Consider the following 57,671-nt stretch of genomic DNA (forward strand, 5'->3'; position numbering starts at 1 on the left):
ACAAGGATGAGGCGGACCGCGCGGCAACTGAAGCGATGCGTGACGTATTTGACACGATTCCTATGAAGGGGACCGTTGTGATTGGTGAAGGGGAAATGGATGAAGCCCCTATGCTTTATATCGGTGAAAAGCTTGGTAACGGCTATGGATCTAGAGTAGACGTTGCAGTTGATCCGCTTGAGGGAACGAATATTGTTGCTTCAGGTCAATGGAATGCTTTAGCTGTACTCGCGATCGCTGATCATGGCAACCTTTTGCATGCTCCAGATATGTACATGGAGAAAATTGCGGTAGGACCTGAAGCTGTCGGTAAAATCGACATTAATGCCCCTGTCATTGAGAATTTAAAAGCAGTGGCTAAAGCAAAAAATAAAGATGTAGAAGACTTAGTTGTTGCGATTTTGAACCGCGAACGTCATGAAAAAATGATTAGTGAAATTCGTCAAGCGGGTGCTAGAATTAAGTTGCTATCTGATGGTGATGTTGCAGCCGCTATTAACACAGCATTTGGAGATACGGGCGTTGATATTATGCTTGGTTCAGGTGGTGCACCTGAAGGAGTTATTGCAGCTGTCGGTTTAAAATGCTTAGGCGGTGAACTTCAAGGAAAGTTGTTACCTGCCAATGAGGAAGAGCTAGAGCGATGTTTGAAAATGGGCATCACCGATGTAAATAAAGTACTATTCATGGATGATCTTGTTTCCGGAGATGATTGTATTTTCGCAGCAACAGGAGTAACAGATGGAGAATTGCTAAAAGGTGTTCGCTATCACGGAAGTGTCGCAACGACTCAATCACTCGTCATGCGAGCAAAATCAGGAACAGTTCGCTTTGTAGACGGCAAACACAGCATGAAAAAGAAACCAGACCTGGTCATTCGTTAATAAAGAAATGAAGGAAAGCTCAAAGTACAAATAAAGCTTTCCTTTTCTTTTTGTGTCTAAACTTCTTTCAATGAATGTTGTTATTGACTATTCCACAAAAGTGGAATGGAGCGGAAGGCCCTTGACTCCTGCGGGAAAAGAGGAAAGGGCAAGACTACACAGACGAATGTAGTGGGGGCTTGGCTTACTCCCCGCGGAAAGCAAGGAGGTCACTGGAAAAACCCTTGAAAGTTTACTCAAGGAAGCAGCAATGGCTCCACGCGTTGCGCGCCTGCTATGAGAAACCCACTCATAGCAGGCTTAAGAGAGCTTGCAACGGTTCCGCTCATTGCTTAGAGGCCACTGAGAAAAGGTGAAAAACGCACCTTTTTCAGTGGCCTTGAAGCAAGGGTCTGCAGCGTAATGGAACGGACCACGTAAGGAAGGTAACTAAGAAAAGGATATAAAGTCAGTCTTAAAAAAAGTCTAAACTTGAATAACCTCAGCATTTATGGTTAAAATATATGTAACTGTGTTTTACCTTAAAACAACTATCACCGTTTTCTCTCCAGAATCTCCATTCTATTTTTACAATGCAATGACTATTCCAAAAACAATCCGTAAACAAGAATGTAGAATTTTAAAATTAAAAAAAACATGATCTATATCTTTATGTAGATTGATAAATTAAGAAGCGTGGTGTAACAATGGGAGTGCATATCTCAGATTTAGAAAATATGAAGCTGAAAGAACTTTATGAACTTGCTAGGGAGTATAAAGTTTCTTACTACAGCAAATTGACGAAAAAAGAGTTAATTTTTGCCATTTTAAAAGGACAGGCTGAACAAGACGGTTTAATGTTTATGGAAGGGGTCTTGGAAATTATTCAGACTGAGGGCTTTGGTTTCTTACGACCAATTAATTACAGGTCCAGTTCTGAAGATATTTACATTTCGGCTTCTCAAATCAGACGTTTTGATTTAAGAAACGGAGATAAAGTATCAGGTAAAGTAAGACCGCCAAAAGAAAATGAACGTTATCACGGACTTTTACATGTAGAAGCTGTAAACGGTGATGCTCCTGAAACTTCAAGAGAACGTCCTCATTTCCCTGCTCTAACTCCACTTTATCCTGAAGTGAAAATTAATCTTGAAACAGCTCCAGGAAGAGTTTCTTCTCGAATTATTGATATGATTTCACCAGTTGGATTCGGACAACGTGGGTTAATTGTTGCTCCTCCAAAAGCAGGTAAAACATCATTGATGAAAGAAGTAGCCAATAGCATAGCGGAAAACCACCCGGATGTTGAGTTAATTGTGTTATTAATTGATGAGCGTCCTGAGGAAGTAACTGATATTGAACGTTCTGTTAAAGCCGAAGTAGTTAGCTCAACGTTTGATGAAGTTCCAGAAAATCATATTAAAGTAGCAGAACTCGTGTTAGAAAGAGCGATGCGTCTTGTTGAGCATAAAAAAGACGTTGTCATCTTAATGGATAGTATTACCCGCTTAGCGAGAGCTTACAATTTAGTTATTCCACCAAGTGGTCGTACATTATCAGGAGGGATTGACCCTGCGGCATTCCACCGTCCGAAACGTTTCTTTGGTGCTGCTCGTAATATTGAGGAAGGCGGAAGTTTAACGATTTTGGCTACAGCTTTAGTGGAAACAGGATCACGTATGGATGACGTTATTTACGAGGAATTTAAAGGAACAGGTAACATGGAGTTACACCTTGACCGTAAATTGGCAGAACGCCGTATCTTCCCATCAATTGATATTCGTCGTTCAGGAACACGTAAAGAAGAATTACTTATGCCTAAAAATCAGTTAGATAAATTATGGGCAATTCGTAAAACAATGAGCGATTCACCAGAATTTGTCGACCACTTTATTAAACGTGTGAGAGAAACGAAAACAAATGTTGATTTCTTTGAGGCGATGGAAGAAGAAATGAATCGCAACAAAAAACGCTAATAAAAGCAATTGGTTGAAAATGGAGTTGCTTTTTCTCTGTTAGCTTGATATAATTTCGACATGTGTGATTTAGAAATTCTGTTTCGAAAAGATTCAGGGCAAAGGAGATGACTATTATGAAACAAGATATCCACCCAAAATATCAAAAAGTGGTATTTCAGGATACAAGCACTGGTTTCAAGTTTTTAACAGGTTCTACTAAAGGATCTGCTGAAACAATTGAATGGGAAGATGGTAACACATACCCACTTCTTAAAGTAGAAGTAAGTGCAGATTCTCACCCGTTCTACACTGGTAAGCAGAAGCTTAACGATGTTGGCGGACGTGTAGACAAGTTCAAGAAGAAATACAAAATGAAGTAAAATTGGATAGGCAAACAGGCAAGCGCGCAGCTCTTGCCTGTTTTTTTTGCAAAAAGTTCGTTTTTAAGTGCTTTAGCACATACTATATAGATCTTTAAATTTGTTGGATAAATCTTTGCAGTGTGGGGGAATTAAGATGCATGTCATGAAACAAGAAGGCTGGGTTGAAATCATTTGTGGAAGTATGTTCTCAGGCAAATCAGAAGAACTAATCAGAAGAGTTCGAAGAGTTAGCTTTGGGAAACTGAACGTGCAAGTGTTTAAGCCGGAACTTGATAACCGTTATAGTGAAGAAGAGGTGGTATCACATAATGGAACGAAGGTAATGGCAACGCCAGTGAAAAAGTCTGTAGATATATTAGAGCTCATTAAGGCAGACACTCAAGTTGTGGCTATCGATGAAGTTCAATTTTTCGATGAAGACATCATTGCCGTAGTCAATGAGCTTGCGAACAGCGGAATTCGTGTGATCTGCGCAGGGCTTGATCAAGATTTTCGTGGTGAGCCGTTCGGTCCGATTCAGCCATTAATGGCATTAGCTGAGGAAGTGACGAAACTTCAAGCCGTTTGTCCTGGTTGTGGTTCGCCTGCAAGTCGTACTCAGCGTCTTATTAACGGAAAGCCAGCTGCTTACACAGATCCGATTATTCTTGTTGGTGCATCAGAATCTTATGAACCACGCTGTCGTCATTGTCATGAAGTACCGGGACGCCCGCAGTTAAAAGTAGCGATTCAGTCTGGTCAACTTTAACAGTCAAATCACCATATTCACGGGACATACTATAAAGGCAACCCCATTTTGTTTTTTTCTTGGAGGTGCTTTGGTATGAACAAAAAATGGTTAAGTTGTTTGGCTGTCGGGATGCTGCTTGCCACTGGTTGTAATGATCCAGAGCCGCCACAGGCACAAGTGCAAGCACTAGGAAATACAGGTGCGAATCAAAATCAATTAATGGACAGGCTCGGCCATGGCTTGGTTGGGCATGGACCACTAAACGATTTAAGTTACAATCGTAAGCATGTTTCCTATGTTCAAGAAAGTGAATTTAACCGTGGGACAAGCTATATCACTCCTCAAAGTGCTCGTAGAACATTAGAGAGTGATCAGCAGTTGATTCATGACATTATTGAAGGTGAACATGGCATGGATGCTGGAATGGTAATTCTTGCCGGAAGTCATGCTTTTGTAAATGTAACACCACCGAAAGACATGGATGCAGATGACAAGAAAAAAGAAATGGGAAAATTAAAACGTTCTCTTCTTTTAGAAGTTCCGCGTTATCGAGTTCATATTACTGAAAAGGACGCCTAGAGGCGTCTTTTTTATGAGAAGAGAACTATGTCGAATTATAGCCTGGGAAATAGTTGCTATTTTAAGTAATAGAGGCGGTCTTTTTTCGTGCCAGTAAAAGCTCAGGCTGGATTGACTGAAAAATTAACTATCATAAGTGAAATATTAGTTCTTACTAAAGATAAATTATATTTAATCGCGGAAGATTTTTTAAATAGCGATTCAGAAATGAGTAATTACGAATAAAAAGAAATAATAGCGGAATCAAACAAGTTAATTGCGAAAGCCTTCTCCTCGACCAAAGAAATAAGGCCAGGACACTGAATAACCTGACCTCGCCCCATTCCATCCACTCACTTCCGCCGCGCTACTTGCTGTACCGGATCCCATACTCCGTTATAAGGTGGTGCGTAAGCTAAATCTAAATCTTCAAGCTCGGAAACGCGCATTCGGTGATAGAGTGCGGTCGCTAACACATCAATTCGTTTATCGACTCCGGCTTCGCCAATAATCTGTCCGCCTAGCAGTTGCTCGGTTTCGGCGTGGTAACTTAGACGAATATCCATTCTTTTCGGCTCTGGGTAATAACCTGCAATATGAGGTATAGAAGCGGCGATCGTTCGGAAGGGGTAGCCCTCTGCCTTGATTTCAGCTTCCGATAGGCCTGTTCGTGCTAGAGTTAAGTTGAAAAACTTAATGATTGATGTGCCGACAATTCCTTGGAAGGCGCGTGGCTTTCCAATCATAGAGCGTCCGGCAAGTCGACCTTGTTTATTCGCGTGTGTCCCGAGTGGAATGTAATCATCTCGCTCTTTAATTCGGTGATACTGCGTTGCGCAGTCGCCAGCCGCCCAAATATTTTCGATATTTGTTTTCATGAATGCATTCACTTTAATCGCTCCGTTACTGAACAGATGAAGTCCAGTTCCCTTTAGGAATTTTGTGTTCGGAGTCACCCCGATAGCGATGACGACAAGATCTGTTTCGATCGACCCTTTATCTGTAATGACTTCTTGAACTCGGCCATCACCGCTGAAGGATTCAACGGATTCATTAAAACGAAGGGTAATCCCATGCTTTTCAGCTTCCTTATGAATTTTATCTGATAGCTCTTCGTCAAAAATCTTCGCTACTCGCTCGCCGCGTTCAATCATAGTCACTTCTTTTCCTAGCTTAACAAAGTTCTCAGCCATCTCTAGACCGATATACCCACCACCGACAACAACAACTCGAGAAACATCTTTTAGATCATTCATTAAAGCTTTTGTGTCTGGAATCGTCTTAACGGTGTGGATGCCATCTAAATCTAAGCCTTCCCACGGAGGCGTGATTGGACTTGCTCCGGTTGCGATCAACAGTTTGTCATATTCAAGGGTGAAACCGTCTCCTGATACGGTCTGATTAGTAGGATCAACTGAAGTGACTTCATGATGGACGCGAGCATCAATATTGTATTTGTCCCGAAAAGTTTGAACATCACGGGCAATTAACGAGTCGAATGAATCTATCACACCGCCAACAACATATGGCAACCCACATTGCGCGTAGGAATAAATGTCACCCATTTCCAAGGTGGTAATCTCTGCAGAAGAGTCTCCGCGTCTAATTTGCATCGCCGCACTCATGCCAGCTGCATCACCGCCAATAATGATATATTTCATCTCATCACTCCTTTAGTTGTTAGTTTTCCCCATTTTCTTACTAGTTAAGCAAGCAATTGGGTAGACTATATTCGACTCACATTGACCCGAACCCTGCAGTATACTATAATTATACTGTTATACACTGGAAATTTTAATGAGGTGAAAAGCCGTGTTAGACCGTTTACAATCATTAGAAGATCGTTATGATCGTCTAAACGAATTACTTAGTGACCCGGATGTAATAAATGATTCAAAAAGGTTAAGAGAATATTCAAAAGAGCAATCAGACCTTCAAGAAACCGTTGCGGCATATCGTGAATACAAAGAAGCTTCACAGCAACATAAAGATGCCAAAGCGATGCTTGAAGAAAAGCTAGATGATGAAATGTACGAAATGGTAAAAGAGGAAATTGACGAATTAACAGATCGTAAGGAAGAGCTTGAAGCTCGCCTTAGAATTCTCCTTTTACCGAAAGACCCTAATGATGACAAAAACGTTATCGTAGAAATCCGTGGAGCAGCGGGTGGAGATGAAGCTCAGCTGTTTGCGGGGGATCTTTATAAAATGTACAGCCGTTTTGCTGAAGCTCAAGGTTGGAAAGTTGATGTCATTGAATCAACAACAACTGAACTTGGTGGATTTAAGGAGATCATCTTTAGTGTGAATGGAGCTGGCGCTTATTCTAAGCTGAAGTATGAAAACGGAGCGCACCGTGTTCAACGTGTTCCAACGACAGAGTCAGGTGGACGCATTCATACATCAACTGCGACAGTAGCAGTGTTACCAGAGGCTGAAGAAGTAGAAGTTGAAATTCACGATAAAGATATTCGTGTCGACACATTTGCTTCAAGTGGACCTGGTGGACAGAGTGTAAATACGACGATGTCAGCTGTTCGTTTAACTCACGTCCCAACTAATACCGTTGTTTCTTGTCAAGATGAGAAATCTCAAATCAAGAACAAGGAAAAAGCGATGAAAGTTCTTCGTGCGCGTGTTTATGATAAAATCAACCGTGAAGTTCAAGCGGAGTATGATCAAAATCGTAAGCTAGCTGTTGGAACAGGAGATCGTTCAGAGCGTATCCGTACGTATAACTTCCCGCAAAGTCGTGTAACGGATCATCGTATTGGTCTAACGATTCAAAAGCTTGAGCAAATTTTACAAGGAAAACTTGATGAAATTATTGATGCTTTAATCGTAGAAGAGCAAGCGGAAGCGATGCAAAGGGCTGAAGATTAAGATGCAGCAGCAAATGACTATACAAGAGGCCCTTCGTTGGGCTTCTTCTTTTTTATCAGAGCGAGACCTTGAACTTCCAGTTGGCGAATGGTTGGTGCGACATTATTTACAAATCAACCGGTCAGAGCTTTTGATGAAGCTGAGGGATCCAATTGAGGATGAATTGGTATTAAGGTTGAAAGAAGATCTCTTGCGTCATGCTGAGGGAGTTCCAGTTCAGCATATCATCGGTTATGAAGAATTTTTCGGTAGAAGGTTCTTGGTTAATGAGAATGTGCTAATCCCAAGGCCGGAAACTGAGGAATTAATTGTAGCTGTGAACAAGTTGAAAAAACTACTTTTTCAAGATGAAGAAATAGAACTCGTTGATGTCGGGTCTGGAAGTGGCGCTATCTGTATAACGCTTCAACTAGAGGATCCAACTATGCGTGTGCGAGCAATTGATATTTCAGGGGAAGCGCTTGAAGTGGCTAAGGAAAATGCGAAACGATTAAAAGCGGCTGTTGGCTTTTATAATGGTGACTTGCTTTTGCCTTTAATAGAGGAACAAGTAAAAGTTGATATCGTTGTCTCGAACCCACCGTACATTCCGTTAACCGACTCTGAAAGCTTAGCGGTCCATGTTCGAGAGCATGAACCCCATCTCGCTTTATTCGGAGGAGAAGATGGACTCGATCTATATCGACGCTTCATGGAAGAACTGCCTTTAGTTATGAAGGAAAAAGGCATAGTGGCGTTTGAAGTCGGAGTGGGCCAAGCCGAAACAGTAAGAGACATGCTCGCAAAAACATTCCCCAAAGCCGAAACAGAAATAAAAATAGACATCAATGGAAAAGAAAGAATGGTATTTGCTTACGGAAAGATGAAGTAATTAATCGACGAGCTTTACGTATTTAAATCTATTTGACCGTCAAATTGAATGCAATTTGACGGTTATTTTTATTAAGTAATTGATTTTAACAGAAGTTTGTACTATAGCATAGAGTGTTACTAGTGTAATGAAGCGGAAAGCAAGTGCCTGCAGCGCAATGCAACGGCAGCCGAAGGAATAACTATTGTTTTCGAGGTACATAAAACTAGCTTCAAAAAAATTTAAAATGATAGGTTTAAAGATTGATCGTCCTGTCCACAATGATGGTGAAAGGGCGGTGCGATCAAAAATGAAACCAAATGTTATTATATATCTATTATTCTCTTTATTTGTAATTTTAATGAGCTGGGAGTCGCAAAATGCAGTGGCAGTAGCTTCCTTACATCAAGAAGTGACGCAGGAAGAAGCTATACGTTTACGGATATTAGCCAATAGTGATTCAATCAAAGACCAAGCATTAAAGCGCGACATACGCGATAGTGTTAATGAAGCAATTACGGAAATGGTTGTTGATATTCACGATTTAGATGAGGCGAAAGCAACGATTGAAGGAAACCTAGCGATGATTGAAGACATTGTTGAGCAAGAGTTAGAAAGAATGGGTTTAACGCAATCTTATGAGGTTAGTTTTTCAGAAGTTCAGTTTCCGACTAAATTATATGGCAATATTGTTTACCCTGCTGGTTTGTATGATGCAGTATTAATTACGTTAGGTGAGGGCCAAGGAGAAAACTGGTGGTGTGTTCTATTTCCGCCTTTATGTTTCTTAGATATGGCGAATGGTGAGGCAACACAATCGAATACGGTAAGTGCTGAGGAAACAGAAGAGACGGAAGTAGAAGAAGATGAAGTAGAAGTAGCATTTTTCGTAGTTGAATTATTTTCAACGATTATGGATAGAATCTTTTCATCTGAAAAGGCATAATCTGTACAAGCTCCACATACATATGAAGCAAGGCAATTGTGTGAAAGGGTGGAGTTTATGGGAATTGTCGTTCGTAAAGCAAAAGAACAGGACATGCTTCAAGTCCAAAGATTAGTAGCAAAAGCAGGATTAAGAGAAGAAGGTATTGAGCAATATATAAAAAACTTCCTTGTCGTAGAAGACGAGGATCAACAATTAATCGGTACGGTTGGGATTGAACAATATGAAACAGAAGGATTGTTACGCTCCCTTGTTTTAGATTCACCGATTTGGACGGCTAAGCTAAGCTTGGAATTTTTACAACTTACTTTAAAATACGCTGAAGAACAAGCGATGGAAACGGTGTATTTATGTGCAAAAGGAACAAATGCATTATTTCATCAACTTGGCTTTAGAGAAATGGAAAAAGAAGAAGTACCTGATTCAATTAAAGGTTCTCCCCATTTCAAACGAAATGCGGTCGGAGAAACAAAAGTATGGGCGTGTGAATTAACGGAATAAGTTGTTGATAACTGGATAAATAACCAAAGTTATCTACAGGTTGTCCACGGGTGTGGACAACTTTTTTCGTCCCTTACTGAAAACATTGTCGAACGTTGATGTGGTTTTAAATGCTATATTAGAAAAACTCCTTATTTTAATAGGGTTTCTGTCGATATCCGACTCTTTTATTGACATCTTTAGACAACACTTGCAAAATGGTAGAGATAGGAGCGATGAAACGTGAGTTATAAACAAACTTTTCTTTGGGCTGTGGATAACTTCTTGGAAAACAACAAAAAACAACAAATGATCAAGGAAGCAGCCTTGTGGATAAAAAAAGGAGAAGTAATTGCTTTTCCGACAGAGACAGTTTACGGTCTAGGTGCGAATGCCCTTGATGAACAAGCCGTGAGAAAAATATTTGAAGCAAAAGGAAGACCAAGTGATAATCCGCTGATTGTTCATATTGCTGAAGCAGAACAATTAAATGATCTTGTCTTACAAGTTCCTTCTGTTGCGAAGAAACTAATCGAGCAATTTTGGCCTGGTCCTTTAACCATTATTTTAAAAAAGAAAGAAGCTGTCGCAGAAAGTGTAACAGCAGGATTAGATACAGTCGCAGTTCGAATGCCAGATCATCCAGTAGCGCTAGAATTATTAAAAGAAGCTGGAGTTCCGGTTGCAGCTCCTAGTGCTAATTTATCTGGAAAACCAAGTCCAACCAATGGTGAGCATGTGTACCATGACTTAAAAGGGAGAATTGCTGGTATATTAGATGCTGGTGGAACAGGTGTTGGAGTGGAATCAACGGTGCTTGATTGTTCAAGTGATGTTCCGGTTTTATATCGACCGGGTGGAGTAACGGTTGAAGAAATTGAGGCAATTGTAGGTCAAGTCAAAATTGACCCATCTTTAAAATCGAAAGATGAAGCTCCTCTTTCACCTGGGATGAAGTATACGCATTACTCACCAAATGGTTCGTTAACGCTAGTTCGTAACCGGATGCAAATTCCAACTTTATTAGAAGAAGCGAAATCACAAGGAAAGAGGACTGGTGTTCTTACGACAGAAGAGAACCAGGATTTTTATGAGGCTGATGTTGTAGTCAGCTGCGGAAAAAGAAGTGATCTCGCCACAGTGGCTCATAAATTGTATCAAAGTTTACGAAAGTTTGATGAGGAAAAAGCGGAAGTCATTTTTTCTGAGATTTTTCCTTCTGAAGAAATGGGAATAGCCATTATGAACAGGCTAGAGAAAGCAGCAGGAGGAAATATTATTTAAGTTTCTCAAATTTGCTTATCAATATTTAGACAACCGATCTTTAGATAGGTTGTCTATTTTTCTTTGGACGTGCATACACATTGGAATAGCATGTTCGGGGAGTGAATAGAGATGAGCGAATTATTTACACTTTTTATTATGGCAAGTGCTTTAGGGATGGATGCTTTTTCAGTTGCTCTCGGAATGGGAATGCTTGGTTTGCGTCTGAGACAAATCTTTCATATTGGAGTAACCATTGGTGCTTTTCATATAGTAATGCCGTTACTTGGAATGCTCACTGGAAAGCTGTTGTCAAATTACTTTGGGATGATCGCAACCTATATTGGAGGAGGATTGTTGCTTATAATTGGATTACAAATGGTCATTGCATCATTTAAGTCCGATGAAGAAAGTTCGATTGAACCGATTGGGTTTGGATTAATCCTTTTTGCAGTTGGAGTTAGTCTAGATAGCTTTTCGGCAGGCTTAAGCTTTGGAATTCTCGGTGCCAAAACAGCGCTAACGGTCATCATGATTGGTGTAATGAGCATGATCTTATCATGGGTAGGATTGCTGATAGGAGCGAGATTTCAGAAGTACATAGGATCTTACGGTGAATTACTTGGAGGTTTTATCCTTATAGGTTTTGGCTTGAAATTGATTCTTTAAATTCCGACAATTATCGCCAAAGCTTTATACCGTTTTGAAAATCAATATGATAAGATAAAACTAGATTGATTACTATTAGCGAATGCTTTTAGCTTTCATTGGCTAAGATGCAAAAGTCGCAATCTTTAGATAGATGGAAAGAAAGGAAGGTCGTGTTTGTTCATATGAAAAAGATTCTTTTTGTCTGTACAGGCAATACTTGCAGAAGTCCGATGGCTGAGGTGTTATTACGTTCGCGTCTTGGTACGGATATAGAAGTGAAATCTGCTGGGGTTCAAGCGTATCCAGACAGTCCGGCATCTGAGGGGACAAAGGCTGTTTTAGCGGAGATGGGATTAGAAGAAAATCATTCTTCTAAACATGTAACGGAAGAATTGCTTGATTGGGCTGATCTCGTTTTAACGATGACTAACTCACATAAACAAATGCTTCAAACATTTTTTCCGCAAGTAAAGGGGTACCTCTATACATTGAAGGAATTTGTAAACCCAAACGGAGCGAATTTAGATATCGCTGATCCAATTGGTGGACCTATTGAAGCTTATAGACAAACGGCTGCAGAAATAGAAGAAAGCCTAGACATCTTAGTAAAAAAACTATCAGAGTAACATCGAGAGGCGGAGTAAGACGTGGGGGGACAAACGAGTTATAAGGCAAGTATCAGAAAGAAATTAGTCATTGGTATTAGTGGCTTAGCTTTCGTTACGTTTGGCTTTAGTGCTATTTTTATATTCTTTTTAGCTGATTTCTTACAAAATTTATTAGGAATAAGCAGTGATGCGTTGATTCTTTTAACACTAGTTAAAGGGATATTTTGGAGTGGGGTGCTTGGGTATGTGGCTGCTCCACTTATTACAAAGCCACTTCGTGAAGTAGAAGTGGCGGCACGTAAAGCAGCTGAAGGTGATATTGAGCATGATATTAATGTATCACAATCGGATGATGAAATCCGTGCGCTTGGACTAGCTTATAATGAAATGTTAGCAAGTTTAAGAAGTATGGTAAAAGACATTGACGAAAACTTTAACCAAACGAATCAGACTGTTAGTCAAATATCTGCTGCTTCAGAACTTGCTGCAACAAAGGCAGTGGCAATCGGTGGTACAATGGATGAAATAGCTAGAGGAGCCGAAAGTACTGCTGAAGCTATTTCGACAACAGCAGAATCAATGGAGGAAGTCACTTCAATTGCAACAAAAGTACAAGCAAGAGCAAATGAATCTAAATCCTCTTCTGATGGAATGGTAAATACATTAACAGAAAGTAGAAAAGTAGTGGATTCGCTCGTTGAAGGAATCAAACAGCTTGCGTTAGATAATCAGAAGTCACTTTCGGCGGTAGATCGCTTGGAACAGCAAGCGAAAGAAGTCGGTGAGATTATCTCCCTAGTAGGGGATATTGCTGGTCAAACGAACTTGCTAGCTTTAAATGCTTCGATCGAAGCGGCTCGAGCTGGTGAACATGGAAAAGGATTTGCGGTAGTTGCTGACGAAGTACGTAAATTAGCTGACGAAAGTGCGACGGCTGTTCAAGGTATCACAAACTTAATTCATAATATCCAGGCCGAGGTCAAAAATGTGGCTGAGCAAATTACGAATCAAGTCGAACTAGCCATGAATCAGTCCACACAAGGCGAAGCAACAAATAAAGCTATTTTTGACGTTGAAAAATCGGTTCATGAAGTAGCAGAAGTCATAACAGACATTTCTGAAATGATTAACCGCCAGATGATCTCGATCCAAAATACAACACAGCAATCACAAGAAGTAGCAGCCATTGCTGAACAAACATCAGCAGGCTCACTTCAAATTTCGGCTATGACCGAACAACAAGGCACAACCATCACAGAAATGGAAGAAATGGCACACGCCCTCTCCAACCAAGCCAAAAAACTAAAACTAACCATAGAACGGTTTAAGGTTTAATAAAAAGGGGCGATTTCCCCCTTTTTATTAAACCGAAGCATTGAGCTGAACCGCTGCAAGATCTTAAGCTTGTCTGAGCGATCTTCTCAGACAAGCGCGCAGCGAGAGAAGCCAATGCACCGGGCCAAAGAAGAGAGTCTGATATTGAAAAGAAACAATAGTGAAATGGAGCGGAAGTCACTCGACTCCTGCGGGATTTAGAGGTAAAGGCGAGACCCCGCAGGCGTATAGCGAGGAGGCTCGACACCTCCCCGCGGAAAGCGAGTGGCTGTAGCGCAATGTAACGGATTCGTTAGGAAAATTTTAATAAGGCAACCCTAAGGAGGAACAAAAGTGAAAGTAGCAATAGCATCAGATCACGGTGGACTAAACATAAGAGAAGAGTTAAAACAATTAATGGACGAAATGCAAATCAGTTACGAGGACTTTGGCTGTGAGTGCAGCACATCGGTTGACTACCCAGATTACGCACTTCCAGTTGCAGAAAAAGTAGCGAGTGGCGAGTTTGATCGTGGCATCCTCGTATGTGGTACGGGAATTGGGATGTCAATTGCAGCGAATAAAGTAAAAGGAATTCGCTGTGCGTTAGTACACGATGTTTTTAGTGCAAAGGCAACAAGAGAGCATAATGATACGAATGTGCTTTCAATGGGAGAGCGTGTTATCGGTGCAGGGTTAGCTCGTGAAATTGCTCGTGTTTGGCTCGAAACAGAATTTCAAGGTGGTCGTCACGCAACTCGTGTTGGAAAAATAACAACTTACGAAGCGTAAGAGGAGGCAACAGATGAATTTGCCAATCGAAACGATTCAAGAGCAATTGCAACAACTACTTAATGACTTACAAAAAGCATATCCATTTAGCAAAGAAACGTTACTTGTCGTTGGAACAAGCACAAGTGAGGTCGTAGGTGAACATATCGGCTCTAACGGCTCACATGAAATTGCCAAGGTGATATTCAATGTACTTGAAGAAGTGCAATTGAAAACAGGTGTTAGGCTTGCTTTTCAATGCTGTGAGCATCTAACAGAGCGTTAGTTGTAGAAAAGGAAACTGCTGTTTCGGTAGGAAATGAAGTGGTTTCAGCTGTCCCGATCCGCAAAGCCGGTGGTGCAATGGCTACATATGCTTATCGTAAAATGAAAGATCCAGTCTTAGTTGAAGCCATACAAGCTGATGTCGGAATTGATATTGGCAACACGCTTATTGGCATGCATTTAAAAAAGGTGGCAGTTCCTTTAAGAAGCACAGTGAAAACAGTTGGACAAGCTCCTGTTACGCTAGCTTATACAAGACCGAAATTAATTGGTGGGATTCGTGCTGTTTATGAAAGAACGGACGAACATGAATAAAATTTACTATTTTATTAAATTCGTACGGAAATAAAGCTTTATTTATGGTAAGATAGATTCGAATTAAGGTTGTGTTGTTTGAAAACCGAAAGATATAGTCTGGAAGGGGTATAGAGATGAATCAAGAGACGTTACAAAAACAAGATCAAAAAGTGTTTGAGGCAGTTCAATTAGAGTTAGGTCGCCAACGTGATAAGATTGAGTTAATCGCATCGGAAAACTTTGTAAGTGCAGCAGTTATGGAAGCACAAGGTTCTGTATTAACAAATAAATATGCAGAAGGTTATCCTGGTCGTCGTTATTATGGCGGGTGTGAATATGTTGATATCGTAGAAGATTTAGCGCGTGATCGTGCAAAAGAAATTTTTGGTGCTGAATATGTGAACGTTCAACCTCACTCTGGTGCGCAAGCTAATATGGCAGTTTACTTTACAATTTTAGAGCCAGGTGACACAGTACTTGGGATGAATCTTTCTCACGGTGGTCACTTAACTCATGGTAGCCCTGTTAACTTCAGTGGTGTTCTTTATAATTTTGTTGAGTATGGTGTTGATAAAGACACTCAGTACATCGACTATGATGTGGTTCGTGAACTAGCAAAGGAACATAAACCAAAACTTATCGTTGCTGGAGCAAGTGCATATCCTCGTTCTATTGATTTTGCTAAATTCCGTGAAATCGCTGATGAAGTAGGAGCTTACTTAATGGTTGATATGGCGCATATCGCAGGTCTTGTAGCAACTGGATTACATCCAAACCCAGTACCTCATGCTCATTTTGTAACGACAACTACTCATAAAACTCTTCGTGGTCCTCGTGGCGGTATGATTTTATGTAAAGAAGAATTCGGTAAGAAAATTGACAAATCAATTTTCCCTGGAATTCAAGGTGGACCTTTAATGCATGTTATCGCTGCAAAGGCGGTATCTTTCGGCGAAGCTTTAACTCCTGAGTTTAAAGCATACGGTCAAGCGATCATTGACAACGCAAAACGTTTAGGTGAAAAACTAGTAAGTGAAGGCATTAACTTAGTGTCAGGTGGAACAGATAATCACTTGCTACTACTAGACTTACGTACATTAGGTTTAACAGGTAAAGTAGCTGAAAAAGCTCTTGATGAAGTAGGAATTACAACAAATAAAAACACAATTCCATTCGATCCAGAAAGTCCGTTTGTGACAAGTGGTATCCGTATCGGAACAGCTGCTGTTACTTCACGTGGTCTTGACGGTGAAGCAATGGATGAAATCGGTGCTCTAATTGCATTAACGCTTAAAAATGTCGACAACGAAGAAAAGCTAGAAGAAGCTCGTACTCGTGTTGCTGCGTTAACAGCTAAATTCCCAATGTACACTCATCTATAATAAATGCAACAAGGAAAAGCTGAACTTTTGAGTTCAGCTTTTTTGTTGTAGTTTTATTAGCGGCAGCTTAAAGTATAATATCGATGTATGAGTACATAATGAGTAAACTCAACAACTCATAATAAAAAGTCTAAACATTACAAATTGCTGAAATAAAGAAATTCTCCATGTAAAACTTGAAGGGGATTGTCTTTTTCTGTAGAATCTTGTAGGAGTATAAAGATCGTGAAAAGGAGCTAAAAAGCTAATGAGTAAAGTTTTCGTGTTTGACCATCCTTTAATTCAACATAAACTAACGTATATCCGTGATAAAGAGACTGGTACTAAAGAGTTTCGTGAGCTTGTTGATGAGGTTGCTGGGTTGATGGCTTTTGAAATCACTCGTGATTTGCCACTACAAGATGTAACGGTTGAAACGCCAGTTGGACTTGCGAAGTCAAAAACAATTGCTGGTAAAAAGTTAGGATTAGTCCCTATTTTAAGAGCAGGATTAGGGATGGTAGATGGAATTCTTCGAATGATCCCAGCTGCTAAAGTAGGACATGTTGGTTTATACCGTGACCCAGAAACACTACAACCTGTCGAGTATTACGTGAAACTTCCTACAGATGTGGAAGAAAGAGAATTTATCGTAATTGACCCAATGTTAGCAACAGGTGGTTCGGCGAATGAAGCAATAAACAGCTTGAAAAAACGCGGAGCTAAAACAATAAAATTAATGTGTTTAGTGGCAGCCCCAGAAGGTGTAGAAGCAGTTAAAGAAGTTCACCCTGATGTGGATATTTATTTAGCAGCGATGGACGAAAAACTAAACGATCACGGTTATATCGTACCTGGATTAGGTGACGCAGGAGACCGCTTATTCGGAACAAAATAAATACAAGCAAAGAGGCTGATATGATCAGTCTCTTTTTTCTTGTGTTTTCGTGAGGATTATTGATGTACTATTTTCTCCCTCCTAGTGTAATGGAGCGGAAGTCACTCGGCACCTCCCCGCGGAAAGCGAGTGACTGAAGCGCAATGGAACGAACAATGTGAAGGACGTAAGCCGAAAAAACACCGAAAACAGCTTTAATTTTCATCTACACACACAAGCTAACCTCTCTCATACATGAATTTACTTTTTTTAGCCATACTATCAACATATGCAAATTGGTGGGGGAGCTGGTTCTAAGTGAAAAACTTAACTGCATGGTTATTAGCAATGGTTATCGTATTTCAGATGACAGCAAATGTCGGGGCTACGACTTTTCCTGAAGTTCCAACCGTTGGTAAGCTCGAGCAGTCTAATGAAAAGACAGTGGTTATGGTAACAGCCTCAGGAGATGTCGATGATGCGCTTGAAGCTGTTTTAAAAACATTACCAAAAAGTAAAGTCCGTAAAACGTTCAAAAGAGCGTTCAATGGCTTTTCCATGGAATTATTAGAAAGTGAAGTTGAATTGTTACAGTCGTTTAATGAAATTGAACGTGTTGATAAAGTGGTAGAATATAGCGCTAATCTAGATGGCAGTGTTCCTTTTATAGGTGGAGATAATATGAGGGGGATGCTTGATCCGGCAGGGGAGCGTCTTACTGGAAAAGGGATTAAAGTAGCTGTCATTGATACGGGGTTAGATTATAGCCATCCAGATCTGAAAATGAATTACAAGGGTGGTTATGATGTTGTCGATTATGACAATGACCCGATGGAGACGATTGCCTCACAAGGTCCTCCTACTTTACATGGTACCCATGTTGCTGGAATCATTGCAGCAAATGGACAAGTAAAAGGGGTGGCGCCGGAAGCTGATTTATATGCTTATCGAGCGCTTGGGCCAGGTGGACAAGGAACAACAGAACAAGTAATAGAAGCGATTGAAAAAGCGATCGAAGACGAGGTTGATGTGCTGAACTTATCGCTTGGTAATACCGTAAATGGACCGGATTGGCCAACGAGTATTGCGCTTGATAAAGCAGTTGAATCAGGAATTGTCGCTGTTACTTCAAATGGCAATAGTGGTCCTAATATGTGGACAGTTGGCTCTCCTGGTACATCAACTAAGGCAATTTCGGTAGGCGCGTCTGCACCTCCGTTACGCACACCATATGTAACGATCCCAAATCTAGATAAAGAAGTAACGTTGTACCCAATGGGCGGAACCCTTCCTTGGTCGTTAAAAAGAGATTTTGAGTTAGCGGCAGTTGGCTACGGGCTTGAAGATGAATGGGACGGAGTAGATGTAGAAAATAAAATCGTTTTAATAAAAAGAGGAATGATTCCATTTTCCGAAAAAGCTAAAGCTGCAAAGGAAGCGGGAGCAAAAGGGGTTTTGATCTACAATAATCTTCCTGGAACCTTTGTTGGAGCTGTAGAAGAAGGGATTAAAATACCTGTTGTTAGCATCTCTAAAGAAGATGGAGATTGGATTTTAGAACAAATAGAATCAAATAAAGACAGTCAATACGTCAGAACAATCTACCGTAATGAAGAAGATTTCATTGCCCCATTTAGCTCACGTGGACCGGTTACACAAACGTGGGAAGTGAAACCAGATTTAGTGGCACCCGGTGTGGCAATTGATAGTACCGTTCCTAAAGGCTATCTTGGGTTAAACGGAACGAGTATGTCTGCCCCTCATGTTGCGGGTGCGGCAGCTCTTGTTAAACAAGCTCACCCTGATTGGTCACCAGATCAAATCAAAGCTGCGTTAATGAATACAGCTAAGCAATTGGTAAAAGAAGATGGTGAACCTTATTATCCTTATGAACAGGGAGCTGGTCGACTTCAAGTTGACAAAGCGGTTCAAGCTACAACACTTGCCTATCCAGGAGCTCTTACATTTGGAAAGTACACAAAAGAAGATCCGCGTGAGAAGAGGACCGTTACTTTTACGATTGAAAATCATGATGATAAAACGAACACGTATCATGTGAAACCTCCTTTTCAAGCACCGGACGGTCTACAATGGGAAGTTCCCTTTGCAACAACTGTTAAGCCAGGTGAGAAAAAGGAAGTAGAAGTAAAACTAGATTTATTTCCAGCTGTATTGGCAGAGGGAATCCACCATGGTCAGATAGTAATTGATGGAGGGAAAGATCCGATCGTCATTCCTTATGTCTTCTTTATTGAAGAGCCTAATTATCCAAGAGCGATGGCTTTTAATTTTGGCCACGGTGACCGTGAAGGTGAATATCGTTATGAAGTATATTTGCCAGGTGGAGCGGAGGAATTAGGCATTGCTTTGTATGATCCAGATACATTCCAATTTATTAAATTCCTTGATGTAAAAAGAGATGTAGGCCGAGGGATGATTGGTCAAGAGTGGAAAGAACTTGATTTACCAGAGGGAGTTTATAAAGCTCTCGTCTACGCACGCAAAGATGGCAAAGAAGACACGATTGAGTCGATGATCATGATCGGCGCGCACCTGCCACAAGATAAACAAAAGGTAGACTAAAGTAAAAACAATTCTAAATGATCGTTGCTTTAAATTAGGCTTAGTTCCTCATAGTGAAAAGAAGCGAGTGACTGTAGCGGAAAAGAACGAACATATACTTTTCACAAATTATACAAAATTATCAGCGTGAAAACTTTCAAATGGTCAGACTACCAAAAAAGATTGGTTGGTCTGACCACCTTTTTGACATTTATGTGAACATATAAAAGGATGTTTCGAATTAATGACAAATCGCATTGACACAGGGTTTTCACTATTGTACGATTACTAAGGATGTGTTGGTAAGGGTTACATATGTAATATGAAAGGAAGCACCAAAGATTTCAAGGTGAGTAAAACTCAGGCGAAAGGGGCTCTTTCATGACAGAGAAACGCAGTCCATGGCGTGCCATTGTCCTTGTTTCTACGATTTCTTCTTATATTGTAGGAGGAACAGTCGGAGGAGTGTTTCTTGGCTTGTGGCTTGGGAACCAATTTGGAGCTAAACCCTTCTTCCTCATTACTTTTTTGTTGTTTGGACTTGCAACAGGGTTCTATGGTGTGTACAGAGCGATTGAACCTTTTATAGGAGACGAAAAAAAACGATGATGTCACTAGATGGAAGAATGAAACGCTATACAATAATCGTTACAGTTATCATCGTTGTTTTGATCATGGGTTATCTCCTTACTTCATTTAAACCTCAATTCCTCGGTCTCATTATTGGACTAGCTTTTAGCTACTTAAGTCTTTGGACAACTTTTAGAAAAGCGAAAGTCATTGGAGAAGTTGCCTCTGGATTAAATAAATTTTCAATGTTTTCTTACACAATTGCTGGTTTTGGTGTGTTAATAAGGTTTGGATTGGCAATATTGTGTGTATGGTTAGCGATTACATACCCTAATCAACTTCATTTAATTTCGGTCATTGCAGGGTTCGCCCTGATTTATGTCATTATCATGGCAGATATACTTATTGAATCTGGTAGAAAGAGGTGAAAAATAAATGGATCATATAGCACCTATGAGGGAAATTGGCGGTTTATGGTTTAATATGTCAACGGTTTTGATGACGACTGTTGCCTGTGTAATTGTATTCTTAGTTTGTTTTATCGGAACACGCCAACTAGCAATGCGACCAACTGGTCTGCAAAACTTCCTTGAATGGTTAGTGGACTTTTGCCGCGGAATCATTAAAGCGAACATGGGCTGGAAAGTCGGCGGCCAATTTATCGCTCTTGCCTTCACACTTATTTTCTATGTCTTTGTAGCAAATATGCTGGGGATTCCTTTTGAAATCTACAACAAAGACTCTCATGAAGTTTGGTGGAAATCACCGACCTCAGACCCTGCCCTTACTTTAACGATGGCAGCGCTCGTCATTATTTTGACGCATTATTATGGAATTAAGATTAGAGGATTTGGGGAATACATCAAGGATTATGTGCGACCTGTACCTTTTCTCTTACCATTCAAAATTATTGAGGAATTTGCCAATACATTAACACTCGGAATGCGTTTATTCGGTAATGTATACGCAAAGGAAATTCTAATGGTACTTCTTGTCGGCTTAGGAACATCAGGCTTGATTGGAATGTTTGGAGGTTTCCTTCCAACAATGATTTGGCAAGCATTTGGAATGTTCATTGGTACGTTGCAAGCTTATATTTTTGCAATGTTAGCAATGGTTTACATGGCACACAAAGTAGAACATCATTAAACCATGCTCTAATTTAGAGCGTTTAAAAATATTAAAATTATATTATCCTTAAGGAGGACTTATTTTTATGGAAGCATTAGCAGTAGCAATCGTAGCAGGTTTAGCAGCAATCGGTGGTTCGATCGCAGTAGCAATTATCGTAAGAGCAACACTTGAAGGTGTAACACGTCAACCAGAACTTAAAGGTACTCTTCAAACACTTATGTTCATTGGTGTACCTCTTGCGGAAGCCGTGCCGATCATCGCGATCGTTATCTCTTTCCTATTACTATTCGGTTAATAACGCCTTTCGTCAGCTTTGGCGAATCTGTACACATAAAGAATGGCGACAGTGTTCAATTGCGGACCTTCGCCATTCCTTATGTATCACAAACTGTTTTTTAATACGAACATTAATTACTTGAATTCATATATGAATCTTCACATCCAGGAAAGGAGTGAATCGAAATGGGTTTTGAAATTCCATGGGGATCAATACTTTATCAACTATTCGCTTTTCTAGTATTACTCGGCTTACTTAGTAAGTTTGCACTTAAACCGTTACTTGGTGTAATGGAAAACCGTGAAAAAATCGTAAACGACAATCTAGACTCAGCTGAGAAGAATCGTAAAGAGGCTGAGGAATTTATTGTACAACAACGTAAAGAGTTAGAAAAAGCTCGAGTTGAAGCACAAGAAATTATTCAACAAGCTAAGAAACTTAGTGAGCAACAAGGTCAAGATATTCTAGAACAAGCTAGAGTAAACGCTGAGCGCTTGAAAGATTCTGCATTAGCAGAGATTCAACGTGAAAAAGAGCAAGCAGTAGTTGCTCTTAGAGAGCAAGTGGCAAGTCTTTCGGTATTAGTTGCTTCTAAAGTGATTGAAAAAGAACTTAATGAGAAAGATCAAGAACAACTAGTTCAGGAGTATTTAAAAGAGGTAGGCGGTAAGCTATGAGCAATCAAACAATTGCGAATCGTTACGCAGTAGCTCTTTTTCAACTTGCAAAAGAAAAGCATCAACTAAAAAAGGTGAATGAAGAACTTCAAGTTGTAAAGGATGTTGTTCAAGCGAATCCTGATTTCTTGAAATTCATTAGTCACCCGAAAATCACAAAGCAACAAAAACAAGATTTCATTAAAAAGAGCTTTGCTTCTTTAAATGAAACGACATTAAATACATTTCTTTTATTAATTGAGTCAAATAGAATGGGTATCTTAGTTCCTATGATTGATCAATTCAAGAGTTTAGTTTATGACGCTGAGGATATGGCTGAAGCACTTGTTTATTCGGCTCAACCGTTGTCTGATAAAGAACAAAATGAAATTGCTAAATCATTTGCGAAACAAGTAAAGAAGTCCAAACTTGAAGTAATAAACATTGTAGATTCTAAGCTAATCGGCGGAGTGAAAATCCGCATTGGCGATCGTATTTATGACGGCACTATTAAAGCGCAACTTGATCGCTTAGAGCGTCAGCTAGTAGCCGGAACACGCTAGTAGAAGATAGGGGTGAAAGTAATGAGCATCAAAGCAGAGGAAATTAGCTCTCTTATAAAACAGCAGATTGAAAACTTTCAGTCTGACGTTCAAGTACAAGACGTGGGTACAGTTATCCGTGTTGGTGACGGTATCGCTCTTGCTCATGGCCTTGAAAATGTAATGGCTGGTGAGCTTCTTGAATTCTCAAACGGGGTAATGGGGATGGCTCAGAACCTTGAGGAGAACAACATTGGTATTATCATCTTAGGTCCTTACTCGGAAATCCGTGAAGGAGACGAAGTAAAACGTACTGGACGTATTATGGAAGTTCCTGTAGGTGAAGAATTACTTGGTCGTGTGGTAAATCCACTAGGACAACCAATTGATGGACTTGGTCCAATTAACACAGCAAAAACTCGTCCGATTGAATATAAAGCACCGGGAGTTATGGATCGTAAATCCGTTCATGAGCCATTACAAACGGGAATTAAATCAATCGACACAATGGTTCCAATCGGTCGTGGTCAACGTGAGTTAATCATCGGTGACCGTCAAACTGGTAAAACAGCTATCGCGATTGATACAATCTTGAATCAAAAAGATCAAGATATGATTTGTATCTATGTAGCGATTGGTCAAAAGAAAACGACTGTTGCTGGCTTAGTTGAAACATTACGTGCTCGTGGTGCGCTTGATTATACAATCGTCGTTTCAGCGAGTGCTTCTGATCCTGCACCTTTACAATTCTTAGCACCTTATGCTGGGGTTTCTATGGGTGAAGAGTTCATGTATAACGGCAAGCATGTTTTAATCATCTATGATGATCTTTCTAAGCAAGCTGCAGCTTACCGTGAGCTTTCATTATTACTTCGTCGTCCTCCAGGTCGTGAGGCATTCCCAGGGGATGTATTCTATTTACACTCTCGTTTACTAGAACGTGCAGCTAAGTTAAGCGATGCATTGGGTGGCGGTTCTATTACGGCTCTTCCTTTCATCGAGACACAAGCTGGGGACGTTTCTGCTTATATCCCAACAAACGTTATTTCGATCACAGACGGACAGATCTTCTTACAATCAGATCTATTCTATTCTGGTGTTCGTCCAGCAGTTAATGCAGGTCTTTCTGTATCACGTGTTGGTGGTTCAGCACAGATCAAAGCTATGAAAAAAGTTGCTGGTACGCTACGTCTAGATTTAGCAGCATACCGTGAATTAGAAGCATTTGCTCAGTTCGGATCTGACTTAGATCGTGCTACACAAGCAAAATTAAATCGTGGTCAACGCACAGTTGAGGTACTAAAACAAGATCTTCACAAGCCACAAGCTGTTGAATATCAAGTAACAATCATCTATGCACTTACAAAAGGTTTCTTAGATGATGTACCAGTTGAAGACGTTCTTCGTTTTGAGTCAGAGTTATTCACTTACTTTGACCACAACAAGAAAGATATTCTTGACCATATTCGCACAACTGGAAATCTTCCTGATGAAGATGAGTTCAAAGCTGCGATTAGTGAATATAAAAAAGGTTTTGTACCTAGCAAATAATAGAATGGGGGGCAAAGCTTAATGCTCTGCTTTCCCTAACTTGTTGCAAACTCGTTTTAGTTTTGCGAAAAGGTGGTGAACATAAATGGCTTCAATGCGAGATATAAAAGGGCGAATTACATCAACGAAGAAAACAAAACAAATCACAAAAGCGATGCAAATGGTATCTGCTGCGAAATTGAATCGTGCTCAACAAAATGCACAATCATTTCTACCTTATACGGAAAAAATTCGTGAGGTTGTGGCGAGTATTGCTTCTTCTGCGACAGAAATTTCCCACCCGATGCTTGAAGAGCGTCCGGTTAAGAAAACTGGCTATATTGTCATAACATCTGACCGTGGGTTAGCTGGAGGTTACAATGCTAGTCTTACACGTGCGCTTCTTAAAACCATATCGGAACGTCATAAGTCGCCAGATGAGTACGGAATTATTGTCATGGGTCGTATCGGACGTGATTTATTTAAGAAACGTAACCTTCCTATCTTTCAGGAAATTACGGGACTTCAAGATCAACCGGAATTTAATGAAATTAAAAATATCGCTAGATCAACGGTTGAAATGTTTGCTGATGGTGTGTTTGATGAGTTGTACGTATGGTATAACCACTTTGTAAGTCCTCTTACACAGGAGGTTACAGAATCAAAGCTTTTACCATTAACAGATATCGGTGAAGGTGCTTCTACTACGTACGAATATGAACCATCAGAGCAAGCCATTTTAGAACGTCTATTGCCACAATACGCAGAAAGCCTAATTTTCGGTGCTTTGCTTGATGCAAAAGCAAGTGAATTTGGAGCTCGTATGACGGCAATGAGCTCTGCTACAGACAATGCAACGGCTCTAATTGATGATTTAACGTTAGTTTACAACCGCGCTCGTCAAGCTGCGATCACACAGGAAATCACAGAGATCGTCGGCGGGGCAGCGGCACTCGAATAATCAAACGAAGGCTCTAGTTTTCCAGAGTCTTCTCTACTTAAATTAATGAAAAAAGAGCTCCCTTTAACGATAAAGCTAATTGGAATGCTCGCTATGATCATCGGAATAACCGATAATCGTACTTGAATAGGAGGGACTAAAAATGAATAAAGGTCGCATTACTCAGGTAATGGGTCCGGTTGTCGACGTTAAGTTCGATAACGGTAACCTACCTGACTCAACAATGCATTAGTCGTTGAGCAAGTTGGCTCAAAAGTTAATGCAGTTGATGTTAACGTAACACTTGAAGTTGCTGTGCACCTTGGCGACAATACAGTTCGTACTATTGCGATGGACTCAACAGATGGTCTTGTCCGTGGTACGGAAGCTTTAGATACTGGTGCTCCAATCTCTGTACCAGTTGGTGAAGTTACTTTAGGACGTGTATTTAATGTACTTGGAGAAGCAATTGATTTAGCTGATCCAATTCCTGCTGATGTAAAGCGTGATCCAATTCACCGCGAAGCTCCTAAATTTGAAGAGCTTTCTACGTCAACTGAAATTCTTGAAACAGGAATTAAAGTAGTAGACCTTCTTGCACCATACATTAAAGGTGGTAAGATCGGTTTATTTGGAGGAGCTGGTGTAGGTAAAACAGTTCTTATCCAAGAACTTATCAATAACATCGCTCAAGAGCACGGCGGTATCTCTGTATTCGCTGGTGTAGGTGAGCGTACTCGTGAAGGAAATGACCTTTTCCACGAGATGACTGATTCTGGCGTTATTAAGAAAACGGCAATGGTATTCGGTCAAATGAATGAGCCACCTGGTGCGCGTATGCGTGTTGCTCTTTCTGGTCTTACAATGGCTGAGCATTTCCGTGACCGTGATGGTCAAGACGTTCTTTTATTCGTTGATAACATTTTCCGTTTCACGCAAGCAGGTTCTGAGGTTTCTGCCCTTCTTGGACGTATGCCTTCTGCCGTTGGTTACCAACCAACACTTGCTACGGAAATGGGTCAATTACAAGAGCGTATCACATCAACTAAAGTTGGTTCTGTTACATCGATTCAAGCAATCTATGTACCTGCCGATGACTATACTGACCCGGCTCCAGCGACAACGTTTGCTCACTTAGATGCAACGACAAACCTTGAGCGTAAACTTTCTGAAATGGGTATTTACCCTGCCGTGGATCCACTTGCTTCTACATCACGTGCACTATCTCCTGAGATCGTTGGAGAAGAGCATTATGAAGTAGCTCGTCAAGTTCAATCTACGCTTCAAAAGTACAAAGAGCTTCAAGATATCATTGCGATCTTAGGTATGGACGAGTTATCTGAAGAAGATAAGTTAATTGTTGCACGTGCGCGTCGTATTCAATTCTTCTTATCTCAAAACTTCCACGTTGCTGAGCAGTTTACTGGTCAAGCAGGATCTTACGTACCAGTTAAAGAAACGATTAAAGGCTTCAAAGAAATCCTTTCAGGTAAGCACGATAACCTTCCTGAAGATGCTTTCCGCCTTGTTGGTCGTATTGAAGAAGTTATTGAAAAAGCAAGCCAAATGGCGTAATAGCGTTAGAATAAATCAAGGCACTACCCGTATTGCTATCTAAGGAGGGTTTTTTCATGCCGACAGTTCAAGTAAGTGTTGTAACTCCTGATGGCAAGGTGTATGACGGCGATGTGGACATGGTCAGTGTTCGTACGGTTGAAGGCGAACTTGGTATTTTACCGAAACACATCCCGTTAGTTGCTCCATTAACAGTAGGAGCAGTACGCTTAAAAAAAGGCTCCACTGTGGAAAAAGTAGCTGTTAGTGGCGGATTTGTAGAAGTCCGTCCTGATCAAGTGACGATTTTAGCAGAGGCTGCTGAATTGCCAACAGGTATTGATGTTGACCGTGCGCTACAAGCGAAAGAAAGAGCTCAGAAACGAATTGAATCAAATCGTCAAGACGAAATTGATTTCAAACGTGCTGAATTAGCTTTAAGAAGAGCTTCTAATCGCTTGGATGTTGCAGGGAAATAAATACGACAAAATAAGACATAAATCTTGTGTTTTAGTTTAACAATAAGACACAAGAGGATATGTCTTATTTTTTTTATTTTCGACAAATCGGTAAGCGCTTTCTGCGATTAAATGGGTCGGAAATCCTATAAAAACACACATTTCTTCTATAGATTTTTTATTTTTTATCAGTTATGATGGAAAATGGGCTGATTTCTGAAATCAAACAGTCTAAAATCTAAGCTGATCAGCGGTGAGGGAGTAATGACAATGTTCGACGGATTTGGACAACAGGCGATGATACATATCATAGTAAGTGTCTTTTTCTTGGCTGTTACATGGTGGGCATTACAATCTTTTCGATTTGATCTTTTTGTGAAAGAACCTAATAGCCCGAAGGCAAAGGTTTTAATGATAATCGTTACGATTGCCATTGCTCAGTTGCTTAGCTCATTTTTCCTTGACTATTTACACTCCTCTCAAATGCTCAGATATATTTGGGAATAGAGTTTTGTCGAGGAATGACTACAACTTCCATGTATGCAGATCCTTCTCCTGGTAAAAATGATAGTAATAAACGTTTTTCTGGGGAGGAGAACATAAATGGTTTCTTGGCGTATTAGTTGTTTTAGGTTTAGTTTTTTCTATTATCGGGTATGCACATGTGCAAGGTGCAAATGAAGTTCAGTCATATCAACAACCATTAAATGAGTTTTATCAACTTGTGTTAAATAACGAGGAAATGAAACTTAATGAGTGGAGAATTCGTTTAAGAGAGGAACGTTTGAATTCAACACTTACGAATGAGGATGCGTTTGTTTCATACGTATCGGAATGGAAAGAAAGTGGTTGGGAGCAAAAGGCTCTAATAACAGACGGAACGGAATGGAAAGCGCACTTTACATATGACCGACCAGATGGAATAACGGAATCAATCCAATTTTTCGCTTATCCAACACCGAATATGAAAAATGGGCTCTCTCAGTTAATTACTTACGAGGTGCTTGGAACAAATGGATCTGTAGTTGAATCTAATATAGTAGATGAACTTGTGGAAGAGCGTTCTCGTGATCTAGAGCTACATGATGCGACAACGTATGTTCAGATTCAAGTAAGCGACAGATCGAACATGAACGATATAGAGAAAAAAGCAACAAAGTGGATTCAACAATTAAGTGCTGAGCCAGTTGAAGCACTAAAAGAAGACTCTTTTGTCTCTTATTCCGCGTATAATCCTGATTGGAATTCATTTATTGAGACGAATGGACAACGAATGAATATCCAAGTAGCAATTAGAGAAAATCAACGATTGGGCGCAGGGACAACGGTGACAATAGGAACGCCTATTATTACTACTGAATATTGATGATAGAGAAGAGACTATAATTTAGACGCGGAGGGGAATACGTTGGAAAAAATTATTGTCCGGGGTGGCAATCAGCTACGCGGCACTGTTAAGGTAGAGGGCGCAAAAAACGCAGTCTTACCTGTTATTGCTGCATCAATCCTAGCAGGCCGCGGCACAAGCCACATATATGATGTGCCTAAATTGGCAGATGTATACACGATGAAGGAAGTACTAAAGAATCTAAATATTAAGGTCGAGTACACAAACGGTACCTTTCATGTAAATGCTGAGGATACACTAAAAACAGAAGCGCCTTTTGAATATGTACGTAAAATGAGAGCTTCTTTCCTTGTAATGGGACCACTTCTTGCACGTGTAGGTAAAGCAAGAATTGCTCTTCCAGGTGGTTGCGCAATTGGATCACGTCCAATTGACCAGCATCTAAAAGGCTTTGAAGCAATGGGTGCCACTGTTGAAATTGGAAATGGCTTTATTGAAGCGCGCATTGATGGAAGACTAAAGGGTGCAAAGATTTATCTGGACTTCCCAAGTGTGGGTGCAACTGAAAACATTATGATGGCTGCAGCAATGGCAGAAGGAACGACAATCATTGAAAATGCTGCTGAAGAACCTGAAATTGTTTGTGTTGCAAACTACTTGAATGCAATGGGTGCTAAAGTTCGCGGTGCTGGAACAGGTGAAATTCGCATTGAAGGTGTCGAAGAACTAGTAGGTGCTGAACATACCGTTATTCCAGATCGTATCGAAGCAGGAACGTTCATGGTAGCTGCTGCAATGACAAAGGGAGATATCGTCGTTGAAGGAGCAACACCTGAACATTTACGTCCGCTTATCGCTAAAATGGGTGAGATGGGTGTTAAAATTGAAGAAGTTGAAAATGGCTTACGTGTTATTGGACCAGAAAAGTTAAAACCTGTCGACATTAAAACAATGCCACATCCAGGTTTCCCAACTGACATGCAAGCTCAAATGATGGCTCTTCTACTTGCTGCACATGGAACTGGTGTTATTACAGAAACAGTTTTCGAAAATCGTTTTATGCATGTAGAAGAATTCCGTCGTATGAACTCTAACATTAAGATTGAAGGACGTTCAGCGATCATCACGGGACCGAATAAACTACAAGGTGCAGAAGTATCAGCAACAGATTTAAGAGCAGGAGCTGCCCTTATCTTAGCAGGACTTGTTGCAGACGGCGTCACACGTGTAATGGAATTAAAACACATTGACCGTGGTTACGTTGATTTAGCTGAAAAACTTCAAGCGCTAGGTGCAGACGTAGAACGTGTTGAAGAAGAGATCGAAGAAGAAATTGAAAACTTAGACGCACCAGCTCCATTGAAGCTAAAGTCTAACTTGGTCTAAATCATTTATAAAATAGGGGATAAACACCCTATTTCAAAGCTGCTAAGGATTTCCTTAGCAGCTTTTTGTTAGGTTTTTTTACGAGAAAGTCTTGTTCTACTTCATGCCAAGCCCTCATATACTTACCCTGAGAGTAAACATTCAACAAATGGAGGACTGACATGAAACGACTTCTAATTGCAGCAACTATCCTATGCACCGTTGTACTTATTATCCCAACAATGCTTGTCCTATTTATTTCAGAACCAGCTGACAGCACGACAACAACAACCCGAAATATCACAATAGAAGAGACGATCGAAACATGGTCGTATAACCCAGAAGAAGATGTAGCGGTGGCGGTGTTCCGTTCACAAAAAGAAGAAATTGAAGATGTACCACTAGAAAAGTATGTAATGGGTGTTGTCGCTTCAGAGATGAATCCGAACTTTGAAATGGAAGCTTTAAGAGCACAGGCTCTAACAGCCCGCACTTATATGGTTAAACACATCTTACAACCAAGAAACGTTCAACTGCCAGAAGGAGCGATGGTAACGGATACGGTGATGCATCAAGTATATAAAAATGAAGCTGAGTTAAAAGAAGAATGGGGATTGAACTACGACTTGTATATGGCAAGAATCCAAGAAGCTGTTCTGTCAACTCAGGGTCAAGTTCTCACGTATGATGGTGAACCAATAGACGCTGCTTTCTTCTCAACGAGTAATGGATACACGGAAAACTCCGAAGACTATTGGGAAAATGAAATTCCTTACTTGCGAAGTGTAGAAAGTCCGTGGGATCAAGCTTCTCCGCGTTTTACAGCAGAAAAAGTTATGACGATCGAAGAATTTCAAGAAAAGTTAGGTGTGAATCTTCCTGAGGACGGTTCAGTTGGAACGATCTCAGCACGAACAGACGGAAATCGAGTAGCCAAAGTAGTCATTAACGGCAAAGAATTAAGCGGTCGCCAAGTTCGTGATAAATTAGGACTCGATTCTTCAGATTTCCAATGGCAACGTCAAGGAAATCAAATAACGATTAACACAAGAGGCTGGGGCCATGGTGTCGGCATGAGTCAATACGGAGCCGATGGAATGGCCAAAGAAGGTAAATCCTATAAAGATATTGTTGCTCATTACTACCGTGGTGTAGAAATCGAAGGATTAGATCCATATGTTGCACAGATGACCGCAAAAGCGGAATAGAAAGAGGTCATTTTGTGAAAGGGAACTCAGATCAGGTTATTTGGTCTGGGTTTTTTGTTTTGGGGTTGGTAGTGCTAATTTAGGGAGGGGGCATGGTTTTTGCTCTCTGAGGGCGACGGTAGGTTCTAGAGAGCTACTTCGCGGCCAGGAGGTTCTCTATTCCGGAAAAAAGCAGTGGTATTGGGGGCTGAGGGGACAGAGGGTTCGCTATATGCGGTTATGAGAGCTTGATTAGCTTGAAAATGGGGCAATAAGGTCCCTTGAGTCCACCAAGCTTCTCAAACTAGCTGAATTAGAGGGAATAAGGAATCTAGAGTCCGCGCCGGTGTACGAGAGTATGCGAGAGGGCTGCGTCGCGGTCAGGAGGTCCTCTATTAAGGAAAAAAGCAGTGATATTGGAGGCTGAAGGGACAGAGGGTTCGCTATAAGCGGTTATGAGGGCTTGATTAACTTGAAAAAGGGGCAATAAGGTCCCCTGAGTCCTCCAAGGGCTCTCAAACTAGTTGAATTAGAGGAATAAGGAATCGAGAGTCCGCGCCGATGTACGAGAGTATGCGAGAGGGCTGCGTCGCGGTCAGGAGGTTCTCTATTAAGGAAAAAAGCAGTGATATTGGAGGCTGAGGGGACAGAGGGTTCGCTATAAGCGGTTATAAGAGCTAGAGTAGCGTGAAAACGGGGCAATAAGGTCCCCTGAGTCCACCAAGCCTCCCAAACTAGCTAAATTAGAGGGAATAAGGAATCGAGAGTCCGCGCCGATGTGCGAGTATGGAAGAAGGCTGCGTCGCGGTCAGGAGGTTTCCTATTTCGGAAAAAAGCAGTGATATTGGAGCTAAGGAATCGAGAGACCGCACTACGCATCACTCATCACCCACCGCCAAGCACCGCCTCACTCACAAAGTTTTTCGCCCATCCATGCATAAAAAAATCAATTTGTCGAAAACTAATTTAAAAATTTTTTTTAGACGATGTATACATTTCTAGCAATCTGATCAGAATGATTGCTGAGGTGATGGAAAATGAGAGAAGAAGAAAACAAAAGATCTTCTAAATCTGAAGAAAATTCATTGAATGTTAAAAGTCTAATGCGTAAACGTTGGTTGTTGCCTGCAGTGTATCTAGTTGCAGCGGCTGGGGTATTAAGTGCCGTATTCATTATGCAAGGGCAAGACGAATCAGCAGCTCCACCAGAAAGCGTAGAAGTAACAGATCCTAGTCAAGCTGGAAATTTATATCCACAAGGCGAAGAAGCAGTTCCTGTAACAGCATCATCAGAAGTTGTGAAAATGCCAGTTGTAAATGATGAAGAGATTACAGTTGTTGGTTATTTCTATGATGTAAATGGAACACCAGAAGAACAGCAAGAAGCTCTTGTATACTACAATAATACGTATTTCCCGAATAAAGGTATGGACTTTGCTCATGTAGATGGAGAAAGTTTTGAAGCAGCTGCTGCGTTAAGCGGAACAGTTGTGAAAGCAGAGAAAGATGCGTTACTAGGTTATGTGGTTGAAATTTCACACGAAAATGGTGTTGTGACTCACTACCATAGTTTAGAAACAGTTGAAGTAGAAGAAGGAGCGACGGTTCAACAAGGTGATATCCTTGGTCGCGCAGGACGTAATAGCTACAATACCGATGCTGGAATTCATGTTCATTTTGAAATCCGTCAAGATGGTGTAGCGGTTAATCCTAATGATGTATTTCAACAACCGATTGATTCTGTAAAAGATATCGCAAAAGAAAAAGAAGCTGAAAAAGAAGCTGAAAAGCCTGCTGACGGTGAAGATAAAGAAGATGAAGGTGCTTCTGATGAAGAAGAAGTAGCACCGGAAAATCATGAAGATCATGGTCAAGGCGAAGATGATGATCAACAAGAATCAAGTGAATTAGGTTAATAAACCGATAAACCCTACAGTGTCGAAAGCACTCGTAGGGTTTATTTTTTTGGTATACTAGAAAATGTTGACATCTATCTGAAAATTTGAAATAATACATACAGGTTACAAGTAAATGAATTCTGTTGTAATACACATAATTATGATAACGCTTACATAACTTGTACTATAGAAAGGAGGAAAACCTTTGCTGTATGTTTTCTTGCTGATTACAATTGGTTCACTTATTTTTGCTTTTAAGCTTAAGAAACCTTTACTACTTTCGCTTCCATTTGTTTCTATTTTTGCGTATATGATTGTTCAAATTGCAATGGTGCCCCTTGGATTTTTTGAAACCATTAAATTTATTTTTCAGTTGAGGTAGCCTGATGAAAAGGAAAAGTAAACAGCGAACCCTCAAACAGACCGACTATTCAGTATGCGCGCAGTGTAAACAAGGTAAAACGGAAAAAATGTCTTTATCTAGGCAAGTTTTCTTTCTCAGTATATTGCCGTGGCTTGTCGCAATCATCCTATCTTATTTTGTCCATTCTATCTTTCTTATTTTTATCCCAGCTGTTGGGATCTACAACATGAAAGCTGCAAAGCGAAATCCTCTTAGACGATGCAATTCCTGTCACCGTATCCAAAAGTTAAAAGAAAGTCCTGTTGTTACTTAAGAAAGTCTTTTGATAGGCTTTTAAAGTTTTTTTGATGTTGTGTTTTGTTAACTCTAAAAAGGAGGGATGTTCATCATCAATTCGTTTTCTGCATTAAAAAAATAAGGAGGAGTTTTTTATGAGGAAAATTGATAAGGCAGTTGCTGATGCTTATTTTCGCGCTAGAACTACACTTGTTGTCATTTGCTTAATTCTTGGTGGAATTGCTTCGTTTGGAGTAGTAGCTTTTGCTGAGGCTTTGAGTGGTTTTACAATCATGGGAATGCCAGCTCATTATTACATGGGAGCTCAAGGTGCAGTAGTAACATTTGTAGTCTTACTTTTTGCAAACGCTATCATTAGTGACAAAATTGATAAGAAGTTTGGAATTGATGAAGACCATAATACTAGAGTGAGTGCAGGCAAGGTTCTAGACCACTAAAATAAAGAGCTGATGATAGGGGGTATTTAAATGGATCAACAAACGATTGTATCGCTTTTATTAATTCTAGCAACATTCGGACTTTATATTGGGATTTCTGTCTATAACAGAGCGAAGGCCACTTCAGACTTTTATGTTGCGAGCCGTGGGGTTCCACCGTTTTGGAACGGGATGGCGATAGGTGGAGACTGGATGAGTGCCGCGTCCTTTATCGGGATGGCCGGTACGGTTATGATTCTTGGGTATGACGGTTTAGCTTATATTATGGGTTGGACTGGAGGCTATTTATTCCTTACGTTTTTACTAGCACCACAATTAAGAAAATACGGACGTTATACGGTTCCAGAGTTTATTGGAGACCGCTTTGATAGTAATGCTGCGAGATTAATTGCGGCAATTGCAACGATCATTATCAGTTTCGTTTATATTATTGGTCAGCTTTCAGGTTCTGGGGTTGTAATTGGACGTATCCTGAATATTGATGCAATGTATGGAACGATGATTGGGGTTGTCGTAATCGCGATCTATGCAACGCTTGGTGGAATGAAGGGGATTACTTGGACACAGGTAGCTCAGTATATGATCTTAATTGTTGCTTACATTATTCCAATTATCTTCATGTCCCTTCAAATCACAAGTAATCCATTACCGTGGCTTACATATGGAAAGATTGTAAGTGAGCTTGGGGAGTTAGACCGGGCACTTGGTATTTCTGAATATTTCGCGCCATTTGCGGAAAGTGATAAGTCACAATTTATCGCGTTAATGTTCACATTAATGGTTGGTACAGCGGCTCTTCCACACGTTATCGTTCGTTTCTACACGGTAACAACGATGAAAGCTGCACGCTGGAGTGGTGCTTGGGCACTTGTTTTTATTGCACTTTTATATTTATCAGCTCCTGCATACGCTGCGTTCTCTCGTTTCATCTTAATGACTCGTGTCGCAGGTCAACCACTTGATCAGCTTCCGGCTTGGACGGATACGTGGGTAAATACGGGAAGATTACAGCTTGCAGATGCGAACGGGGATGGCATTTTACAATGGAGTGAAATTGTTATTTCAAATGATATCGTCGTTATGGCGACGCCGGAAATTGCTAACTTAGGTGTTTTCGTTATCGGTTTAGTCGCAGCTGGTGCGATGGCTGCTGCCCTTTCTACGGCAGGTGGCTTGCTTATTACGATTTCGTCTTCTTTTGCTCATGACATTTATTATCGTTTAATGAAGCCTGATGCAAGTGATAAGAAGAGATTAGCGGCGGGCCGTTGGGCGATTGTACTTGCGACTGTTGTAGCTGGGGTAGTGGCACTTAACCCTCCTGGCGTTATCACGCAGATTGTCGCTTGGGCGTTTGGTATTGCTGGTGGTACGTTCTTCCCAGTTCTATTACTTGGTGTTTGGTGGAAACGTGCTAACAAACAAGGTGCGATTGCCGGGATGCTAGTTGGTCTAACGGTAACAGTCACTTATATCCTGTTTGCACGTGAAGGATTCACGATTTTTGGAATCAGAGATACAGGTGCTGGGATTATCGGGGTTCCGATTAACTTGATCGTGATGTATGTTGTTTCGAAAATGACTGCTGCACCATCGCAAAAACTTCAAGATGAAGTACTTGACCTTCGTTATCCAGAGCAAATGAGCTACCGTGATGGAGAGGTTTGGATGGATGAGTCGGCATCAGGAAAATAATTGCAATGAGATTCGTAAGCATCCCATTTTTGTCGGACTAAGTGAAACACGGTTTGATGAAGTATTGGATGCTTGCGTGCTCAAGCATTATCAAAAGAATGACAAGGTGCTTTATTCGAAGACACCGAGAGAAGGACTTCTGCTTATCCTAAAAGGGGTGGCAGAAGTTTTTGTTGCAAGTGGGGCTTCAAACGAAAGACAAAGTAACCTTGACCATCATACATCCAGGCGATACGACCAGAAGGAGGTCCTGGAAGTATTGCAAAAAGGAGATATGATTGGATTCTCGAGTTTAGCCGATTTTCTAGGTGGGAAAACCGAAGAGCCAGAGCGCTATGCGGTGGAGGTTCAAGCGGTAGAGGACGCAACATGTCTTCATATTCCTTACCCTGTGATTCAAACGCTTTGGGATGATCCTGCTGTAAGAGATTTTGTTTTGCAACAAGCAACGATTCGTTTACAAGATATCTATGCGTCTTTTGCTGAACAAGTTCAACTTGCGAATAAGTGGGGAGAAAGTGAGCCGTTTATTCGGCGCATTCAAGATGTTATGAATGAGCCTGTTATCGCCGCTGATATGGAAGATGATGTTCAAGATGTAGCCTTGATGATGGTTGAACACTCAACGAGTTCGGTTGTTGTCTTAAATGATAATGATCAATTGATTGGAATTATAACCGAGAAAGATCTAGTGCAGCGTGTTGTAGCTCGGGGGATCGGTTCAGGTTTGTTTGCTCATGAAGTAATGACGCCACACCCTTATATTATTTCCAGAGATGCTTATTACTACGAGGCAATGTCGAGTTTTCTGATGAATGGAATTAAGCACTTGCCTGTCATGGACGGGGCCAAAGTGATTGGCATGGTGACCCTTTCTGATTTGTTACGGAAAAAAAACCGGGGAACGATGGAGCTGCTGCAATCGGTTGAACAGTCCACATTTAATAACCTTCATGAGTTAGAGCCGGCGATGTATGAGGTGCTAGCTAATTTAATACAAGACGGCATTCCGACTGTTCATACGCTTGAAGTGATGACAAAGCTCTATGACCGGTTAGTGCGTCATGCTGTGCAGTTAGCGGTTGAGAAGATAGGGAAGCCACCAGTTCCTTTTGGCTTCTACCTGATGGGAAGCGGGGCACGGGCTGAGCAATTCATGCTAACAGATCAAGACCACTTCCTCGTTTATGACAATACAAAAGAAGCTGAGGTGAGTTTATATTTTGAGGAGCTAGGAAAAGAGATTGTTCAACACTTAGTCGCTGCAGGTTATAAAACATGTCCAGGGTTCATGATGGCTAGTTATGCTGATTGGAGGGGGACGCTAGAAGATTGGCAGGGAAGGTTAAGGAGTTGGGCACTTAGAGCGACAAATGAAAACTTGCTTCTTGCGCACAATTTCTTATCATATAGACATATTTATGGAGAAGAGTCTTTGCATGATCAATTTGAAGAGATGATAAGAGAACAACTAGGAAAATCTCGGATCTTTTTATACCGAATGGCTGAATTGGAAAAAGAACATCCAGTCCCGACTTTTGACCATCCGATTCGAGCTCTTTTCCGAATGAAAAAGGAATCTGTCGATCTTAAGAAACAGGCTCTTTTTCCTTTGCATCATTGTTTGCAATTACTTTGTGCGAAACATGATTTTTTAGAAGGAAGAACTCTTAAACAAATTGACTTTCTTCAGGACCGGCATGTATTTTCTGAAGAAACGGCCGATAAATTGAAGTTTGCTTATGAAGTTGTTTTGCGAATTCGAGTGGAAAGAGCTTGGAATGCATACCGAGTTGGAGAAACAAGTACAAGTGAAATTGAATTTAATCATTTAAGAACAAAGGACAAAGAAGAGCTCATGATGGCCTTGAAAACGATCCGTCAGCTTCAAGGCGAGGTTATGGCGACCTTTGGTTTATAACACCGTGAAGGGGGCATAACGCTCGCTTTACGGCTTTTTGAGTAATAAAAAGAGAGGAGGGGTACCTATGTTTTGGAGAAAGCCGCTTTTACCTGCTGTTCCACTTAATAAAGAGATTCCGCTAAACACCCATTTTTCAAATCTTACATTCACAGTGTTTGACACGGAAACAACTGGGTTTGCTGTTGGTGCAAGTGATAGAATCATTGAAATTGGAGCGGTCCAAGTGAAAGACCGAATGGTATTAGACAAAACCTTTCAATCTTATGTGAATCCTGAAAGAGAGATCCCTCCTAATATTACCGCGTTAACAGGAATTACAACGAAAACGGTTGAACAGGCACCTCCATTTATAGAAGTGATCAAAGATTTTTTTCAGTATGTAAAAGAGGGCGAAGCGAACATCTGGGTTGGGCATTATGCGAGCTTCGATCTTCTAGCACTCAAAAAGGAAATAGCTAGAAATCAATACCGTGTCGATTTTCCTATTTGTTTGGATACCCTTGATATGATCGGATATTTAAGTCCAGCGAAACATATGCTAGATTTAGAGATTTACGCTAGTCAGTTTGGGTCTAGAATCTATGAAAGACATCAGGCATTAGGTGATGCTTTGACTACTGCACATCTTTTCTGTGAGCTTTTATTCCACCTCGAAGATCGAGGCAAAAACACGCTTGGCGACTTGATTGAGATCTCCAATATCACCAAAAGGAACACATAATTCAGAAAAGTCAAGCCCGTCCATACAAGAATGTGGTATATCTGCGTGATCCCCCTAATAAACTGTACCAATCACCCAACACAGAATTAGGGAGGCGAGTCGTGTGCACGATTACATCAAAGAGCGAACTATCAAGATAGGTAGGTATGTTGTCGAGACAAAAAAGACGGTGAGGACGATTGCCAAGGAATTTGGAGTCTCGAAAAGTACCGTACACAAAGACCTCACAGAAAGACTTCCGGAAATTAATCCGGAATTAGCAAACGAAGTGAAAGAGATTCTTGAGTATCACAAATCCATTCGTCATTTACGTGGTGGAGAAGCAACAAAAGTGAAATACAGAAAGACACAAGACGATTCTGAAATACCAGTTGTCAAAACACGAACTTAATTGTCAAATCATGTAACTTTTTTCGAAAAAATACCCCTGTGAGAACATTATGTGTTAAAATTAGCAATTAGGTAAATCGTAATAATTAATACGATTATGTTCGGATAAACAGGGAGGAAAAAGAAACATGTTTGGTCGCGATATTGGAATTGATCTAGGTACAGCAAATGTTCTTATATATGTCAAAGGTAGTGGGATCGTCTTAAATGAACCGTCTGTCGTAGCTGTTGATACAAATACGAAAAGAGTACTTGCAGTAGGGGAAGAAGCGTTCCGCATGGTCGGACGTACACCAGGAAATATTGTTGCCCTACGTCCAATGAAAGACGGTGTCATTGCAAACTTTGAAATGACCGAAGCAATGCTCAAACATTTCTTAGGAAAGATTAACGTCAAAAGTCTTTTCTCAAAGCCAAGAATCTTAATTTGTTGCCCGACAAATATCACATCTGTTGAGCAAAAAGCGATTCGTGAAGCGGCTGAGAAAAGTGGCGGGAAGAATGTGTACTTGGAGGAGGAACCGAAAGTTGCTGCAATTGGAGCTGGAATGGATATTTTCCAACCGAGCGGTAACATGGTAGTAGACATAGGCGGTGGGACAACAGATGTTGCTGTTCTTTCGATGGGTGATATCGTCACCGCCTCTTCCATGAAAGTAGCGGGTGACCGCTTTGACGCAGATATCCTTTCTTACATTAAGAAAAAATACAAGCTCTTAATCGGTGAGCGCACTGCTGAAAACATCAAAGTACAAGTTGCAACAGTATTTCCAGGTGCACGACAGGAAGAGATAGACATCCGCGGACGCGACATGGTTAGTGGCCTTCCAAGAACAATTACCGTACACTCGAAGGAAATAGAGGAAGCGTTAACAGAGTCTGTTTCTTACATTGTACAAGCATCCAAACAAGTTCTTGAACAAACACCTCCAGAACTCTCTGCTGATATTATCGACCGTGGTGTCATTTTAACGGGTGGTGGCGCCTTACTACACGGAATCGACCAACTACTAGCAGAAGAATTAAAAGTACCAGTCCTAGTAGCAGAAGAACCAATGCACTGCGTAGCAAAAGGAACAGGGATTATTTTAGAGAATCTTGATAGAATGTCTAGTAAGAAAGTCCGTTTATAAAAAAGGGCAACCGCCCTTTTTTATAAACGGACGAGCAATGAGCGAAGCCGCTGCAAGTTTTTAAGCTTTCTTTGAGTGCTCTTCTCAAAGAAGGCGCGCAGCGTGCGTAGCCATTGCCACGATGTTCGCACGGAATAGGGCCGGAGAAGCTACCCAACTAAACAAGGATCGACCGCATGTTTAGAAATCAGAAGGCAAGCGAAGCCGCTGCAGGGTTTTAAGCTTTCTTTGAGTGTTCTTCTCAAAGAAAGCGCGCAGCGTGCGTAGCCATTGCCAGGATGTTCGCACGGAATAGGGCAGAAGAAGCAGCCTTTTACTGAATAAGGATCGACCGCATGTTTAGAAATCAGAAGGCAAGCGAAGCCGCTGCAAGGTTTTAAGCTTCCTTTGAGTGTTCTTCTCAAAGAAAGCGCGCAGCGTGCGTAGCCATTGCAGGATGTTCGCACGGAATAGGGCCGGAGTACGATTTTTGGAGTCGGGAAGCAGAGCGAACCTCTAACATTCGGAAAAAAGAAAGAACCCATAAACCACCAGTTTAAAACATTAGGTAAGAGCCGATATAATGGTATAGAGAAAGACTAGAGGAGGAAATGAGATGCTTCGTGGTTTTTACGGGGCTGCAGCAGGGATGATTGCCCAGCTGCAACGCCAAACAATGTTAACAAACAACTTAGCGAATGCCAATACGCCAGGATTTAAAGCGGATCAAGCATCGCTTAGATCTTTTCCTAACATGCTAATCAAAGCTATGAACACAGAAGCTGGTCCTAATGGACAAGCTCCAACAATTGGTCATTTAACTACAGGTGTATACTTACAAGAACGTATGCCAAACTTCCGTCAAGGCGATTTGATGGAAACTGGAAACAATACAGATATCTCATTACTTCAAGGAATTATGCCACCAACAGAGTCAGGTCGACCTGGTGCTCTTTTCTATACCATACAAAATGAAAACGGAGACCTTCGCTACTCAAGAAACGGAAATTTCACCATTGACGGTGAAGGCTTCTTAACTACAACAGAAGGCCACTATGTTTTAGGAACGAACAATCAACGGATCCAGGTAGGGAACGAAGAATTCCGAGTAAATGAAGCTGGTTTCATTACCAATGACCTTGGAGCGGCCGTAGCTCAGCTCAATGTGGTCTACTCAGATAATCCAATGCAATTAGTGAAAGAGGGAAATGGACTCTTACGTTTTGAAGGAGAAGGTAACCTACCGACTGCCATTGGAAACGGAGCAATTAGCTTCCAACTGCAACAAGGTTTCCTAGAACGTTCCAATGTAGATGCCTCCCAAACCATGACTGAAATGATGAGCGCTTATAGAGCATTCGAAGCTAACCAACGCATCCTCCAAGCCTACGACCAAAGCATGGACAAAGCCGTTAATGAGATTGGACGTATTGGATAGCTTTTATAAACAAGGGTGAACTGCCCTTGTTTATAAAAGCGAGCATGGAGCGAAGCCGTTGCAAGCCCTTAAGCCTTTTATAAGTGGTTTTCTTATAAAAGGCGCGCAACGAGTGAAGCCCATGCAGCATGTTCGCACGGAATATATGGACAGAGCCATTAAACCGGGCAATCGGATCATAAATTATCAAATTCGGATCATAAATATACCGATCTGGATCATAAATAACTCAAGTCGGATCATAAACCACTGATTTTGGATCATAAAGTCAAAATTTGATGACAATAAACTAAGTTTTCTCATACGCACAGTCACTTTTTCACCTAGACACGGACACACCACACACACCACTTGAGCATAAAAGAGGGATGAGAATGAATACATCAATGATAGCTGCGTCCGTGACGATGGGGCAGTTGCAACGTAAACTTGATACAATATCTCATAATATCGCTAATTCGAATACAACTGGCTTTAAAAGACGAGAAGCTACTTTCTCGGATTTGCTTTTTCAGCAAGTGAATAATATGTCAGCCACTCAATATGAGGGGGGGCGTTTAACTCCAGATGGGATTCGAGTAGGAGCAGGTGCTAAGATTGCACAAACGGCACTCCGCTTAGAACAAGGTCCTATGATTGCGACTGAGCGTGAGCTGGATTTTGCGATTACAGAGAAAAATCATTTCTTCAGAATACAAACGGTTGAAAACGGCAATCAAGTTGAACGTCTAACACGTGATGGTACTTTTTATTTAAGTGAAGATCCTAATAATCCGCAGCAGTTAACCATTGTTACGAAAAATGGTGACTTCGTTTTAAATGAAAATGGAAACCGTATTAATGTGCCATTAAACTTTAAGTCTATTAGTCTGTCAGGCGATGGACAATTGCTTGTTACTCTTAATGATGGAACGATTCAGAATGGTGGTCAATTTGCGTTAGCAAGAGTGCTAAAACCACAATTGTTGGATGCTGTTGGTGAAAACCTATATCGTTTTCCTGATTTTGCAGCTCTAGGCTTAGTTCCAGGAGATGTGTTTGAAAATGTTGGCATGGCTGGACGTGTCTCACAAGGTTTCATTGAAGGATCGAATGTAGACCTTGGGAGAGAAATGAATGAATTAATCATGACACAACGTCATTATCAATTTAATTCAAGAGCCATTTCGATGTCTGATGAGATGTCAGGGTTAATTAATGGTTTAAGAAGATAACGTAAAGTAAAACAGGCTGCACTGATTTGAGGAGAGAACGATGACTGATAAACGATCAAACCCAAATAATCAACATACTGAGTCGGAGCTAGATATTGCTTCAGAAACTAGCTCCAGACAACCTGATCAGACAGATCAAAGCATGGATTCAAAATTGCTTGAACAGTCTTCTGAGGAAGCAAGCGCAGTTAGTGAGGAGAAGGTCGATTCTTCTTCAGAAACAGAAGCTGAGGCGACACCTGCAGACATTGAAGGTGATAAACAAGCTGATGATCCATTGTCACAGGAACAGGTTTCTGCTGAATCAACTGTTGAGAGATCAGCTTCTATTTCAGAAGAAGAAGATCAAATTACGGAAGAGGACTCTCCTATCCTAGAGCAAGAAGAAGATGCTCTTATTAAAGCTTCAGCAAAAGAAGAAGCACTTGAAGAAGAAAAGCAAGACACAAGGGAAGTAAGAAGAAAAAAACGAAGAGTCAAAAAGCCACGCTTGCGCTTGATCCCCATTTGGCTACGAATTTTAATTTCAATTGTGTTAATTGGTGGTAGTTTAATTTTAGGTTTGATGTTTGGGTACGGGGTAATTGGTGGTGGCGAACCAGGTGAGGCAATAAGGCCAGATACTTGGTATCACATTATCGATATCATTCGAGGTAATTAAATTATCTCGAATTTTTTTTTGAGAAGCTCTTTTAATGTGTCAAAGTTAGGTTTATCTAAAATATGGTATAATGAAAAATATACATATATTTAAGGTACGAAAGGATGACAAACATGCTAACAATTGAGCAAATTAAAGAAATTATTCCTCACCGCTATCCATTTTTATTAATCGACCGGATTGAGGAAGTGGAAGATTTAAAGCGAGCAGTTGGAATTAAGAATGTCACAGCAAACGAAGAGTTTTTTAATGGACATTTTCCAGATTACCCGGTTATGCCAGGGGTATTAATCGTTGAAGCACTAGCTCAAGTGGGCGCTGTTGCCATCTTAAGACCAGAAGCAAACAGAGGGAAACTGGCTTTCTTTGCTGGTATTGATAACTGTCGTTTTAAAAAACAAGTTAAACCAGGAGATCAACTTCGATTAGAAGTTGAGATAACTCGTGTTAAAGGTCCAATTGGTAAAGGCCACGCTGTCGCTACCGTAAATGGAGAAATTGCATGTGAAACGGATATAACTTTTGCTATTAAATAAATAGACTGTCTTAATTTGACTAGCTGAAAGTGAGGCATGAGGATGAACGAGGCTTTTACACGGTTTGCTCAAAATAAAAAGAATGTGGAGATTCTTTTTAATCATATGAATGATGGATTAATGATTACAAATAGCAGGCGTGAAATTGTCATTGTGAATCCTGCATTTGAACGCATCACTGGTTACACAATGAAAGAAGTAGAAGGCAAGAATCCGAATTTATTGCAATCAGGTAATATGCCTCGGGATACATATGAGGAAATGTGGGATTGTATAGGGTCGGTTGGTTCTTGGACGGGTGAGCTACAGAACCTGCGTAAAGATGGTTCGCTTTTTTGGTCGTTTATTACCATTACAAAAGTGAAGCAGAATCAATCTGAAGATTGTTACTATATCGGCATATTGCGTGATATTACGGCTAGAAAAAACCAAGAAGACAAGTTAAAGTATTATGCTTATCATGATATTTTGACGAAGCTTCCAAATCGTATGTTTTTTACGGAAGCCCTTCAGTTGCGCCTTTCTACGGCTAAGTTCAATCAAGAAAAGCTAGCAATTCTTTTTCTAGATTTAGATCGCTTTAAAAAAATTAATGATTCGCTTGGACATCAATTTGGAGATGATTTATTAATTCAAATGGCTAATCGAATAAAAACTGTTATTGGAGATCATGGTATTGTAAGCCGTTTCGGAGGAGATGAGTTTACCGTCTGCCTTCCATTTGAAGAAGAGCACCAGGTCACAACGACTTTAGAAAAATTAACAGATCAATTTCGCCAACCATTTGTGATCCATGAACGAGCATTTTATATGACGATTAGTATTGGTATGAGTATTTTTCCTGAACATGGATCTGATGTTGAGACGCTTTTGAAGAATGCAGATACCGCTATGTATGTCACGAAGGAAGAAGGCCGTGACCACTTCTCTATATATGAAGCGAAAATGAACGAAAAGACGTCAGAACAATTCTCGCTTGAAGTCGATTTAGTTGAGGCGTTAGCTCAAGATCAACTAGAGGTTTACTACCAGCTTCAGGTCGATGTTGACAATGAAAAGCCTTTTGGAGTAGAAGCATTAATTAGGTGGAATCATCCGACAAAAGGAATGCTTTCACCTGCTGAGTTTTTAAATGTGGCTGAGGAAATAGGAATTCTAGCTAATATTGATGAGTGGGTTTTAAAGCAAGCAATCAACCAAGGAAAAAAATGGCACGAGCAAGGTTATCCTAATTTAGTCATCTCTGTTAATATTTCAAGAGACTTTTTTAAGAAAGCGGATTTCTTAAATAAGGTTAATGAATTATTAGATGATTCAAGATTAAATCCGGCGCGGTTATGTTTAGAGGTTACTGAAAACTTTGCGGTTCTTCATGTTGAAGAAATTAGAAATAAATTAATTTCGTTAAAAGAACGCGGTATTCGCGTATCATTAGATGATTTTGGTACGGGATATTCTTCATTGAACCAATTAAATTTATTTCCAATTGATACATTGAAAATTGATCAATCTTTTGTTAGGGGAAATGATTCTAAAGAAAATGGTGCCATTATAAAGTTAATTATTGCTCTAGCTAAAAGCTTAGGTGTCTCTGTTATTTGTGAAGGAATTGAGACCGCTGAACAACTGAGTCTTATTAAAAATGAAGGGTGCGATCATGCCCAAGGTTATCTTTTCAGTAAGCCGGTACCTTTTGACAAATGTGAGACAATGATGCATGCATTAACTCACTAAAATGAAACATAATAAAAAGAACCTATCCAGATAAAGGATAGGTTTTTTATATGTTGCGAAGCTCTATAGAATAATTGAGTTAGGATATACAAACAATAAGAACAACTTTTTGGAGGTGAAATCATGAAAAAGAAATTTATGATGACAACAGCAGCTGCGGTTTTATCGCTTGGTGTGATTACTGCATGCGGAGCACCTGCAGAAGAAGAGCCTGTTGTAGATGATCCAGCAATGGAAGAAGCTCCTGTAATGGATGAGCCTATTGACGATGAACCAGCTCTAGATGATGAGGAATTCCAACAAGAGGAGCAAATTGACATCGACCTTGAAGAGGATACAGGCGATGAATTAGCGGCTGATGAGGAAGAGGAAGAAGGAACAAATTAGTGAATTGAACCTACTGCAAAATAAACTGCGGTAGGTTTTTTTATGGTTTTATAAGCTTATAAGCATATCGAAAAGAAAAACAGATAGTAAAAAGTAAATAAATAGCCTTACAAATGGAAAAAAAAATACAGTTATATCGACGGAAACAATGCTAAAATGTAAAGAGCATTTAAATTAGGTTCATCTTGTAAAACTATTGTATAATGTTTTTATAAGAAACGAATTGGGGGAACCAGTTATGGTGTCTTGGATTGTTCAAAAACGAAAAATTACTATTCTCTTTTCAATTATGTTTATGTTGGTAGGCGTATTGAGTTTTATACAACTCCCTCAAAGGGAGATACCTGAAATCAGTCCAGCTGTTGCGCAAATCACAACGGTGTATCCTGGGGCTTCAGCTGAAGAAGTGGAACAACTGGTCACCAATGAGTTAGAGCTACAACTAGAGCAAATGACAGAGATTGCATCACTTACATCAATCTCTACTTCAGGAGTATCGCTCGTTACGGTTGAATTAGAAGAAGGGGTGGATGCGAACCAACTTTGGAATGAAGTCAGACAACGAATCACAACAGCTTCTGCTCAATTTCCAAATGACGTGCAAGCACCTCAAATGAATAATAACCTAAGTGTCCAAGGGCTAGCCACGTACCAGTTAACATTTGATGAAGACAATCAATTAAGTGAGGTTAATGAAGTCATTGATCGCTGGAACAAACGCTTAGTTCAACTTCCAGATATTACAACAATGCAGGCTCAAGGAGCTCTAGATAAGGAAATTTCAATTCAACTTGATGCAGCGGCAATGGAAGAAAATGAAGTGTCGGTTAACCAAATGATCGGAGTTTTAAACGGAGAATTAGAAACGATACCTCCGGGAGAATGGAAAACGGAAGAATATGATTACCGAGTTGAGCTTAATACGTATAACTCTGTTTCAGAGCTTGAATCATTGCCTGTCGGCTTTTCAGCAGAAAATGGCGTTATTAGCATAGGTGATGTCGCAACAATAACAGAAACATTCAAACCAGCGACTGAAACAATTACGTTTAATGGAGAAGAAGCCATTTCTCTCACATTTTATCTAAGAGAGGGCGCGAGTGTACCGAAAGCGCAAGTAGCACTTGACTCGTTTGTTGAAGAAATGAGAAACGACTTGCCAACAGGCGTTGAAATGACACTACTGTACTCTCAAGCCGGTTTAGTAGAGCAACTTTTTAAAGATTTAGGAATTTCTTTTGCAATCGCGATTGTATCAGTTTTAGTCGTATGTTCACTCGGTTTAAATGTGTCAACAGCACTAAGTGTAGCATTGGCTATTCCTGTATCCTTAAGCTTGGGAGCAATTGTTTTCCCGTATACGGGAGTCGATTTAAATCAGATTTCATTGATCGCGATCATTATTGCATTAGGGATATTAGTTGATGATGGAATCGTCGTAAACGAAAATATTGAACGAAGATTAAAGCTTGGTGATAAACCATTTATGGCAGCCATTAATGGAACAAAGGAAGTAACGGTTTCAGTTATCACATCGACCTTAACAGTCGTCTTTACTTTTTTACCATTATTGTTATTGCCCGGGCAAGCTGGTGCATTTATTAGGCCACTTCCAGTCGTTTTAATTGCCACTATGATCGCGTCTACATTAGTAGCTTTGTTTTTAATTCCAATTTACCGCTCTTTACAAAAGGAAAAGAAAACGAGAAAATCTCCGGGATTAATCGGGCCCGTTTTTGATAAGGCGGCGTCTTTCTATAGTAAAAAACTTATGACAAAAGTAAGTAGAAAACCGCTATTAACGGTTATCATTGGTTTTGTTTTGGGAACAGCAGCTTACGGTCTAATTCCGTTTATTCCATTAGAATTTTTCCCAGATACGGACCGAGAAGAAGTCTTTGTAGAGATGAAACTACCAGAAGGAACTTCACTTTTAGAAACGGAACGACAATCAAAAGAAGTTGAAGAGTTTTTAAGTAATATCGAGTATGTCGACTCCGTTTCAACGTATGTTGGAACTAATATTCCTCGTCTATTTGGACCAGGTGGAGGAGGCGTAGCTGGAGATCACGTCGCCAACTTTTTTGTTTTTATTAATAAAGATAAAATATCAACGAGACAAGCGCGTGATATATGGAGCGATGTATTAAAGGAGCAGTTCTCTAACAAAACTTTTACAGTTTCGATGATTGAGTCAGGTCCTCCAGTAGGAGCTCCGATTGCGATCCAAGTTAAAGGAGATTCAATAGAACGCTTAACGGAAATGACTACTGACATAAAAGAAATTCTTGCAACAGCTGATGGGGTAAGTACGGTCAGTGATGATATTGGAGCCCCGTTAAAGACGATTCAATTTACTCCTAACCGCTCTGAGCTTGAAGCAAGCGGGTTAAGCAGTGGAGAACTCGCTCAAACGTTACGACTGATGGGGGACGGCATACCAATTGGTCAGCTCCAACAGCAAGAGGGTTTAATAGATTTGCGCGTATCGTTCGATGCTAACCAAGTAGACATCAATGACATTATGCTCCAAACACCAAGAGCAGGAATGGTGGCATTATCAGAGTTAGTGACAGAGAAAGAATCCTTTACAAAAGCTCAAATTCCACACAAAAATAATGTTCGTACCGTAACAGTAAGAGCTTATCCAACTGGTGACGTAAATTCAGATGAAATCCTAACTGCGACAAGAGAGCAAATGGAAGCAGTGGTTGCTGATGAAGGATATCAATTAGTGATAGGTGGAGAAACCTCTGCTAGAACCGATGTGTTCATTGATATAGGTAAAATCTTTATTGTCGTTGTCTTTTTAATTCTGATTGTAGTTGCGATCCAATTCTATTCGTTAACGATTCCGATCCTCATTATGAGTACAGTGTATCTAGCGATTGCTGGTGCCTTACTTGGACTGTTTATTACGCAAACAGGTCTTGGCTTCATGTCAATGATGGGAGCCGTAAGTTTAGCGGGAATTGTTGTCCGTAATGGAATTGTCTTAATGGAATTCATAGAGCAAAGGCGTAAAGAAGGACTTGGTCCAGTTGAAGCGGTTATTCAAGCGAGTGAACAACGCTTCAGGCCGATTGTTCTTACAACGTTAACGTCTATAGCTGGTTTATTGCCAATCGCCCTTGGTAACAGCACGTTGTTTAAACCATTAGGAATTGCAATCGTTTCGGGACTTGTATTTTCAACGCTACTAACGTTGTTCATTGTCCCAGCTCTTTATCTAGTTCAATCTAAATGGAGAAGAGAAAAGAAAGTCGTTTAAATACTATTTTTAAATAATAACAATATTTGAAAAACACTCCTGTTGCTAGGAGTGTTTTTTGTTTCGTTTCAGAAAAAAAAGTTAACCTTCTCTATTTTCTAATAGTTCTGAATATAAATATGAGTCTAAAGTCATAAATTTTATAGGTGACTTAGGTCTTGTTCGCTGATATACTTAGAAAATGTTCTAGTAAGTTTTTTACATATTATTATTTCAGGAAAAAGTATGGCTAGTTGTAAAAATTTATCTGTAATGACCGATATTACCTATGTTAACTGTTTTGATTGATTAAATAAAAAAGGAGTATAAAGGATGAAACTGTCATTTAAGAAGGGTAGAAGAAAAAATAAGAGTAGTAATGTAACTTTAAAGAATTTAACGATTAGAAAAAAGTTAATGGGGAGTTTCCTCATCGTTTCCCTTATTTTTGGTTTGGCTTCAGCATTATCAATAAAAAACTCATACGATTCTAATCAAACATATGATTATTTAATAGAGACGGTTGCAGAGTTGAGAAGTATCTCTCAAAAGATTCATACGAATAGTGCTATGCAAACAGCTATTTATAGAGCGTATTTCCTATATGATAATCCACATTTTATTAATGAATTAAATCGAGTAAATGAAGAGATTGATGGTCTTGTGTTAGCTGCTCGTGAGTTAGCAACGATGCAGGAGTCATTTGATTGGCTCGATCAGATTGCCGAAACCAACTCAGCTTTTCGTGATACCGCTAACTCTGTTATTCAATCAACAGGCAATGATAAAGAACAAGCACTTGAGCGTAGTTTAACAGAAGTTGTTCCAATCAGTAATAGACTCAACCAACAAACAGAAGATTTTAATCAGTTTCTAGAACTTGTCCTTGATGAGCGAATGGAAGCGGCACATACTGCTGCGGCTAGAGACTTAATTGTTATTATAATCATGAGCATTGTTGCAGTATTAATTGCCGTTGCGAGTGGAATTGTGATCTCAACGGTTATTTCTAGACCACTTACTCAACTACGAGAGAATGCTGAGAAGGTCGCAGCTGGTGACTTAAATGCAGAAAGAATCACTCTGAAAAGTAAGGATGAAGTTTATTACCTTAATGAGTCCTTTGAAAAAATGACGGATAACTTACGAGGGATGATTCATGGCATTGCTCAAAATGCAGATCAAGTAGCAGCTTCAGCAGAGCAGTTAAATGCTAGTTCTGAACAGTCTAGTCAAGCGGCTCAAAGTGTGGCTGGTGCAATCGAGGAAATGGCTAGTGGTGCTGATGTGACGACAGTGAAACTAGAGGATTCTACGAATGCATTGCAAGAAGTGTTAAGAGGAATTCAAGTTATAGCAGATAGCTCAACCAACGTCTCTATGTTATCAAAGGAGACAGAAAAAGAAGCTGAAGATGGCGGACGCATTGTCGAAAACAACCTAAAGCAAATGCAATTTATCCACCAATCGGTAAACCGTTCCAATGAAGTGATTCGTTCATTATCTGAGCGCTCACAAGAAATCGGAAAAATTCTTGAAGTGATAAGTGGAATTGCCGATCAAACGAATTTACTTGCGTTAAACGCCGCAATCGAAGCAGCTCGTGCAGGTGAGCACGGAAAAGGGTTTGCGGTTGTAGCGGATGAGGTTAGAAAATTAGCCGAGCAGTCTCGTGCTTCAACGAAGGACATTGCCCAATTAATAGGGGTCATCCAAACAGATACAGAGGAATCCGTTACGATTATGGATGAAGTGATGAAAAATGCCGAAGAAGGTGTAGTGGTTTCTGAGCAAACAGCAAGTAAATTCACACAAATTCTAGACAGCACAAGAAACATTACACCACAAGTTGAAGAAGTTTCAGATACAGTTCAACACATTTCAGCAAGTATTGAAAAGATCACGCATGCATCTGCTGAATTAACTGCATTAGCTCAAACCAATGCAGCTAGCTCTGAGGAAGTGGCATCATCAACAGAAGAACAACTTGCATCCATGCAAGAAATCAACTCTAGCGCACAATCACTTGCTATCATGGCAGAAGAGTTAAATAAATTAGTGAATCGCTTCAAGCTATAGAATGCCGAGTAGAGTCTATCACAGGACTCTACTTTTTTTCAGTGGTCTCATTCTTTTCATGCTAGTAGTCTGTTTTAATAAAGCTATAACAGCTTCTCCTTGTGAGAAAAGTTGATTTAGCCTGTTAATGTTGATATTGTTAGATAATGTACAATTAAAGGAGGACATCTTAGTGAAAGATTTTTTCATTAGAGCCATATCTGGTTTTATCATTTTATTTCTACTCTTATACATAGCTCCAATGCTACAGATGGAGTGGGTACAACCAGGTAGTCCTTACCGGTTCATGATTGTGCCACTAGCATTAGTTGGGGGCTGGGCATGTTTATTTTTTTTCAAGCGATTTGAGAAAAAAAAGACTTGGTAAGCAGAATTAAGTGGGCGTAAGAAGCTAAATGTTGAATTTAGTGCTTTGTCACCTAACTCCTTTGCAGTAGAATTAATTCTACACGCAAAGGAGCTTATACGTTATCGACTCGGTTTTTCCGTTAAACTGTCGACCGTAACACTATATTTATCACCTGGATCATCTAACGGATGAATGGTTGCCATTCCGTTCCCTTGATCCACATGTTCGATATAAATGCGTTCGCCGTTATACAACACATCTACCATAGCTGGAGAAGAAGAGATTTCATGTGCGCGCTGTGTATCCAATTTACCTACCTCCTTTTAAGAATAGGATTCCCTTAGGCTCATTTGTTTATGCGAGGGTTATGGAAAGTTTCGAAGTTAGTCACGGGGAAAAATACAATAAAGTAATTTGAATTTATGGTGAAATATTCAACACTCGGTAAATATACAGGGGGAGAAAACATCCTGAGCATTCTTTTAAGAATACTCAGGATGTTTTTTGTGTTTAGTTTATAAAATGATAAATATTTATTGTAAATCAATAAATATTCTGTTAAGTTCAGAATAACATAAAATAAACAATAGATCTTAAAGTTTAACAGATTGGGGTGAAAACATGATCTTGTTAATTATGATAATGTTATTTGTTCTTGCAATTATTTTGCCTTTAATCGGCTATTATTTTAAACCATATTCAAAACTTACAGCTGCTATTTTCATCTTTTCTCCTTTAGTTTTCATTCTTGTTATAGCAGGTTGGTGGATCTTAGCAACGAACCATTACTTTGTATCTTCGACAAACTTAGAATATGAATATATCGGGGAGTTTCACTTACAAGAAACGATAACAGAAAAGCAGTTAGAAGCCCTTGGATCCTTTACAAAGAGGGAAAATGAAGATGGCTACTCCTATGAAATTCAAGGCTCATTTTTAAGTACAGATTTAAAGAGAAAAGTTGTTTCAATATCAGCCTATGAAATTCCACTTGAAACAACCTCTGGATTAAAAGTAGGAGACAATATAGAAAAAGCGAAACAAATATATGGTTCTCATCATTACTCGTATCATGAAATGGGATTGGGAAAAGCAGTCGTATACATTGATAGAATTAATAAGCACAGGTTAACAATATGGACCGAAGATGAACATACTGTCTCGAACATATGGCTAGATGTTTATTAAAAGTCGATCCGACGGAGTGAAATGAACATAACGTACAAAATAGAAACATGCAACCTAGAAATATAAAATGACTCAACATCATTGGGGCTGTTAAGAATGGCAGCCCTTTTTGCTTATTCGCTCGAAAAGAAGGTACATACGACAAAAAACGCTAGACTTAGTGTTTTCCTTTTTGGGTTTAGTGTATCATTGAAATGACAGTAATGTAATAAATTGGTGTGGGGGTATTTTATGAATAAATCATTGAGTCAATTTGAGAAAATGACAGAAAGTATTTTGGAATTAAAAAACGTCTCCGAAAAAAGTCTATACGAACCTATTAAACAAGGAAAATGGTCAATCATACAAATTGTACAACATCTATATTATTGGGATAAATTCAATCTTGAGAAAATGGTACCCCATTTCGGCGAAGGTAATAACTTACCACCGTTCCCAGACCATGAACAACATAATAAAGAAGCTATGTCTTATGTGAAAGATTATTCGGCTAGTTCCATCATTGATCATTTTGTGCTTACTCGAAAAAGGCTTTGCGAAGAGATTTCAAAAGTGGATAAAGGTGTTAGATTTACTATTGGTGAAGGAAAAAGAAAATTTTCTGGAGAAAGTTTTGTGAAAATTTTCATAAAACATGATGCCCATCACCTAAAACAAATCAATGAGAAATTAAATTAGCAAAAAGCATATGAAAGGAGAAATAAAATGAAGGCAGTGATCCAAACGGAATTTGGGGCCGCAGATAAACTTACATATACGGATATTGAACGACCAACAATAGGTGAAAATGAAGTGTTAATAAAGGCTTCATATACAAGTGTAAATTATGCTGATATAAAAAAACGTTTAGGTAATAAAGGGAAGGGAAGTTTTCCTTTAATACTTGGACTAGATGTAGCGGGGATAGTAGAGGAAGTATCCCCGAATTCAAGCTTCTCTAAGGGAGAACGGGTAATAGCTTTTCCTAAAAATGGCTCTTATGCGGAATATGTTGTAGCAAATGAGAACTTAATGTTTAGAATTCCAGATAACCTTTCGTTTGAAAAGGCCGCAACGATGCCAACCGTATCAATTTTAGCTTATATCCTTTTATACGAAATAGGGCAAGTACAAAAAACAGATACCATTGTCATACATAGTGCAGCAGGTGGCGTCGGTTCAATGCTGGTACAACTAGCGAAACTAGCTGGTGTACAAAAAATCATTGGAACTGTTGGAAACAGAAATAAGGAGAGTTATGTAAGAAAATTAGGAGCCGATTTAGTTTGTACCTATGAAGACTTTTCAGAAGAAACGTTAAAGCAAACAAATAATAAAGGAGCCGATGTTATTTTTGACTCGGTCGCCGGTGAAGTGACTAGTTCAAGTTTAGAATGTTTAGCATTATATGGCACACTTGTTCAATTCGGCAATAGTAGTGGGAAAGCGGGTTCTTTTAAAACAAGTGATGTCCATAGTAGTTGTAGAAATGTAAAAGGGTTTAGTTTAGGAACTACACGTAAACATAACCCTGAACGCTTGGCTGCCGTTGCAGAAAAAGTCTTAGGTTTATTCGCTTCCAACAAGGTATCTATTCCAATTGCTAAAGTATTTAATTTAAAAGATGCTCCGGAAGCTCACAGGTTAATAGAAAGCCGTCATTATGAAGGGAAAGTCTTAATTAAAATGTAAGAATGTAAACTTAATAACATAGAAAAAGATTCGTAGAAAATAGCGAGAAAGACGGGTGTTCCGATGTCTAAGAAACTAAAAATGATCTTAGCTGTAACGGTTATTTTAGTAGGGGCTTATTTTATTCATTTAGCTTTGAAAGACGATGTTCAAGAAATCAATAAAGCTGTGTTTTCTTTAAATCAACAGAATACGAACATTGCTCATATTGAATTTTTGGATAACAAACAAGCCATTGCCTTTTACGAGTGGGGTGCTCATGATAACCTCCATTTTGGCTCAGCTATCTTCAAGAAAAACTTACTAGGATGGAAGTTCGTTCATGGCAGTACGGGTACACTTGATCATGGATACAAGTTAGATTGGGGTTTTTCGAATTTAGAATTTGAATTGTCTGGATACACCGACTTAATCAGAGGAAAAATACTGGACCCACGAATCGTTGAAGTAACAGTTCAAACTACTAATGGGAACGAATTCAAAGCAAACGTGATTGACTATAACAAAGACGAAAAATTTTGGTTTTTGGTTAGTGGTGGAGAAGATCTTCTAGGCTCTACTATTACAGGGATGTCTTCAGACGGTGAAATGATAGAACAGATTATACAATAGTTTTTAAGAGTTAATAGGGGCTAGTGAAATGAATCTAAAATTAAAAAGGCTTTTTGATGAAGATCAATGTGACTTAAAAGAAATGGCAACTAATAGAGTTGAGAGAGACAGATTACGTAGGAAAAGAGTTCTGGAAATGGTAGAGGCAGAAGAATTAACGGAAGCCATAGATTATATCCATGCAGCGATCATTTTTCAACACGGAGAATCACTAAATGATTGGTGGCAAGCTCATATTCTAGCAATGGAAGGGGTCAAAATGGGCTTTGAACCTAAATGGATAGCTGCAGTTGCTTTAGATAGGTGGCTATTACGGCAAAGTCTTCCTTTAAAATATGGAAATCAAGTAACCACTTTTGGCGGAATATACCGCATCCCAAAACTAGATGAAAAGACTTTAAATCAAGAAAGAGCATTATGGGATCTCCCTTCTAAAGAGGAGTTATTAGCTTTTAAGAATCTTAGAGGATTTGTAAATAGCGATATTGTTTCAGCAAAAGAGGTAGATGGTTTATCTATAAATGTACGTAAACTTGAGCGACCTCCAGCACATAGTCCAACACTTGAAGGTGAGATCTGCGACTATACAAAAGAGGGGAAGCCTGTTTATCAAAACAAATATGATTGGAAGTGGGTTAATAAGGAAGATGGTGCTTTTGATTATGGGTGGATGTTAATTCCTTACGCACCCGTTATTGCTCATGTTATTGCGGAGGACGACGATATTTTTTGAAACAAGCGAGTTTCAAAAAAAGAAAGGGTATTTTAGTCTCACATAAACTGAAGGAAACGTTCTACTTTAAAGAAGATAAAGGCATTTGGGCAGTAACGGCTCATACTTTAGAAGATCTTGAAAATACTGTTTCGACACATTTGTAGGAGGACGAAAATGAAGAGGAAATTTTTTCTTTTTCTATTAATGCTTCATTACAAGATGCTTTAACAAGTAATCGGTAATTTAAATCTCGTTTTTGAGAAGCCATTATTCCATTATATAAGAACTACATGGATTGGGTTGCAGAGTGCAATCGAGAAGAGATCAAACAAAGGATAAGTAATTTGATACACTGCACTAGGGTCTGGTTATAACGAAGTTGAAGGAGGAAATATGAAAAGAAGTTATTACCTCATACTGGTTCTGTTGTTGTTATTACTTGCTAGTTGTACAAAAGCAGTGCCTGACACAGCGAGAGGAAATGGTGATTATTGGGATGTTAATATGAAGTATTCTCAGGATAAAATAGCTTCGTCGCTCTTTTATCACGGTGGAGAGAAATTAGTTAAAGTCTCATACGAAATTCATTACCCTTCAACAATACCGATCGGCGAGTGGGGCGAATTTGATGTTGAGGAAGAAACCCATCCCCTTTTTTCTTTAGGAAGTACAGGCACGTCTCTTCCTCCGATGGATGTTCTTCGTCGAGATTTAAATCAAGTAACAGTTGATATTTCGTGGAACACAGATAAAGGAAAGTATAAGGAAACTATCCATATCCGTACAGATTAAGGAGGGGATCACGATAAAGCATAAGCTTCTTCCTATTATTAGTATGACTATCCTATTGCTTTACGTATTTACAATACAAACCAACTTTAATTTAGCTGGTTATAGTTTTGTGATAGAGGATGAATATGCTGATCCAGTTACGGTTTTTATTGAAGAAGGTTTTATAAACAAAGAAAAGTATGAAATGGAAATGACAACAGGTCAGGCACTCACCCTTGTGATGTCTATTAATCAAGCAGATGACTTATGGATGATTAGTATGGTTCTGATTATGCTGTTTCTAACTGGCTTTTTCATTTTGTTTTCTTCACCTATAAGAGAGAGTAAATACATCATATGGTATGTTGGTTTTTATTTATTGTTACTAATTATCGTAGTCATATGGATTTATACTACTCAAAGTGGAATTACCGAAGATATAGTGAGGAACATAGAGCTAATTAATGTTTCTTCAGGAGGAGTAACAGGTTTTACCTCTTAACTAATGGAAAATGTCTTAAATATTGGAGGTGTGACTGTTTGAAAAGCTACATAATTCTCTTTATTGTTGTCGTGTTCATGCATACGATAACTCTTGTAAATGTAACTATATTTAATGGTGAGTGGAATGGAATTGTCCTGTTCCTTTCTAATACTTTATTTATAATTGCTGTTTTTTATTTTGGTATTGAATTTCGAGCGAATCGAAAAAAGAGTCGTAGTACATAGTCAAATTTTTAAGATAGCAATCGTTTATTGTAAGGTGATCATGCCATGAAAAACAAACCACATCCATTTGATGATGTTCCTTCAGGTGAAAAAATAAGCTATGCACATTTTTTGTATTACTTGAAACAAGGTAGAGAAATAGAGTTTATGTATCAGCACAAAGAATATTTTATTTCGCATACTTCGGAAGGCAGAGCTTTGTGGGCTGGTCAAATAAGATTGAGTAAGTATTTTGGTGAGTCGAACGAAGATTTAGCTAACTTCGCAAAAATTGGTGGGGTGCCTTTAGGCGATTTAT

Annotated in this window: 59 protein-coding genes and 2 pseudogenes (2 of these 61 cut by a window edge); 59 read left to right on the plus strand and 2 right to left on the minus strand. The window is 39.8% G+C overall.

Annotated features, from left to right (window positions below; translation table 11 throughout):
• The 6 genes from glpX to JCM9157_RS24530 all read left to right on the plus strand — a co-directional run.
• Positions 1–884: the 3' portion of a class II fructose-bisphosphatase gene (glpX, locus tag JCM9157_RS02915; protein ID WP_035661961.1), read on the plus strand. The gene continues 82 nt to the left of window position 1, outside the view; the window shows 884 of its 966 coding nt (coding positions 83–966); the start codon falls outside the window, past its left edge; the stop codon is at positions 882–884.
• A 686-nt stretch (positions 885–1,570) separates the two neighbouring features.
• Positions 1,571–2,839, plus strand: a complete 1,269-nt coding sequence (gene rho, locus JCM9157_RS02920) for a transcription termination factor Rho (protein ID WP_035661963.1) — start codon at positions 1,571–1,573, stop codon at positions 2,837–2,839.
• Between the two features lie 116 nt (positions 2,840–2,955).
• Positions 2,956–3,201 (plus strand): type B 50S ribosomal protein L31, encoded by a 246-nt coding sequence (locus tag JCM9157_RS02925; RefSeq protein ID WP_035661966.1) that lies wholly within the window; start codon positions 2,956–2,958, stop codon positions 3,199–3,201.
• Positions 3,202–3,337: 136 nt separating this feature from the next.
• Positions 3,338–3,952, plus strand: coding sequence for a thymidine kinase (locus JCM9157_RS02930; RefSeq protein WP_035661968.1), 615 nt, complete (start codon positions 3,338–3,340; stop codon positions 3,950–3,952).
• Between the two features lie 75 nt (positions 3,953–4,027).
• On the plus strand, positions 4,028–4,513 hold the full coding sequence (locus JCM9157_RS02935) for a hypothetical protein (protein WP_035661971.1): 486 nt from the start codon (positions 4,028–4,030) through the stop codon (positions 4,511–4,513).
• A gap of 87 nt (positions 4,514–4,600) precedes the next feature.
• Entirely contained in the window at positions 4,601–4,738 is a 138-nt protein-coding gene (locus JCM9157_RS24530; RefSeq protein ID WP_156321468.1) for a hypothetical protein, read from the plus strand.
• Positions 4,739–4,845: 107 nt separating this feature from the next.
• Here JCM9157_RS24530 and JCM9157_RS02940 read toward each other — a convergent pair whose 3' ends face one another.
• Positions 4,846–6,153 carry an FAD-dependent oxidoreductase gene (locus JCM9157_RS02940; RefSeq protein ID WP_035661973.1) on the minus strand — a complete coding sequence of 436 codons (1,308 nt, stop codon included), beginning with the start codon at positions 6,151–6,153 and terminating at the stop codon, positions 4,846–4,848.
• A 151-nt stretch (positions 6,154–6,304) separates the two neighbouring features.
• Here JCM9157_RS02940 and prfA point away from each other — a divergent pair, with 151 nt between their 5' ends.
• The 44 genes and pseudogenes from prfA to JCM9157_RS03160 all read left to right on the plus strand — a co-directional run bounded on the left by prfA (position 6,305) and on the right by JCM9157_RS03160 (position 51,705).
• Positions 6,305–7,375: a peptide chain release factor 1 gene (prfA, locus tag JCM9157_RS02945; RefSeq protein WP_035661976.1), complete on the plus strand. Its 1,071-nt coding sequence runs from the start codon at positions 6,305–6,307 to the stop codon at positions 7,373–7,375.
• A gap of 13 nt (positions 7,376–7,388) precedes the next feature.
• On the plus strand, positions 7,389–8,246 hold the full coding sequence (prmC, locus tag JCM9157_RS02950) for a peptide chain release factor N(5)-glutamine methyltransferase (protein ID WP_035662216.1): 858 nt from the start codon (positions 7,389–7,391) through the stop codon (positions 8,244–8,246).
• A gap of 289 nt (positions 8,247–8,535) precedes the next feature.
• Complete coding sequence (gene spoIIR / locus JCM9157_RS02955; RefSeq protein ID WP_035662221.1) at positions 8,536–9,171, plus strand: stage II sporulation protein R; 636 nt, start codon at positions 8,536–8,538, stop codon at positions 9,169–9,171.
• 57 nt (positions 9,172–9,228) lie between these two features.
• A complete protein-coding gene (locus JCM9157_RS02960; protein WP_035661977.1) occupies positions 9,229–9,672 on the plus strand; it encodes a GNAT family protein in 444 nt (147 codons plus the stop codon).
• A gap of 222 nt (positions 9,673–9,894) precedes the next feature.
• Entirely contained in the window at positions 9,895–10,935 is a 1,041-nt protein-coding gene (locus tag JCM9157_RS02965; protein ID WP_035661980.1) for an L-threonylcarbamoyladenylate synthase, read from the plus strand.
• Between the two features lie 111 nt (positions 10,936–11,046).
• On the plus strand, positions 11,047–11,583 hold the full coding sequence (locus JCM9157_RS02970) for a manganese efflux pump MntP (RefSeq protein ID WP_035661981.1): 537 nt from the start codon (positions 11,047–11,049) through the stop codon (positions 11,581–11,583).
• 164 nt (positions 11,584–11,747) lie between these two features.
• The gene (locus tag JCM9157_RS02975) at positions 11,748–12,191 is read left to right on the plus strand and encodes a low molecular weight protein arginine phosphatase (protein WP_035662223.1); all 444 of its coding nucleotides are present in this window, start codon (positions 11,748–11,750) and stop codon (positions 12,189–12,191) included.
• A 21-nt stretch (positions 12,192–12,212) separates the two neighbouring features.
• Positions 12,213–13,508, plus strand: a complete 1,296-nt coding sequence (locus JCM9157_RS02980; protein WP_035661984.1) for a methyl-accepting chemotaxis protein — start codon at positions 12,213–12,215, stop codon at positions 13,506–13,508.
• Between the two features lie 333 nt (positions 13,509–13,841).
• Positions 13,842–14,279, plus strand: coding sequence for a ribose 5-phosphate isomerase B (rpiB, locus tag JCM9157_RS02985; protein ID WP_035661987.1), 438 nt, complete (start codon positions 13,842–13,844; stop codon positions 14,277–14,279).
• Between the two features lie 13 nt (positions 14,280–14,292).
• Positions 14,293–14,858 (plus strand): annotated as a pseudogene (locus JCM9157_RS02990) (TIGR01440 family protein).
• 116 nt (positions 14,859–14,974) lie between these two features.
• Complete coding sequence (gene glyA / locus JCM9157_RS02995) at positions 14,975–16,222, plus strand: serine hydroxymethyltransferase (RefSeq protein WP_035661989.1); 1,248 nt, start codon at positions 14,975–14,977, stop codon at positions 16,220–16,222.
• A 247-nt stretch (positions 16,223–16,469) separates the two neighbouring features.
• The gene (upp, locus tag JCM9157_RS03000) at positions 16,470–17,099 is read left to right on the plus strand and encodes a uracil phosphoribosyltransferase (RefSeq protein WP_035661992.1); all 630 of its coding nucleotides are present in this window, start codon (positions 16,470–16,472) and stop codon (positions 17,097–17,099) included.
• Between the two features lie 297 nt (positions 17,100–17,396).
• Positions 17,397–19,661, plus strand: a complete 2,265-nt coding sequence (locus tag JCM9157_RS25630; RefSeq protein ID WP_035661993.1) for a S8 family serine peptidase — start codon at positions 17,397–17,399, stop codon at positions 19,659–19,661.
• 360 nt (positions 19,662–20,021) lie between these two features.
• On the plus strand, positions 20,022–20,249 hold the full coding sequence (locus JCM9157_RS03010; protein ID WP_035661995.1) for an AtpZ/AtpI family protein: 228 nt from the start codon (positions 20,022–20,024) through the stop codon (positions 20,247–20,249).
• Positions 20,246–20,638: an ATP synthase subunit I gene (locus JCM9157_RS03015; protein WP_035661997.1), complete on the plus strand. Its 393-nt coding sequence runs from the start codon at positions 20,246–20,248 to the stop codon at positions 20,636–20,638. The genes JCM9157_RS03010 and JCM9157_RS03015 overlap by 4 nt, the downstream gene beginning before the upstream one ends.
• A 7-nt stretch (positions 20,639–20,645) precedes the next feature.
• Complete coding sequence (gene atpB, locus JCM9157_RS03020; RefSeq protein ID WP_035661999.1) at positions 20,646–21,359, plus strand: F0F1 ATP synthase subunit A; 714 nt, start codon at positions 20,646–20,648, stop codon at positions 21,357–21,359.
• Between the two features lie 67 nt (positions 21,360–21,426).
• On the plus strand, positions 21,427–21,639 hold the full coding sequence (gene atpE, locus JCM9157_RS03025) for a F0F1 ATP synthase subunit C (protein ID WP_034632875.1): 213 nt from the start codon (positions 21,427–21,429) through the stop codon (positions 21,637–21,639).
• Positions 21,640–21,806: 167 nt separating this feature from the next.
• Positions 21,807–22,298, plus strand: coding sequence for a F0F1 ATP synthase subunit B (gene atpF, locus JCM9157_RS03030; RefSeq protein ID WP_035662001.1), 492 nt, complete (start codon positions 21,807–21,809; stop codon positions 22,296–22,298).
• A complete protein-coding gene (locus JCM9157_RS03035) occupies positions 22,295–22,840 on the plus strand; it encodes a F0F1 ATP synthase subunit delta (RefSeq protein ID WP_035662003.1) in 546 nt (181 codons plus the stop codon). The genes atpF and JCM9157_RS03035 overlap by 4 nt, the downstream gene beginning before the upstream one ends.
• A gap of 21 nt (positions 22,841–22,861) precedes the next feature.
• Entirely contained in the window at positions 22,862–24,370 is a 1,509-nt protein-coding gene (gene atpA / locus JCM9157_RS03040) for a F0F1 ATP synthase subunit alpha (protein ID WP_035662005.1), read from the plus strand.
• A gap of 85 nt (positions 24,371–24,455) precedes the next feature.
• Complete coding sequence (gene atpG / locus JCM9157_RS03045) at positions 24,456–25,310, plus strand: ATP synthase F1 subunit gamma (protein WP_035662007.1); 855 nt, start codon at positions 24,456–24,458, stop codon at positions 25,308–25,310.
• A 142-nt stretch (positions 25,311–25,452) separates the two neighbouring features.
• Positions 25,453–26,864: pseudogene (atpD, locus tag JCM9157_RS03050) on the plus strand (F0F1 ATP synthase subunit beta).
• Positions 26,865–26,920: 56 nt separating this feature from the next.
• Positions 26,921–27,322: a F0F1 ATP synthase subunit epsilon gene (locus JCM9157_RS03055; protein WP_035662010.1), complete on the plus strand. Its 402-nt coding sequence runs from the start codon at positions 26,921–26,923 to the stop codon at positions 27,320–27,322.
• A gap of 249 nt (positions 27,323–27,571) precedes the next feature.
• Entirely contained in the window at positions 27,572–27,808 is a 237-nt protein-coding gene (locus JCM9157_RS03060; RefSeq protein WP_035662013.1) for a DUF1146 family protein, read from the plus strand.
• Positions 27,809–27,965: 157 nt separating this feature from the next.
• Complete coding sequence (locus JCM9157_RS03065; protein ID WP_035662015.1) at positions 27,966–28,667, plus strand: YwmB family TATA-box binding protein; 702 nt, start codon at positions 27,966–27,968, stop codon at positions 28,665–28,667.
• A gap of 42 nt (positions 28,668–28,709) precedes the next feature.
• Positions 28,710–30,035 carry a UDP-N-acetylglucosamine 1-carboxyvinyltransferase gene (gene murA / locus JCM9157_RS03070; protein ID WP_035662017.1) on the plus strand — a complete coding sequence of 442 codons (1,326 nt, stop codon included), beginning with the start codon at positions 28,710–28,712 and terminating at the stop codon, positions 30,033–30,035.
• Positions 30,036–30,196: 161 nt separating this feature from the next.
• Positions 30,197–31,222, plus strand: a complete 1,026-nt coding sequence (gene spoIID, locus JCM9157_RS03075; protein ID WP_035662019.1) for a stage II sporulation protein D — start codon at positions 30,197–30,199, stop codon at positions 31,220–31,222.
• Between the two features lie 1,016 nt (positions 31,223–32,238).
• Positions 32,239–33,117: a stage II sporulation protein SpoIIQ gene (gene spoIIQ, locus JCM9157_RS03080; RefSeq protein WP_035662022.1), complete on the plus strand. Its 879-nt coding sequence runs from the start codon at positions 32,239–32,241 to the stop codon at positions 33,115–33,117.
• Positions 33,118–33,304: 187 nt separating this feature from the next.
• Positions 33,305–33,481 carry a hypothetical protein gene (locus JCM9157_RS24850; protein ID WP_035662025.1) on the plus strand — a complete coding sequence of 59 codons (177 nt, stop codon included), beginning with the start codon at positions 33,305–33,307 and terminating at the stop codon, positions 33,479–33,481.
• A gap of 413 nt (positions 33,482–33,894) precedes the next feature.
• Positions 33,895–34,197 carry a DUF4212 domain-containing protein gene (locus tag JCM9157_RS03090; RefSeq protein WP_035662027.1) on the plus strand — a complete coding sequence of 101 codons (303 nt, stop codon included), beginning with the start codon at positions 33,895–33,897 and terminating at the stop codon, positions 34,195–34,197.
• A 30-nt stretch (positions 34,198–34,227) separates the two neighbouring features.
• Positions 34,228–35,892: a sodium:solute symporter family protein gene (locus JCM9157_RS03095; RefSeq protein ID WP_035662029.1), complete on the plus strand. Its 1,665-nt coding sequence runs from the start codon at positions 34,228–34,230 to the stop codon at positions 35,890–35,892.
• A complete protein-coding gene (locus JCM9157_RS03100; protein ID WP_035662031.1) occupies positions 35,870–37,813 on the plus strand; it encodes a DUF294 nucleotidyltransferase-like domain-containing protein in 1,944 nt (647 codons plus the stop codon). Before JCM9157_RS03095 ends, JCM9157_RS03100 begins: the two co-directional genes overlap by 23 nt.
• Before the next feature lie 67 nt (positions 37,814–37,880).
• Positions 37,881–38,537 (plus strand): 3'-5' exonuclease, encoded by a 657-nt coding sequence (locus JCM9157_RS03105; protein WP_035662034.1) that lies wholly within the window; start codon positions 37,881–37,883, stop codon positions 38,535–38,537.
• A gap of 103 nt (positions 38,538–38,640) precedes the next feature.
• Complete coding sequence (gene spoIIID / locus JCM9157_RS03110; protein ID WP_035662036.1) at positions 38,641–38,928, plus strand: sporulation transcriptional regulator SpoIIID; 288 nt, start codon at positions 38,641–38,643, stop codon at positions 38,926–38,928.
• Positions 38,929–39,055: 127 nt separating this feature from the next.
• Positions 39,056–40,060, plus strand: coding sequence for a rod shape-determining protein (locus JCM9157_RS03115; RefSeq protein ID WP_035662038.1), 1,005 nt, complete (start codon positions 39,056–39,058; stop codon positions 40,058–40,060).
• 595 nt (positions 40,061–40,655) lie between these two features.
• On the plus strand, positions 40,656–41,477 hold the full coding sequence (locus JCM9157_RS03120) for a flagellar hook-basal body protein (RefSeq protein WP_035662040.1): 822 nt from the start codon (positions 40,656–40,658) through the stop codon (positions 41,475–41,477).
• A 374-nt stretch (positions 41,478–41,851) separates the two neighbouring features.
• A complete protein-coding gene (locus JCM9157_RS03125) occupies positions 41,852–42,691 on the plus strand; it encodes a flagellar hook-basal body protein (protein WP_035662042.1) in 840 nt (279 codons plus the stop codon).
• Positions 42,692–42,731: 40 nt separating this feature from the next.
• Entirely contained in the window at positions 42,732–43,352 is a 621-nt protein-coding gene (locus tag JCM9157_RS23805; protein ID WP_235714778.1) for a DNA-directed RNA polymerase subunit beta, read from the plus strand.
• 113 nt (positions 43,353–43,465) lie between these two features.
• Positions 43,466–43,888 (plus strand): 3-hydroxyacyl-ACP dehydratase FabZ, encoded by a 423-nt coding sequence (gene fabZ, locus JCM9157_RS03135; RefSeq protein WP_035662046.1) that lies wholly within the window; start codon positions 43,466–43,468, stop codon positions 43,886–43,888.
• Between the two features lie 42 nt (positions 43,889–43,930).
• On the plus strand, positions 43,931–45,622 hold the full coding sequence (locus tag JCM9157_RS03140; RefSeq protein ID WP_052012911.1) for a putative bifunctional diguanylate cyclase/phosphodiesterase: 1,692 nt from the start codon (positions 43,931–43,933) through the stop codon (positions 45,620–45,622).
• A gap of 123 nt (positions 45,623–45,745) precedes the next feature.
• Positions 45,746–46,009 (plus strand): hypothetical protein, encoded by a 264-nt coding sequence (locus JCM9157_RS03145; protein ID WP_035662047.1) that lies wholly within the window; start codon positions 45,746–45,748, stop codon positions 46,007–46,009.
• A gap of 238 nt (positions 46,010–46,247) precedes the next feature.
• On the plus strand, positions 46,248–49,280 hold the full coding sequence (locus tag JCM9157_RS03150; protein ID WP_035662049.1) for an efflux RND transporter permease subunit: 3,033 nt from the start codon (positions 46,248–46,250) through the stop codon (positions 49,278–49,280).
• 312 nt (positions 49,281–49,592) lie between these two features.
• Positions 49,593–51,338, plus strand: a complete 1,746-nt coding sequence (locus tag JCM9157_RS03155; protein WP_081734017.1) for a methyl-accepting chemotaxis protein — start codon at positions 49,593–49,595, stop codon at positions 51,336–51,338.
• 172 nt (positions 51,339–51,510) lie between these two features.
• Positions 51,511–51,705: a hypothetical protein gene (locus JCM9157_RS03160; protein WP_035662051.1), complete on the plus strand. Its 195-nt coding sequence runs from the start codon at positions 51,511–51,513 to the stop codon at positions 51,703–51,705.
• A gap of 101 nt (positions 51,706–51,806) precedes the next feature.
• Here JCM9157_RS03160 and JCM9157_RS03165 read toward each other — a convergent pair whose 3' ends face one another.
• Positions 51,807–51,995: a small acid-soluble spore protein H gene (locus JCM9157_RS03165; protein WP_035662053.1), complete on the minus strand. Its 189-nt coding sequence runs from the start codon at positions 51,993–51,995 to the stop codon at positions 51,807–51,809.
• A 313-nt stretch (positions 51,996–52,308) separates the two neighbouring features.
• Here JCM9157_RS03165 and JCM9157_RS03170 point away from each other — a divergent pair, with 313 nt between their 5' ends.
• From JCM9157_RS03170 to JCM9157_RS03210, 9 genes are all read left to right on the plus strand, one after another.
• Positions 52,309–52,875 carry a hypothetical protein gene (locus JCM9157_RS03170; protein WP_035662055.1) on the plus strand — a complete coding sequence of 189 codons (567 nt, stop codon included), beginning with the start codon at positions 52,309–52,311 and terminating at the stop codon, positions 52,873–52,875.
• Between the two features lie 231 nt (positions 52,876–53,106).
• On the plus strand, positions 53,107–53,553 hold the full coding sequence (locus JCM9157_RS03175; protein ID WP_035662057.1) for a DinB family protein: 447 nt from the start codon (positions 53,107–53,109) through the stop codon (positions 53,551–53,553).
• Between the two features lie 27 nt (positions 53,554–53,580).
• The gene (locus JCM9157_RS03180; RefSeq protein ID WP_035662060.1) at positions 53,581–54,546 is read left to right on the plus strand and encodes a quinone oxidoreductase family protein; all 966 of its coding nucleotides are present in this window, start codon (positions 53,581–53,583) and stop codon (positions 54,544–54,546) included.
• Between the two features lie 63 nt (positions 54,547–54,609).
• The gene (locus tag JCM9157_RS03185; RefSeq protein ID WP_035662062.1) at positions 54,610–55,158 is read left to right on the plus strand and encodes a hypothetical protein; all 549 of its coding nucleotides are present in this window, start codon (positions 54,610–54,612) and stop codon (positions 55,156–55,158) included.
• 28 nt (positions 55,159–55,186) lie between these two features.
• Positions 55,187–55,891: a hypothetical protein gene (locus JCM9157_RS23210; RefSeq protein WP_052012912.1), complete on the plus strand. Its 705-nt coding sequence runs from the start codon at positions 55,187–55,189 to the stop codon at positions 55,889–55,891.
• Positions 55,892–56,266: 375 nt separating this feature from the next.
• Positions 56,267–56,665 (plus strand): hypothetical protein, encoded by a 399-nt coding sequence (locus tag JCM9157_RS03195; RefSeq protein WP_035662064.1) that lies wholly within the window; start codon positions 56,267–56,269, stop codon positions 56,663–56,665.
• 55 nt (positions 56,666–56,720) lie between these two features.
• The gene (locus JCM9157_RS03200) at positions 56,721–57,146 is read left to right on the plus strand and encodes a hypothetical protein (RefSeq protein ID WP_148296793.1); all 426 of its coding nucleotides are present in this window, start codon (positions 56,721–56,723) and stop codon (positions 57,144–57,146) included.
• Positions 57,147–57,184: 38 nt separating this feature from the next.
• The gene (locus tag JCM9157_RS03205; RefSeq protein ID WP_035662069.1) at positions 57,185–57,373 is read left to right on the plus strand and encodes a hypothetical protein; all 189 of its coding nucleotides are present in this window, start codon (positions 57,185–57,187) and stop codon (positions 57,371–57,373) included.
• Positions 57,374–57,418: 45 nt separating this feature from the next.
• Positions 57,419–57,671, plus strand: the 5' portion of a protein-coding gene (locus tag JCM9157_RS03210) for a hypothetical protein (protein ID WP_035662071.1). Its footprint extends 38 nt past the window's final position; 253 of the gene's 291 nt are visible here — the first part of the coding sequence; it begins with the start codon at positions 57,419–57,421; its stop codon lies off the right edge, out of view.

This window comes from Halalkalibacter akibai JCM 9157 (assembly GCF_000513135.1).
In the GTDB taxonomy this organism is placed as follows: domain Bacteria; phylum Bacillota; class Bacilli; order Bacillales; family Bacillaceae_D; genus Halalkalibacter; species Halalkalibacter akibai.

What these genes read in the sequence shown, in the direction of transcription:
- JCM9157_RS02930 (WP_035661968.1), top strand. Translation starts at nt 3,338, where the DNA reads ATGCATGTCATGAAACAAGAAGGCTGGGTTGAAATCATTTGTGGAAGT.
- JCM9157_RS03015 (WP_035661997.1), top strand. Translation starts at nt 20,246, where the DNA reads ATGATGTCACTAGATGGAAGAATGAAACGCTATACAATAATCGTTACA.
- JCM9157_RS02960 (WP_035661977.1), top strand. Translation starts at nt 9,229, where the DNA reads ATGGGAATTGTCGTTCGTAAAGCAAAAGAACAGGACATGCTTCAAGTC.
- JCM9157_RS02975 (WP_035662223.1), top strand. Translation starts at nt 11,748, where the DNA reads ATGAAAAAGATTCTTTTTGTCTGTACAGGCAATACTTGCAGAAGTCCG.
- JCM9157_RS03010 (WP_035661995.1), top strand. Translation starts at nt 20,022, where the DNA reads ATGACAGAGAAACGCAGTCCATGGCGTGCCATTGTCCTTGTTTCTACG.
- JCM9157_RS02925 (WP_035661966.1), top strand. Translation starts at nt 2,956, where the DNA reads ATGAAACAAGATATCCACCCAAAATATCAAAAAGTGGTATTTCAGGAT.
- atpE (WP_034632875.1), top strand. Translation starts at nt 21,427, where the DNA reads ATGGAAGCATTAGCAGTAGCAATCGTAGCAGGTTTAGCAGCAATCGGT.
- JCM9157_RS02935 (WP_035661971.1), top strand. Translation starts at nt 4,028, where the DNA reads ATGAACAAAAAATGGTTAAGTTGTTTGGCTGTCGGGATGCTGCTTGCC.
- prmC (WP_035662216.1), top strand. Translation starts at nt 7,389, where the DNA reads ATGACTATACAAGAGGCCCTTCGTTGGGCTTCTTCTTTTTTATCAGAG.
- atpF (WP_035662001.1), top strand. Translation starts at nt 21,807, where the DNA reads ATGGGTTTTGAAATTCCATGGGGATCAATACTTTATCAACTATTCGCT.
- spoIIR (WP_035662221.1), top strand. Translation starts at nt 8,536, where the DNA reads ATGAAACCAAATGTTATTATATATCTATTATTCTCTTTATTTGTAATT.
- JCM9157_RS03090 (WP_035662027.1), top strand. Translation starts at nt 33,895, where the DNA reads ATGAGGAAAATTGATAAGGCAGTTGCTGATGCTTATTTTCGCGCTAGA.
- JCM9157_RS03100 (WP_035662031.1), top strand. Translation starts at nt 35,870, where the DNA reads ATGAGTCGGCATCAGGAAAATAATTGCAATGAGATTCGTAAGCATCCC.
- JCM9157_RS03185 (WP_035662062.1), top strand. Translation starts at nt 54,610, where the DNA reads ATGTCTAAGAAACTAAAAATGATCTTAGCTGTAACGGTTATTTTAGTA.
- JCM9157_RS03175 (WP_035662057.1), top strand. Translation starts at nt 53,107, where the DNA reads ATGAATAAATCATTGAGTCAATTTGAGAAAATGACAGAAAGTATTTTG.
- JCM9157_RS03150 (WP_035662049.1), top strand. Translation starts at nt 46,248, where the DNA reads ATGGTGTCTTGGATTGTTCAAAAACGAAAAATTACTATTCTCTTTTCA.
- atpA (WP_035662005.1), top strand. Translation starts at nt 22,862, where the DNA reads ATGAGCATCAAAGCAGAGGAAATTAGCTCTCTTATAAAACAGCAGATT.
- JCM9157_RS03055 (WP_035662010.1), top strand. Translation starts at nt 26,921, where the DNA reads ATGCCGACAGTTCAAGTAAGTGTTGTAACTCCTGATGGCAAGGTGTAT.
- glyA (WP_035661989.1), top strand. Translation starts at nt 14,975, where the DNA reads ATGAATCAAGAGACGTTACAAAAACAAGATCAAAAAGTGTTTGAGGCA.
- rho (WP_035661963.1), top strand. Translation starts at nt 1,571, where the DNA reads ATGGGAGTGCATATCTCAGATTTAGAAAATATGAAGCTGAAAGAACTT.
- JCM9157_RS03140 (WP_052012911.1), top strand. Translation starts at nt 43,931, where the DNA reads ATGAACGAGGCTTTTACACGGTTTGCTCAAAATAAAAAGAATGTGGAG.
- JCM9157_RS02970 (WP_035661981.1), top strand. Translation starts at nt 11,047, where the DNA reads ATGAGCGAATTATTTACACTTTTTATTATGGCAAGTGCTTTAGGGATG.
- atpG (WP_035662007.1), top strand. Translation starts at nt 24,456, where the DNA reads ATGGCTTCAATGCGAGATATAAAAGGGCGAATTACATCAACGAAGAAA.
- JCM9157_RS03195 (WP_035662064.1), top strand. Translation starts at nt 56,267, where the DNA reads ATGAAAAGAAGTTATTACCTCATACTGGTTCTGTTGTTGTTATTACTT.
- atpB (WP_035661999.1), top strand. Translation starts at nt 20,646, where the DNA reads ATGGATCATATAGCACCTATGAGGGAAATTGGCGGTTTATGGTTTAAT.
- fabZ (WP_035662046.1), top strand. Translation starts at nt 43,466, where the DNA reads ATGCTAACAATTGAGCAAATTAAAGAAATTATTCCTCACCGCTATCCA.
- JCM9157_RS03125 (WP_035662042.1), top strand. Translation starts at nt 41,852, where the DNA reads ATGAATACATCAATGATAGCTGCGTCCGTGACGATGGGGCAGTTGCAA.
- JCM9157_RS02940 (WP_035661973.1), bottom strand. Translation starts at nt 6,153, where the DNA reads ATGAAATATATCATTATTGGCGGTGATGCAGCTGGCATGAGTGCGGCG.
- spoIID (WP_035662019.1), top strand. Translation starts at nt 30,197, where the DNA reads ATGAAACGACTTCTAATTGCAGCAACTATCCTATGCACCGTTGTACTT.
- JCM9157_RS03060 (WP_035662013.1), top strand. Translation starts at nt 27,572, where the DNA reads ATGTTCGACGGATTTGGACAACAGGCGATGATACATATCATAGTAAGT.
- JCM9157_RS23805 (WP_235714778.1), top strand. Translation starts at nt 42,732, where the DNA reads ATGACTGATAAACGATCAAACCCAAATAATCAACATACTGAGTCGGAG.
- JCM9157_RS03145 (WP_035662047.1), top strand. Translation starts at nt 45,746, where the DNA reads ATGAAAAAGAAATTTATGATGACAACAGCAGCTGCGGTTTTATCGCTT.
- JCM9157_RS03180 (WP_035662060.1), top strand. Translation starts at nt 53,581, where the DNA reads ATGAAGGCAGTGATCCAAACGGAATTTGGGGCCGCAGATAAACTTACA.
- JCM9157_RS03035 (WP_035662003.1), top strand. Translation starts at nt 22,295, where the DNA reads ATGAGCAATCAAACAATTGCGAATCGTTACGCAGTAGCTCTTTTTCAA.
- spoIIQ (WP_035662022.1), top strand. Translation starts at nt 32,239, where the DNA reads ATGAGAGAAGAAGAAAACAAAAGATCTTCTAAATCTGAAGAAAATTCA.
- JCM9157_RS03105 (WP_035662034.1), top strand. Translation starts at nt 37,881, where the DNA reads ATGTTTTGGAGAAAGCCGCTTTTACCTGCTGTTCCACTTAATAAAGAG.
- JCM9157_RS03120 (WP_035662040.1), top strand. Translation starts at nt 40,656, where the DNA reads ATGCTTCGTGGTTTTTACGGGGCTGCAGCAGGGATGATTGCCCAGCTG.
- JCM9157_RS03115 (WP_035662038.1), top strand. Translation starts at nt 39,056, where the DNA reads ATGTTTGGTCGCGATATTGGAATTGATCTAGGTACAGCAAATGTTCTT.
- upp (WP_035661992.1), top strand. Translation starts at nt 16,470, where the DNA reads ATGAGTAAAGTTTTCGTGTTTGACCATCCTTTAATTCAACATAAACTA.
- JCM9157_RS03170 (WP_035662055.1), top strand. Translation starts at nt 52,309, where the DNA reads ATGATCTTGTTAATTATGATAATGTTATTTGTTCTTGCAATTATTTTG.
- JCM9157_RS23210 (WP_052012912.1), top strand. Translation starts at nt 55,187, where the DNA reads ATGAATCTAAAATTAAAAAGGCTTTTTGATGAAGATCAATGTGACTTA.
- JCM9157_RS03095 (WP_035662029.1), top strand. Translation starts at nt 34,228, where the DNA reads ATGGATCAACAAACGATTGTATCGCTTTTATTAATTCTAGCAACATTC.
- JCM9157_RS03155 (WP_081734017.1), top strand. Translation starts at nt 49,593, where the DNA reads ATGAAACTGTCATTTAAGAAGGGTAGAAGAAAAAATAAGAGTAGTAAT.